The 47580-nt window shown below is 65.8% G+C and carries 52 protein-coding genes; 31 read left to right on the top strand and 21 right to left on the bottom strand.

The window, feature by feature from the left end; all coding sequences use genetic code 11:
• A partial coding sequence (locus C448_RS10025; RefSeq protein ID WP_338034753.1) for an APC family permease occupies positions 1-947 on the top strand: 947 nt, incomplete at its 5' end.
• Between the two features lie 506 nt (positions 948-1453).
• Here the strand turns inward: C448_RS10025 and C448_RS10020 are convergent.
• The 3 genes from C448_RS10020 to C448_RS10010 form a co-directional block, all read right to left on the bottom strand.
• Entirely contained in the window at positions 1454-2518 is a 1065-nt protein-coding gene (locus tag C448_RS10020) for a phosphotransacetylase (protein ID WP_004054415.1), read from the bottom strand.
• A gap of 41 nt (positions 2519-2559) precedes the next feature.
• Positions 2560-4347, bottom strand: a complete 1788-nt coding sequence (gene xsc / locus C448_RS10015) for a sulfoacetaldehyde acetyltransferase (protein ID WP_004054413.1) — start codon at positions 4345-4347, stop codon at positions 2560-2562.
• A gap of 377 nt (positions 4348-4724) precedes the next feature.
• Positions 4725-5627, bottom strand: a complete 903-nt coding sequence (locus C448_RS10010; protein WP_049916243.1) for an MBL fold metallo-hydrolase — start codon at positions 5625-5627, stop codon at positions 4725-4727.
• 80 nt (positions 5628-5707) lie between these two features.
• Between C448_RS10010 and serS the strand changes: the two genes are divergently transcribed.
• Positions 5708-7087 carry a serine--tRNA ligase gene (serS, locus tag C448_RS10005; RefSeq protein WP_004054410.1) on the top strand — a complete coding sequence of 460 codons (1380 nt, stop codon included), beginning with the start codon at positions 5708-5710 and terminating at the stop codon, positions 7085-7087.
• Here serS and C448_RS10000 read toward each other — a convergent pair whose 3' ends face one another.
• Positions 7088-7411 (bottom strand): nuclear transport factor 2 family protein, encoded by a 324-nt coding sequence (locus tag C448_RS10000; protein WP_004054408.1) that lies wholly within the window; start codon positions 7409-7411, stop codon positions 7088-7090.
• Between the two features lie 68 nt (positions 7412-7479).
• Positions 7480-7722: a ferredoxin gene (locus C448_RS09995; RefSeq protein WP_004054406.1), complete on the bottom strand. Its 243-nt coding sequence runs from the start codon at positions 7720-7722 to the stop codon at positions 7480-7482.
• Positions 7723-7803: 81 nt separating this feature from the next.
• Here C448_RS09995 and C448_RS09990 point away from each other — a divergent pair, with 81 nt between their 5' ends.
• Together C448_RS09990 and cgi121 are read left to right on the top strand one after the other, a co-directional pair.
• Positions 7804-10035, top strand: coding sequence for an ATP-dependent DNA helicase (locus C448_RS09990; protein ID WP_004054404.1), 2232 nt, complete (start codon positions 7804-7806; stop codon positions 10033-10035).
• A complete protein-coding gene (gene cgi121, locus C448_RS09985; protein WP_004054403.1) occupies positions 10035-10532 on the top strand; it encodes a KEOPS complex subunit Cgi121 in 498 nt (165 codons plus the stop codon). Before C448_RS09990 ends, cgi121 begins: the two co-directional genes overlap by 1 nt.
• 81 nt (positions 10533-10613) lie before the next feature.
• Here cgi121 and C448_RS09980 read toward each other — a convergent pair whose 3' ends face one another.
• Positions 10614-10946, bottom strand: a complete 333-nt coding sequence (locus C448_RS09980) for a DMT family transporter (protein ID WP_004054401.1) — start codon at positions 10944-10946, stop codon at positions 10614-10616.
• Between the two features lie 177 nt (positions 10947-11123).
• On the opposite strand from C448_RS09980, the gene C448_RS09975 reads away from it, so the two are divergent.
• Positions 11124-11969, top strand: coding sequence for an alpha/beta fold hydrolase (locus C448_RS09975; protein ID WP_049916240.1), 846 nt, complete (start codon positions 11124-11126; stop codon positions 11967-11969).
• Here the strand turns inward: C448_RS09975 and C448_RS09970 are convergent.
• The gene (locus tag C448_RS09970; RefSeq protein WP_004054397.1) at positions 11966-12541 is read right to left on the bottom strand and encodes a MaoC family dehydratase; all 576 of its coding nucleotides are present in this window, start codon (positions 12539-12541) and stop codon (positions 11966-11968) included. The two genes, C448_RS09975 and C448_RS09970, sit on opposite strands and share 4 nt — an antisense overlap.
• A gap of 221 nt (positions 12542-12762) precedes the next feature.
• Between C448_RS09970 and C448_RS09965 the strand changes: the two genes are divergently transcribed.
• The 6 genes from C448_RS09965 to C448_RS09940 all read left to right on the top strand — a co-directional run bounded on the left by C448_RS09965 (position 12763) and on the right by C448_RS09940 (position 17762).
• A complete protein-coding gene (locus C448_RS09965; RefSeq protein ID WP_004054394.1) occupies positions 12763-13071 on the top strand; it encodes an AbrB/MazE/SpoVT family DNA-binding domain-containing protein in 309 nt (102 codons plus the stop codon).
• Positions 13068-13736 carry a hypothetical protein gene (locus C448_RS09960; protein WP_004054392.1) on the top strand — a complete coding sequence of 223 codons (669 nt, stop codon included), beginning with the start codon at positions 13068-13070 and terminating at the stop codon, positions 13734-13736. Before C448_RS09965 ends, C448_RS09960 begins: the two co-directional genes overlap by 4 nt.
• A 40-nt stretch (positions 13737-13776) precedes the next feature.
• A complete protein-coding gene (locus tag C448_RS09955) occupies positions 13777-14319 on the top strand; it encodes a poly(R)-hydroxyalkanoic acid synthase subunit PhaE (protein ID WP_004054390.1) in 543 nt (180 codons plus the stop codon).
• Positions 14320-15717, top strand: a complete 1398-nt coding sequence (phaC, locus tag C448_RS09950) for a class III poly(R)-hydroxyalkanoic acid synthase subunit PhaC (protein WP_004054388.1) — start codon at positions 14320-14322, stop codon at positions 15715-15717.
• Between the two features lie 103 nt (positions 15718-15820).
• The gene (locus tag C448_RS09945) at positions 15821-16981 is read left to right on the top strand and encodes a glutamate-cysteine ligase family protein (RefSeq protein ID WP_004054386.1); all 1161 of its coding nucleotides are present in this window, start codon (positions 15821-15823) and stop codon (positions 16979-16981) included.
• 100 nt (positions 16982-17081) lie between these two features.
• Positions 17082-17762: a type 1 glutamine amidotransferase gene (locus C448_RS09940; RefSeq protein WP_004054383.1), complete on the top strand. Its 681-nt coding sequence runs from the start codon at positions 17082-17084 to the stop codon at positions 17760-17762.
• A 3-nt stretch (positions 17763-17765) separates the two neighbouring features.
• Here C448_RS09940 and C448_RS09935 read toward each other — a convergent pair whose 3' ends face one another.
• A complete protein-coding gene (locus tag C448_RS09935) occupies positions 17766-18377 on the bottom strand; it encodes an SCP2 sterol-binding domain-containing protein (RefSeq protein ID WP_004054381.1) in 612 nt (203 codons plus the stop codon).
• 85 nt (positions 18378-18462) lie between these two features.
• Between C448_RS09935 and C448_RS09930 the strand changes: the two genes are divergently transcribed.
• The gene (locus C448_RS09930) at positions 18463-19638 is read left to right on the top strand and encodes an acyl-CoA dehydrogenase family protein (protein WP_004054380.1); all 1176 of its coding nucleotides are present in this window, start codon (positions 18463-18465) and stop codon (positions 19636-19638) included.
• Positions 19639-19675: 37 nt separating this feature from the next.
• Positions 19676-20632 (top strand): nucleoside hydrolase, encoded by a 957-nt coding sequence (locus tag C448_RS09925; RefSeq protein WP_004054378.1) that lies wholly within the window; start codon positions 19676-19678, stop codon positions 20630-20632.
• 53 nt (positions 20633-20685) lie between these two features.
• Here C448_RS09925 and C448_RS09920 read toward each other — a convergent pair whose 3' ends face one another.
• The 3 genes from C448_RS09920 to C448_RS09910 are packed head-to-tail and all read right to left on the bottom strand — an operon-like array spanning position 20686 to position 21909.
• Positions 20686-21054: a DCC1-like thiol-disulfide oxidoreductase family protein gene (locus C448_RS09920; protein ID WP_004054376.1), complete on the bottom strand. Its 369-nt coding sequence runs from the start codon at positions 21052-21054 to the stop codon at positions 20686-20688.
• A 47-nt stretch (positions 21055-21101) separates the two neighbouring features.
• Positions 21102-21338 carry a hypothetical protein gene (locus C448_RS09915; RefSeq protein WP_049916239.1) on the bottom strand — a complete coding sequence of 79 codons (237 nt, stop codon included), beginning with the start codon at positions 21336-21338 and terminating at the stop codon, positions 21102-21104.
• 58 nt (positions 21339-21396) lie between these two features.
• Positions 21397-21909, bottom strand: a complete 513-nt coding sequence (locus C448_RS09910) for a cupin domain-containing protein (RefSeq protein WP_004054372.1) — start codon at positions 21907-21909, stop codon at positions 21397-21399.
• Between the two features lie 120 nt (positions 21910-22029).
• Between C448_RS09910 and C448_RS09905 the strand changes: the two genes are divergently transcribed.
• Positions 22030-22659 (top strand): hypothetical protein, encoded by a 630-nt coding sequence (locus C448_RS09905; RefSeq protein WP_004054370.1) that lies wholly within the window; start codon positions 22030-22032, stop codon positions 22657-22659.
• 3 nt (positions 22660-22662) lie between these two features.
• On the opposite strand, the gene C448_RS16310 is transcribed toward C448_RS09905, so the two are convergent.
• Positions 22663-22830: a DUF6757 family protein gene (locus tag C448_RS16310; protein ID WP_004054369.1), complete on the bottom strand. Its 168-nt coding sequence runs from the start codon at positions 22828-22830 to the stop codon at positions 22663-22665.
• Positions 22831-22908: 78 nt separating this feature from the next.
• Positions 22909-23721, bottom strand: coding sequence for a PHP domain-containing protein (locus tag C448_RS09900; RefSeq protein ID WP_004054365.1), 813 nt, complete (start codon positions 23719-23721; stop codon positions 22909-22911).
• A 122-nt stretch (positions 23722-23843) separates the two neighbouring features.
• On the opposite strand from C448_RS09900, the gene C448_RS09895 reads away from it, so the two are divergent.
• Complete coding sequence (locus C448_RS09895) at positions 23844-24131, top strand: DUF5789 family protein (protein WP_004054363.1); 288 nt, start codon at positions 23844-23846, stop codon at positions 24129-24131.
• 19 nt (positions 24132-24150) lie between these two features.
• On the opposite strand, the gene C448_RS09890 is transcribed toward C448_RS09895, so the two are convergent.
• Positions 24151-25149 carry a DUF5784 family protein gene (locus C448_RS09890; protein ID WP_004054361.1) on the bottom strand — a complete coding sequence of 333 codons (999 nt, stop codon included), beginning with the start codon at positions 25147-25149 and terminating at the stop codon, positions 24151-24153.
• Between the two features lie 121 nt (positions 25150-25270).
• Here C448_RS09890 and C448_RS16305 point away from each other — a divergent pair, with 121 nt between their 5' ends.
• The gene (locus C448_RS16305) at positions 25271-25447 is read left to right on the top strand and encodes a DUF5786 family protein (protein ID WP_239640569.1); all 177 of its coding nucleotides are present in this window, start codon (positions 25271-25273) and stop codon (positions 25445-25447) included.
• Here the strand turns inward: C448_RS16305 and C448_RS09885 are convergent.
• A complete protein-coding gene (locus C448_RS09885) occupies positions 25434-26159 on the bottom strand; it encodes a DUF7530 family protein (protein ID WP_004054357.1) in 726 nt (241 codons plus the stop codon). The genes C448_RS16305 and C448_RS09885 overlap by 14 nt on opposite strands.
• The gene (locus tag C448_RS09880) at positions 26159-27085 is read right to left on the bottom strand and encodes an NAD(P)H-binding protein (protein ID WP_004054356.1); all 927 of its coding nucleotides are present in this window, start codon (positions 27083-27085) and stop codon (positions 26159-26161) included. Before C448_RS09880 ends, C448_RS09885 begins: the two co-directional genes overlap by 1 nt.
• Positions 27086-27467: 382 nt before the next feature.
• Here C448_RS09880 and C448_RS09875 point away from each other — a divergent pair, with 382 nt between their 5' ends.
• The 3 genes from C448_RS09875 (at position 27468) to C448_RS09865 (ending at position 30936) form a co-directional block, all read left to right on the top strand.
• Complete coding sequence (locus C448_RS09875) at positions 27468-27677, top strand: DUF7561 family protein (protein WP_004054353.1); 210 nt, start codon at positions 27468-27470, stop codon at positions 27675-27677.
• Positions 27678-27766: 89 nt separating this feature from the next.
• Positions 27767-29512, top strand: a complete 1746-nt coding sequence (locus C448_RS09870; RefSeq protein ID WP_004054351.1) for an ATP-dependent DNA helicase — start codon at positions 27767-27769, stop codon at positions 29510-29512.
• A gap of 116 nt (positions 29513-29628) precedes the next feature.
• A complete protein-coding gene (locus tag C448_RS09865) occupies positions 29629-30936 on the top strand; it encodes a dicarboxylate/amino acid:cation symporter (protein WP_004054349.1) in 1308 nt (435 codons plus the stop codon).
• Between the two features lie 27 nt (positions 30937-30963).
• Here the strand turns inward: C448_RS09865 and C448_RS09860 are convergent, their stop codons facing one another.
• Positions 30964-32634 (bottom strand): Na+/H+ antiporter NhaC family protein, encoded by a 1671-nt coding sequence (locus tag C448_RS09860; RefSeq protein ID WP_004054347.1) that lies wholly within the window; start codon positions 32632-32634, stop codon positions 30964-30966.
• Positions 32635-32788: 154 nt separating this feature from the next.
• Complete coding sequence (locus tag C448_RS09855) at positions 32789-33886, bottom strand: 60S ribosomal export protein NMD3 (RefSeq protein WP_004054345.1); 1098 nt, start codon at positions 33884-33886, stop codon at positions 32789-32791.
• Between the two features lie 144 nt (positions 33887-34030).
• Between C448_RS09855 and htpX the strand changes: the two genes are divergently transcribed.
• The 5 genes from htpX (at position 34031) to C448_RS09830 (ending at position 38652) form a co-directional block, all read left to right on the top strand.
• Positions 34031-34903 (top strand): zinc metalloprotease HtpX, encoded by an 873-nt coding sequence (htpX, locus tag C448_RS09850; RefSeq protein ID WP_004054343.1) that lies wholly within the window; start codon positions 34031-34033, stop codon positions 34901-34903.
• Positions 34904-34944: 41 nt separating this feature from the next.
• Positions 34945-35325 (top strand): SHOCT domain-containing protein, encoded by a 381-nt coding sequence (locus C448_RS09845; RefSeq protein WP_004054341.1) that lies wholly within the window; start codon positions 34945-34947, stop codon positions 35323-35325.
• Between the two features lie 233 nt (positions 35326-35558).
• Positions 35559-36158 carry a PspA-associated protein PspAB gene (gene pspAB / locus C448_RS09840; protein ID WP_004054340.1) on the top strand — a complete coding sequence of 200 codons (600 nt, stop codon included), beginning with the start codon at positions 35559-35561 and terminating at the stop codon, positions 36156-36158.
• 74 nt (positions 36159-36232) lie between these two features.
• Positions 36233-37267, top strand: coding sequence for a DNA repair and recombination protein RadA (gene radA, locus C448_RS09835; protein WP_004054338.1), 1035 nt, complete (start codon positions 36233-36235; stop codon positions 37265-37267).
• Positions 37268-37599: 332 nt separating this feature from the next.
• On the top strand, positions 37600-38652 hold the full coding sequence (locus tag C448_RS09830) for an aldo/keto reductase (protein WP_004054336.1): 1053 nt from the start codon (positions 37600-37602) through the stop codon (positions 38650-38652).
• 356 nt (positions 38653-39008) lie between these two features.
• On the opposite strand, the gene C448_RS09825 is transcribed toward C448_RS09830, so the two are convergent.
• Entirely contained in the window at positions 39009-39464 is a 456-nt protein-coding gene (locus C448_RS09825) for an MGMT family protein (protein WP_004054334.1), read from the bottom strand.
• Positions 39465-39558: 94 nt separating this feature from the next.
• Between C448_RS09825 and trpC the strand changes: the two genes are divergently transcribed.
• The 6 genes from trpC (at position 39559) to C448_RS09795 (ending at position 45880) form a co-directional block, all read left to right on the top strand.
• Complete coding sequence (gene trpC, locus C448_RS09820) at positions 39559-40317, top strand: indole-3-glycerol phosphate synthase (RefSeq protein WP_004054332.1); 759 nt, start codon at positions 39559-39561, stop codon at positions 40315-40317.
• Positions 40314-41558 carry a tryptophan synthase subunit beta gene (gene trpB, locus C448_RS09815; RefSeq protein ID WP_004054329.1) on the top strand — a complete coding sequence of 415 codons (1245 nt, stop codon included), beginning with the start codon at positions 40314-40316 and terminating at the stop codon, positions 41556-41558. Before trpC ends, trpB begins: the two co-directional genes overlap by 4 nt.
• Positions 41555-42367, top strand: coding sequence for a tryptophan synthase subunit alpha (gene trpA / locus C448_RS09810; RefSeq protein WP_004054327.1), 813 nt, complete (start codon positions 41555-41557; stop codon positions 42365-42367). The genes trpB and trpA overlap by 4 nt, the downstream gene beginning before the upstream one ends.
• Positions 42368-42390: 23 nt before the next feature.
• The gene (locus C448_RS09805; protein ID WP_004054325.1) at positions 42391-43185 is read left to right on the top strand and encodes a 2-amino-3,7-dideoxy-D-threo-hept-6-ulosonate synthase; all 795 of its coding nucleotides are present in this window, start codon (positions 42391-42393) and stop codon (positions 43183-43185) included.
• A gap of 357 nt (positions 43186-43542) precedes the next feature.
• Complete coding sequence (locus C448_RS09800; protein WP_004054322.1) at positions 43543-44730, top strand: 3-dehydroquinate synthase II; 1188 nt, start codon at positions 43543-43545, stop codon at positions 44728-44730.
• A 100-nt stretch (positions 44731-44830) separates the two neighbouring features.
• Positions 44831-45880: a S8 family peptidase gene (locus C448_RS09795; RefSeq protein WP_004054321.1), complete on the top strand. Its 1050-nt coding sequence runs from the start codon at positions 44831-44833 to the stop codon at positions 45878-45880.
• Positions 45881-45978: 98 nt separating this feature from the next.
• Here C448_RS09795 and rimI read toward each other — a convergent pair whose 3' ends face one another.
• The gene (gene rimI, locus C448_RS09790) at positions 45979-46476 is read right to left on the bottom strand and encodes a ribosomal protein S18-alanine N-acetyltransferase (RefSeq protein ID WP_004054319.1); all 498 of its coding nucleotides are present in this window, start codon (positions 46474-46476) and stop codon (positions 45979-45981) included.
• 64 nt (positions 46477-46540) lie between these two features.
• Between rimI and C448_RS09785 the strand changes: the two genes are divergently transcribed.
• Complete coding sequence (locus C448_RS09785) at positions 46541-46906, top strand: cell division protein SepF (protein WP_004054317.1); 366 nt, start codon at positions 46541-46543, stop codon at positions 46904-46906.
• Positions 46907-46993: 87 nt separating this feature from the next.
• Here C448_RS09785 and C448_RS09780 read toward each other — a convergent pair whose 3' ends face one another.
• Positions 46994-47512: a hypothetical protein gene (locus C448_RS09780; protein ID WP_152415564.1), complete on the bottom strand. Its 519-nt coding sequence runs from the start codon at positions 47510-47512 to the stop codon at positions 46994-46996.
• Positions 47513-47580 lie beyond the last annotated feature (68 nt).

Genomic DNA, 47580 nt, shown 5'->3' with positions numbered 1-47580 from the left:
CCAGCCCGCTCAGAGATGTGTATAAGAGACAGGTACAGCTCGTTCTCGCGACGGTCATCGCCATCTCGGGCATCGCGCTCGTGACGGGTTCGCTCACGGTCGGACCGTCGGTCTCGAACGCGGCTTTCGGCGGCGCGCCGGCGCTCGGGATCACGACCGTCGCCATCCAAGTACCAATGCTGTTCGTCGGCTTCGACGTCGTGCCACAGGCCGCCGAGGAGGCCGACATGTCCTCGCGCTCGCTCGCGCTGGTGGTGCTCGCCGTCGTCGCGACGGTCGGCCTGTTCTACATCGTCAGCATCTGGGCGGCCGGCGGGGCCGTCGCCGCGGGCGCGCTCGGCAATAGCCTCGTGCCGGCCGCGACGGCAATGAGCGCGATCTTCGGCAGCACCGTGGCGGGCAAGCTGATGACGATCGTCGGCATCGGCGCGCTGCTCACCAGCTGGAGCGCGTTCGTCATCGGCGCGAGCCGCATCGTCTTCGCGATGGCCGATTCGGGGCTCCTGCCGGAGTCGCTTGCCACGGTCCACCCCGAGTACAACACGCCCTCGCGCGCGATCGTCCTCATCGGCGCACTTTCGATGGCCGCCCCGTGGTTCGGCGGCAACTTCGTCAGTTCGATCATCAACGCCGGCTCGCTCGGGATCGTGCTCGCCTGGTTCACCGTCGCGGTGTCGTTCGTCGCGCTGCGCTACAACGAACCCGAGATGGAGCGGCCGTTCAAGCTTCCCGGTGGCTACACCTTCGGCATCGCCGCGATGGTCGTGACGCTGTTTTTCATCGGGCTCTACATGCCCGGCGCGCCCTCGGCGCTGCTCTGGCCGCGCGAGTGGGCGATCGTCGTCGCCTGGATCGTCCTCGGCGCGGTGCTGTTCGCGCTCTCACGGCGATCGACGACCGAGACCACGATGGAGGAGACCCGACAGCCGGTGTCGGAACAGCAGTAGCGCACGCTCCTTCTCGACCTCGTTGTCACCACTGCCATCCGACCCTCACGGCCGGCGGCCGTCAGCACCCACTTTCGACCGATGACGGTTTTCTTGGAGAGTGTTTCAAAGCTGCACCCACTCGTCGGAAACACGGTGTGGCCGCTTCGCTCGCCGTAGCCGCGCCGCGCTGGCTCGATAGATAGAGAGAGAACGAGAGGGGGGGGGGGAAGAATCGAAGCGATGTCGGCGATCATGATGAGAAAACCATGGCATCCCTACGCACTCGATGAACACCATTATCGGTGCGTTTCGGAACCGATGGTATCCGAGAAACTAGCGAGCGCAGCGTGACGCGGTTTGTCCGGATCGATGTCGTCAGCGGCCGAGATCATTCCACGGATGCTACGAACGCTCGCTATCGCCGTGAGCAGCGATCCGTCCGTCGATGCGGTCGAACGGATTCCGGTGAAGGGGAGGCCATCAACAAAAACGGTCGCTCGATGATCGATACGGCGATCCGCCGATCACTCAGGGCGCGGCGGCTCCTGTTCGCGTCGAGCCAACTGCCCGCGTTCGAGGATCGTCCCGTCGGAGAACCCCTCGCTCGCCGCGGCGCGGGCGGCCGTGATCGTGACGATATCGTAGACATCGTCGGCGCTCGCGCCGCGCGAGAGATCGCTCAGCGGTCGCGCGTAGCCCTGCAGCACCGGGCCGAGCGCCGTCGCGCCCGCGAGCCGTTCGGTGAGCTTGTAGGCGATGTTGCCCGCGTTCAGATCCGGAAAGACGAGCACGTTCGCGTCGCCGTTGACGACGCTCGCATCCCCGTTCTTCCGTTCGGCGATGCTCGGGACGAGCGCCGCGTCGCTCTGCAGTTCGCCGTCGATGCAGAGCCCGTCCATCCGTTCGCGGGCCAGTTCCGTCGCCCGTCGGATCTCGTCGACGGTCTCGTGGCTCGCGCTCCCCTTCGTCGAAAACGAGAGCATCGCGACCCGCGGCTCCCAGCCGAGGAGCTTCTCGGCTGTCGTTGCGGTCGCGAGCGCGATGTCCGCCAGCTGTTCGTCGTCCGGGTCGATGTTCACCCCACAGTCGGCGTAGAGCAGCGCGCCGTTCTCGCCGATGGTCGGATCGTCGAACGCCATCAGGAAGTAGCTCGACGCGGTGTCGACCAGCGGATCGAGACCGATGATCCCGTTGGCCGTCGCGACCACCTCGGCGGTTGGATGGGTCGCGCCGGCGACCAATCCTTCGGCCTCGCCGGTGCGCGCGAGCCACGCCCCGAGCACCAACTCGTCGTCGAGCACGCGTTTTGCGGCCGAAACGGGCACATCGCGTAGCGCGGCGTACGCGGCGGCGTCCTCCTCGATCCGTTCGTCGGAACGATCGAGAACGGTGAGTGCGCCCCGCGACAGGTCGTGCTCGGCACACAGTGCTCGCGATCCCTCGTCGGTATCCAGCAGCACTGGCTCGGCGATGCCGTCGCGTGCAGCTCTGACGGCCGCTTCGCGCACGCGGCTGTCGTGGGCTTCGGGGAGAACGATGCGCGGGCTCGCCGTCCGTGCTTGTTCGCGAAGTCGTGAAAGAAGGCTCATCGGTGGTTCGGATGCGGTGACGATCGGTGACCGCCGCCGGCTCAGCCCTCGTAGTTGGCGTCGCCGGGCTGGCGGTATTTCTCCAGAACGCGCTCGGGATCGTCGAGCGCGTCGCGGCGGAACGGTTCGAGTAGTTCGGTGCCGTCGGTCATGATCTCGACGACGGCGGGCTCGCCCGACTGGAGCGCGTCGGTCATCGCCGACTGGATGTTGTCCGGATCCTTGACCCGCGTGCCGTGTGCGCCCATGTCGCGGGCGATCTCGGCGAAGTCGGGGTTCTCCGGCAGATCGGTGCCGACGAAGCGGTCGTTGTAGAACCAGTACTGGTTCTGCTTTTCGGCACCCCACTCCATGTTGTTGAACACGACCGCGACGGCCGGAATGTCCTCGCGGACGGCGGTCATGATCTCGTTCATCGACTGCATGCCCCACGCGCCGTCGCCGACGAGCGCCACTGCGGGATCGTCGGGTCGGGCGACCTTCGCGCCGATGGCCGCTGGGTAGGCGAACCCGCAGTTGCCGTAGGTGCCGGCGGCGAGGAAGTTACCCGGATTGTCGAACTCCAGGTAGGCGTTGGCCATCGAGCAGGTGTTGCCGATGTCCGTCGCCACCATCGTGTTCTCGGGCAGCGCCTGTGCGACGTCCCAGAGCGCGCGCCGCGGGTGGATCGGGGCCTGATCCGACTGGGACATCTCTTCGAGTTCGTCCTTCCAGTCGGCGTAGGCCTGCTCGATCTCTTCGACGCGCGAGTCGTCCGCACCGGCGGACGCATCGAGATCGCCGGCGAGGCCGCGAACGGTTTCGGCGGCATCGCCGACCAAGCCCAACTCGACGCGCGTGGTGCGCCCGATCTGGGAGGCGTCGGCGTCGATCTGGATGACGTCGGCGTCCTCGGGGAACCAGTCCATCCCGTACTGGGGCAGGAGACCGAAGCCGCTGAGACGGCTGCCGACGGCGAGCACGCAGTCGGCCTCCGAGAGCGTCTCCATCGCGGCCTTCGAGCCGCCGTAGCCCAGCGCGCCCACGGCGAGGGGATGGCTGATCGGGAAGCTGTCGTTGTGGAGGTAGGAGTTCGCCACGGGGGCGTTCAACTCCTCGGCGAGGTCGGCGACCTCGTCGATCGCGTCCGAGTAGATCGTCCCGAGGCCGGCGATGATCGCCGGGTTGTCGGCGTCCGAGAGCATGGTCGCGGCCTCGCTCACCTTCGAGTCGTCGGCCGACCCGATGCGCTCCTGGCGATACTGGTTCGGCTGGAGTACGTCAGTCTCGATCTCGCCGTAGAGCTGGTCGCGGGCGAAGTCGATCTGAGTGGGCCCCATCTCGGTCAGCGATTCGCGATAGGCAGTCCGCACGTACTCGGCGACGCGGCTGTTGTCTTCGAGACGGCCCTGCCAGTCGACGCACTCGTCGAAGATCGACATGGTGTCGGCCTCCTGGAACCCGTCGGTGCCGATCGAGCCCGTGGTGGCGGCCGGCGAGAGCATGATCACCGGCGAGTGGTTGAGCTGGGCGGCCTTGATGCCCGTGACCATGTTGGTGACGCCGGGACCGTTCTGGGCGACGCAGATGCCCGGTTCGCGGCCACAGAGCGCTTCGGCGTAGCCGTCGGCCATGTGGGCGGCGTTCTGTTCGTGGCGCACGGGCAGGTAGCGGATACCCGCCTGCGGCATGATGTCGAGGAAGTCCATGAACGCCGAGCCGACGATCCCGAACATCACGTCGGCGTCCTCGGCGACGAACTGTTCGAGCAGCGCCTCGCTCGGCGACATCGTCTCACCCTCGTGGAGCGGTGCGTCCTCGGTCGGTGGTGGTGCTTGCTGTCGTGACATTCCGTTCGACCCACTTGCATCCATATCACGGAATGACTTATAACTTCCGTCTCAAATCAATTCCTGGGAAGAAACTACAATAGAATAGGAGAAATTGAATAGAAGAACACACTTCCCGCAGAAAGTTGACTTTCCGACGTGACGGTTTCAGCCGATCGTTCATCGCCATCGACGGCTCTCGATCGCCGACTGGAGCCGGCGCTCGTCGATGCTCCAGGACTCGAAAACGAACGTGGAGAACGCGGCGAGAAGAGAAATCCGTCAGGGTAGCTCGCTCGCACGCGGACCACGCCACGTCGGTTTCATGCCGTCCATCGTCGCTTTATTGGATCGTTCTCGGCGCTTTTCGAGCGATGGGGCCTGATGCAGTCGCGACGCTACTGCTGATCGAGATACGCGAGCACGCCGCGGACGTTCAGCCGTTCCTCGGCGCTGGCCTTCCGTTCGGACCACGCCTCGGCCATTTCGCTGCGCTCGACGAACCGCTCGATGACTGCTTCGTCGTCACCCAACTCGGCGCGTGCGTTCTGGATGTCCGCGACCCACTCTTCCAGGATCCGTTCGTACTCGTCCAGCAGCGCTTCGTCGTACTCCCGGGGACCGAAGTGGCCGAAACACAGGACATCGGGGTCGATTTCGCGGATCGTTTCGATATCGGCGAGACAGGCCTCCAGATCGAAGTTCGAGGGCGGCGACGTCTGGCGGATCGTTTCGATGCTCGGGATCCAGATACCGGCCGCGTCGCCGGTGAACAGCGCGTCGTTTGCGCGGTCGTGGAACATCACCTGATGAGGCGCGTGGCCCGGCGCGTGATGGACGGCGAGCGTATGGTTTCCACAGTCGATCTCATCGCCGTCCGAGAGCCCCTCGATGCGGTCTTCGGGGACGGGCTTCGGCTCGGCGTAATACTCCCACTGGCTCTCGACTGCTGCCTTGGTGCCCGCGACCAGCCGCTCGGGATCGATCAGGTGAGGGACGCCGATCTCGTGGGTCAGCACGGTGGCGTTCGGGCAGGCCTCGGCGAGATAGCCCGTCCCGCCAGCGTGATCGAGGTGGGCGTGGGTCGGGAGGATATACGAGAGTTCCTCGCGAGCGATGCCCACCTCGTCGAGCGCGTCGAGGATGTTTTCATACCTGGTGCCGATGCCGGTGTCGATCAGCGCGGGGCGGTCGGTGTCGAGGATGTAGACCGCGCCGTACTCCGCGGTGTCGTACATCCCGGTATCGACGTAGTGGAGCTCCGAACAGCCATCGACGGTGAACACGTCCCCGATTGCCATGTCTCCGGGAACGCCGAGCGCCGTGAAAAACCTCCCGTCGAACAATAGGATTTTGTCACACGGCATGCAATCGCCGGGAAATGCTCGACAGACAGTATCTCCGTGAGCACACCGACGAGGTGCGCGCGGCCCTCGACGCCCGCGGGGCCGACCTCGACCTCGATCGCGTGCTCGACATCGACGACCGCTGGCGTGAGGCGAAGAACCGGGGCGACGAGCTCCGACACGAACGCAACGAGGTCTCGAACCGTATCGGCGAACTCAAACAGGCCGGCGAGGACGACGAAGCCGAGGAGGCCATCGCGCGCTCGCAGGATCTCAAAGAGGACATCGCCGAGGTCGAGGAACGTGCCGACGACCTCGAAACCCGACTGAACGAGGCCCTGCTCGAAATCCCGAACGTTCCCCAGGAGGGCGTGCCCGAGGGCGCGGACGAATCGGACAACGTCGAAATCCGCCGCGAGGGGTTCGACGATCTGCGCGAACTGCCCGCCGAGGTGACGCCCCACTACGATCTGGGCGAGGAGATGGAGATCCTGGATTTCGAGCGCGGCGCGAAGACCACGGGTGCGGGCTTCTACTTCCTCAAGGGCGACGGCGCGCGGCTCGAACACGCGCTCATCCAGTTCATGCTCGACCTGCACCGCGAGCAGGACTACGTCGATGTCTTCCCGCCCGTGCCGGTCAACAGCGAGTCGATGACCGGGACGAGCCAGCTCCCGAAGTTCGCCGACGACGCCTACCGCGTCGGCGGGAGCGAACACGAGGCCTACGAGGACGACGATCTCTGGCTCTGTCCCACCGCCGAGGTGCCGGTGACGAACATGTATCGCGACGAGATCCTCCTCGACGACGATCTCCCGATCAAACACCAGGCCTACACCCCCAACTTCCGCCGCGAGGCGGGCGAGCACGGCACCGAGACCCGCGGCATCGTCCGAGTCCACCAGTTCAACAAGGTCGAACTCGTGAACTTCGTCCGGCCCGAGGAGAGCGACGAGCGCCTGGAGGGGCTGCTCGACGAGGCCGAGGAGACGCTCCGCCGGCTCGACCTCCCCTACCGCGTGCTCGATCTCTGCACCGGCGACCTCACTTTCGGCTCGGCGCGAACCTACGATATCGAGGTGTGGGCCCCCGGAGACGACATGGAGGACGGTCCCGAAGAGGGCGGCCGCTGGCTCGAAGTCTCCTCGGCCTCGAACTTCGAGGCGTTCCAGGCACGACGGGCCGGACTCAGATACCGCCCCGAGCGCCACGAATCGGCCGACTACCTCCACACACTGAACGCCTCGGGCACCGCCATCGGACGCGTGATGGTCGCCATCCTTGAATACTATCAGAACCCGGATGGCACGGTCGAAATCCCCGAACCGCTCCGGCCGTACATGGGTGGCCAAGAGACCATCGAGGGCCACGAGCCGGTCGGCGAGAGTGCGGTCGGCGCGGGTCGCAAGGACTAATCAGTCAGTGTAGGTCTCGATGCGCGCGATCGCCCCATCGTCGATCGTGTGGACGTCGACGAACCCGAACAGGCGGTCGCCGTCCTCGTCGAGCAGGCGGCCGCGGACGGCGATCTCGTCGCCGTCGTCGTAGAGTCTGTCGAGTTCGTGGCCCGTCTCGGTCCGCGGGCGCTCGTCGCGCATGAACGCGACGAACGTCTCCCGGCCCTCGAACGTGCGGTCGGGGCGCTCGTGGACGAACTCTGGCGCGAGGAGCCCTCCGAGCTCGTCGTAGCGCTTCTCGTCGATCGAGCGGTAGTACGACCGGACGGTGCGGGCGCTCATGGTGTCTGTGACGGTAGTCATCGAAAAGAGCCTACCGACTCCCGTCGTCCGCACTCGTTGGCCGAACGCTACGGGACGATCTGCTCGCCGTCCTCGTGGATCGTGATGGCGTCGACGGGACAGACGCGGGCAGCGAATTTGGCGTCCAGCTCGGCGTCGTCGGGCACCTCGCGGACGAATTTCCCGGGCTCCTCTTCCTCGCCATCGACCAGCACCGCCTTGCCGGCGTCCTCGTCGCGCTCGAACCCCTCCCACTCGGCGACGCACTGGAACATGCCGATACAGGTCTCGCGATCGAATTCGACTCGCATACGCCCGCTTCTCCCGGCGCGACCATATGGCTGACGGCGTACTCCGACGGTTTAAACGGTGAGCGGCACACAGAATGGGTAATGCACGTCTCGGAGCTGTCGGCGGTCCCGGAGTGGCTGCCCGAGCATCTGGGTGGCGAGGGGATCGAGGAGCTCTACCCACCCCAGGCGGACGCGGTCGACGCGGGCGTCACCGAGGGCGAGAGTCTGGTCGCGAGCGTTCCCACGGCGTCGGGGAAGACACTGATCGCCGAACTCGCCATGACTGCGAGCGTCGCCCGCGGCGGCAAAGCCCTCTACATCGTCCCGCTGCGCGCGCTCGCCGGCGAGAAACGCGCCGAGTTCGAGACCTTCGAGCAGTACGGCCTCACCGTCGGCGTCTCGACCGGCAACTACGATTCGGACGGCGAGTGGCTCGCGACCTGTGATATCATCGTCGCGACCAGCGAAAAGGTCGATTCGCTCGTCCGCAACGACGCACCCTGGATCGATCAGTTGAGCTGTGTGGTCTCCGACGAGGTCCATCTAGTCGACGACGGCCATCGCGGACCCACACTGGAGGTCACGCTCGCGAAACTCCGCCAGCGCAATCCTGGCCTGCAAACCGTCGCGCTCTCGGCGACGATCGGCAACCCCGAGATCCTCGCCGACTGGCTCGACGCCGAACTCGTCGACTCGACCTGGCGACCGATCGATCTCAAGAAGGGCGTCCATTTCGGACAGGCGATCCACTTGGAGGACGGCGAACAGCACGAACTCGGGGTCAGGGACGGCGAGAAGCCGACCGCCGCCATCGTGCGCGACACGCTCGATGACGAAGGGTCGACGCTCGTGTTCGTCAACTCCCGGCGCAACGCCGAAGCCGAGGCTCGTCGACTCACGAGTACGGTCGAGGGAGCGCTCACGGCCGACGAACGCGACCGTCTCGCCGACATCGCCGCCGAGATCCGCGACGTGAGCGATACCGAGACGAGTTCGGATCTGGCGAACGCAGTGGAGGAGGGTGCGGCCTTCCATCATGCCGGTCTCGCCTCCGACCACCGCGAGCTCGTCGAGGAGGCCTTTCGCGACCGCCTGCTCAAGGTGGTGTCGGCGACGCCGACGCTCGCTGCGGGTGTCAACACGCCGAGTCGTCGGGTCGTCGTCCGCGACTGGCGGCGCTACTCGGGCGAAGCCGGCGGGATGGAACCGCTCTCCGTTCTCGAAGTCCACCAGATGTGTGGCCGTGCAGGACGACCGGGGCTCGATCCCTATGGCGAATCGCTGCTGCTCGCCAAGAGCCACGACGAGCTCGACGAGCTCTTTGACAGATACATCTGGACCGAACCCGAACCCGTTCGCTCGAAACTCGCCGCCGAGCCCGCCCTCCGCACCCACCTGCTCGCGACCGTGGCTTCCGGGTTTGCGGGGTCGCGTTCGGGGCTGCTCGAATTTCTCGATCGGACGCTCTATGCGACACAGACGGACGAAGGCGGTCGTCTCGAACGCGTCATGGATTCGATGCTCGACTACCTCGTCGCCAACGATTTCCTCGAACGCGACGGCGACGACCTGACGGCGACCTCGCTCGGCCACACCGTCTCGCGGCTCTACCTCGACCCGATGAGCGCCGCCGAGATCGTCGATGGTCTCGAACACGCCGACGAGCGCCCGACCGCTCTCGGACTCTTCCACCTCGTGAGCCGCACGCCCGACATGTACGAGCTCTACTTGCGCTCGGGCGATCGCGAGGAGTACACGATGATCGCCCACGAGCACGAAACGGAGATGCTGGGTAGCGTCCCGAGCGAGTTCGAGGAGCGCTGGGACGACTGGCTCTCGGCGCTCAAGACCGCCAGCATGCTCGACGACTGGGCGAGTGAACTCGACGAGAGTACGATCACCGATCGCTACGGCATCGGGCCGGGCGATTTGCGTGGGAAGGTCGACACCGCCGAGTGGCTGCTGTCGGCCGCCGAACGCCTCGCGGGCGAACTCGGACTGGAGTGGGCACCAGCAGTAAGGGAAGCCAGAACGCGCGTCGCCCACGGCATCCGCACGGAGCTCATCGATCTCGCGGGCGTGCGTGGCGTCGGTCGCAAGCGCGCCCGCCGACTGTTCGAGAACGGGATCGAGGGTCGCGCCGATCTCAGAGACGCCGAGAAATCGGTGGTGCTGGGTGCGCTCCGTGGACGGACGAAGACCGCCGAGAACGTCCTGGAGAACGTCGGCCGGAGCGATCCCTCGATGACGGACGTCGAACCGGCGGGGTCGGTCGCGGTGGCCGGCGACGGGTCGGACGAGAACGATCAGTCGAGCCTCGGTGAGTTCTGATGGAGCCCGTCGAAGGACGGGCGACGATCGAGGACGTGGACGAGTTCGTCGCCCGACTCGGCGCGATCGGCGACGAGCACGGCTGTACGGTGCAGGCGTTCGACGCGCGCTATATCGTTTCACGAACCCATCTCGAACGCGCACTCACCCTCGCCGATCGGGCACGCGAGCGCGGCGAGGCGATCGCCCGCGAGCGCGCGGTCGAGATCCTGCTCTACGCTGCCGGTCGCCGTCAGATCGAGCGGGCGCTCGAACTCGGTGTGGGCGAGGGCGACCAGCCGGTCGTCGTGCTCGTCGCAGCCGAAGAAAGTGGTAACGAGCGTGCCGCAAGGGACGAGATCGAACCGCTGCTCGATGCCAAGGACACTCTCGGCGATTTCGACGCCGCGCGCGTCCGCGAGTTCTTCGACATCGGCGAGCGGGAACTCGCGGCGACGGAAGCATGTCTCGCGGATCTCGTCCGCGAGCGGGTCGCGCTGCTCGATGTCGAGAAGTGATTGCTACGGATTTAGAAGAGTCGAACTTTCCCCCTTGCGATAACAGGGATACCTTGCTACTGAGACGCTGACGGAATCGAATTAGTGGACGGACACATCGGAGACGACGTTGAGCAGATAGACGCCGCCGATGATGAGCGCCATACCGATTACTCCAGCCAGATCGATCCGTTGGCCGAGAAACAGCGTTCCGATGATCGTGATGAGAACGATCGCGACCGCCGACCAGGTCGCGTACACCGGTCCGATCGGCAACTGATCCAGGATCAGACTGAGGAGGTAGAACGACGTCAGATAGCCGGCGATCAGCACGCCGGTCGGGAGGAGGTTCGAGAACCCATCGGCGTATTGCAGAGCAGTCGTTCCGATGACCTCGGAAACGATCGCCGCGGCGAGTAGTACGTAGGGATTCACTCCTGATGCTGATATTACCGTCCGTATAGTTCGATCGAAAAACGGTGAGATCAATGGGTGCAGCACTCTACAGAATGATCCCGTTCTCCCCCGCGGCGTGAGCCCGACGGCGTATCATGTGGGAGAGTATCGTGATGGGTGCGAACGCTCATGCCTTCGCTCGTCCGAGACGTGGGTATGAACGAGGGGCTGGTCGGCGTGGAGTCGAAGCGAATCGGGATCGACGTCGGCGACGAATCAGTCGGGATTCGGTATCTCGCGGCCGGCGAAGGGGAGTGTGTGATCCTGCTCCACGGAATCGGCCTCGATGCCGCAAGCGTCTCGTGGAAGCACACGCTCCCGGCGCTCGCCGAGGAACACCGCGTGATCGCACCCGATTTCCCAGGCCACGGCGAGAGTGACGAGGCCAGCGAGTACACGATGGAGTCCTATTGCGCCGTGCTCGCCGGACTGTTCGACGCGCTCGACATCGAGCAAGCAAGCCTCGTCGGGGTCTCGATGGGCGGGGCTGTCGCGCTCGGGCACGCGCTCGATCACGAGGACCAGGTCGAGCGGCTCGTCCTCGCCGATAGCTACGGGCTGGGTCGCGACGCGGTGTGGCGACCGGGCGGGGCGGCGCTGCTCAACACGCCGGGGATCGACGGCTGGCTGGGCGCTGGACTGGCCACTCCGGGACTGATCGCGAGCAGTCTCGCCGGACTGACGGTCACCCCCTCCGCGGAGTTCGTCGCCGACGTCGAGCGGGCGGTTGGGCCGTCGGCAGCCAGCGCGCTCGCGGCGTGGCAGCGCGACGAGTTCCGTGCCTGTGGCCTGCGAACGTGTTATCTCGATCGACTCGACGAACTCGCCGTGCCGACGCTGCTAATCCACGGTCGCGAGGACCCGATCTTCCCGATCGCGTGGGCCGAGCGGGCCGCCGAACGCATCCCGGACAGCGAGTTCGTCCCGTTCGAGCGGTGTGGCCACTGGCCGCCGCGGGAACACCCTGAGAAGTTCGATCGCGTCGTGAGCGACTTTCTCTAAGGCTCGTCGAGCATGACGACCGCCTCGCCGTCGATGGCCGTCTCGTCGCCGTTCATGACCGTCGTGCGGAGTCGGTAGCGGTTCTCGCCGAGGTCCTCGACGATCTCGCACTCGGCGGTCACGCGATCTCCGATGGCGACCGGGTTGTGGAACTCCTCGTCCTGCGAGAGGTAGATGACGAGGCCGGGTAGGCGCGCGAGCGCGGCGCTGATGAGGCCGGAGACGAGCGTGCCGTGGGCGATGCGTTCGCCGAACATCGTGCTTTCGGCGTACTCCTCGTCGAGGTGGAGCGGGTTCGTGTCACCGCTGGCCGCGGCGAACGCGCGCACGTCGTCGTCGGTGAGCCGTTTCGAGAACGCGACCCTGTCACCGACCGCGAGCGCGTCGCGGCGCTCCTCGGTGAGTTCGACGGTCCATTCCGGCCGCTCTTCGCCGGCATCGACCTCCCTATCGGTGTCGACGCCGAGGGCGGCGAGCGTGGCGCGGTTGGCTGCGAGAACGCTGTCGAGGAAGTACGTGGAGTTGCGAACCCACGCGTCAGTCAGCGTGGAGGGGCTCGGTTCTGAACTCATGGGACTGTTCCAGCTATGGGACCGACGTACATAAGCGATTCCGACTCCCATGTATGTGCTTTTTGTACGCTTCGAGCGTCGATTCGATGGATTTCGCCCGAATCGCTCGCGAAAACGTCTTTTTGTCCGACGGCCCTCGGACCACTTTCTACCATTCGATGGTTTTCAATGGCATTCAGCGCAACGCTTATCCATTCAGGGGCTCTACAGGAAATCGAGCGATGACCGACGAAGACGACGCGACGTGGCCGCCGGCGTTGTGGGCACAGCAGTTCCAAGAGGCAAGCGAGCAGGCCGTCGAGCAGCAGACGGAGTTCGCCAAACAGTTGATGAACGCCGGCGGATCGGGGCCGAGCAGTCTGTCGGAGATCGCCGCCACGAGTATGGGGACGGCGACGTTCAAGACGCGCGTCCAGAGCGGCGGGCGCATCTCGATCCCCGACGCCGAGCGCGAGGCGCTCGACATCGAGGAGGGGGACATCGTCCAGACGGTCGTCGTCCCCGTCAAGCGAAACAGGGAGGACTCATGAACCAGTACACCACACCGATCGAAGCGACGTTCGCGATGCAGCGCACAGTTCTGGAGCAGAGCCAGCGGGCCGTCGAGCAGGGGTTCGATCTCCAGCGAAACGCCGGCGAGATGCTGCTCTCGGGCATCGAGAGCCAGGAGACGTTCCAGCGCCAGGGCGTCGAAGCCGCCGAAACCGCCGTCGAGAGCTACTTCGAGGCGATGGAGACCGCGACGCCCGCCGGCACGAACGTCCGGGCGTTCCGCGAGAACGCCGATGAGGGGTTCGACCGGCTGAAGGAGCTCCACGCCGAGAGCTTCGACCAGCTCGAAGCGTCCGTCGAGGAAGCCCTCGACGGTCACGACGAACTCTCCGAGGAGTCCGTCACGGCGATGGACGAGGGGATGGACGAACTGTTCGCGGCGCACGAACAGCTCCAGGAGGGGACGGTCGAGATGGTCGAGCAGACCGCGACGCACAACGAGGAGTTCGCCGAGCGCTTCGGGAGCCAGCTCGACGAGCAGGCCGAGCGCATGGCCGACATCCAGGAGCAGTTCGAGGCACAGTCAGACCGTCAGCTGGAACAGGCCACGGAGTTTCAGGAGCAGCTTCAGTCGCAGGTCGAACGATTCCAGGAACAGCTCGAAGCGCAGGCCGAGCAGTTCGAGACGCAGGTCTCGGCCTGAGCGGACATAGACTTTTCAGACAACCACACCAATGAGCAGTATGAGCGACACCGATCCCGAGGAGATCCAGGAGCGCTGGACGACGATGATGAACGACATGAACGACGCGGTCGCCGAGTCGTTCGAACAGAACATGGAGGCCCAGTCCGCGTTCATGCAGTCGTGGATGGGCGCGTTCGAGGATTCCACACCCGATCCCGACACCGTCGAGGACGGCATGGCGGGCTACGGCCGTGCCTACGAGGTCTGGGTTGAGGCTGCCGAGCGGATGAACTCGCGCATCGCCGACGCCGCCGAGGGCGAGGACGTCGACGTAAGCGAGTTCCGCGATATCTGGCTCCAGAGCGCCAACGAGGCGTTCTCGGAGGTGATGGGGACGACGGCCTTCGCCGCCGGCACCGGCGAACTGGTCGGCGACATGCTGGAGCTCCAGCAGGAAGTCGACGAAATGAGCCAGGACACCCTGGAGAGCCTCGGCTTCGCCACCCGTGACGACGTCGACGAGGTGGCCGAGCGGCTGATCGAGCTCGAACGCCGCCAGCACGAGGTCTCGCAGAAACTCGACCGGCTCCTGGAGGAGTAGATGAGCGAGCGCCCTTCGGCCTTCGACCCGTTCTCGCTGAGCCTCGATGCCCAGCGTCAGAGCTTCGAAGCCGCCGCCGACGCGATCGAGAAGACCGAGATCGCCCCCGAACAGCTCGCTCAGATGGCCTCCGTCGAGGTCGGCCAGACCGACAGCGAGGTCGTCTACACGGAGAACAAGCTCGAACTGCTGCACTACGAGCCGCGGACGGACGAGCAGCACGACGTCCCGATCCTGGTCATCTACGCGCTGATCAACAAACCGTTCATCCTCGACCTCCAGCCCGATCGGTCGGTGATCCGACGGCTGCTGGAGGCGGGCTTCGACGTCTACATGATCGACTGGAACGAGCCCTCACGGCTCGACCAGCATCTCACGCTCGAAGATTACGTGACCAGATACATCGACAACTGTGTCGACGAAGTGCGCGAGCAGTCGGACCAGGACGCGATCAACGTCCTCGGCTACTGCATGGGTGGGACGATGTCGGCGATGTACGCCGCGCTCAATCCCGAAAAGGTCCGGAACCTCGGGCTGATGGCCGCGGGGCTCTGCTTCGACGATACGGGCGGCGTGCTCGAACTCTGGGGCGACGACCAGTATTTCTCGCCCGACGAACTCAAAGACGCCTACGGCAACGCGCCGGCGGAGATGCTCGACGTCGGCTTCGCGCTGATGGATCCCGTCTCCAACTACGTCTCGAAGTACGTCCGTCTCTACGACAACCTCGAAAACGACGACTTCATCGAGAACTTCGGGCGGATGGAGCGTTGGCTCTCTGAGGGGATCGACGTCGCCGGCGACACGTTCGCCCAGTTCGTCACGGATATCTACCAGGAGAACAAGCTCTACAACAACGAGCTCTACCTGGGTGACACCCACGTGGATATCGAGAACATCGACATGCCCGTTCTCCAGATCACGGGCGAGTACGACCACTTGATCCCCTCGGAGACGAGCATCCCGTTCAACGAGGTCATCGGCAGCGATGACACCGAGGTCATCGAATATTCGACGGGTCACATCGGCCTCTCGGTCTCGGGGAGCTCCCACGAAAACGTCTGGCCCGAGGTCTGCGAGTGGTACGAGGAGCGCTCGCAGCTCGACGACGCCAAAGAGATCGAGATCGACGACGCGAGCGACGCGGCCGACGAGGCGGTCGACACGCAGGAGCCGACCAGCATCCACGACGACACCGACGAAACGACCGACGATCAGGGGGACGTGGACGACGTCGAGAGCGTCTCTGGTATCGGATCGACCTACGCCGATCGCCTGCGTGACGCAGGGATCGAGACGACCGGCGATCTCGCGGCCGCCGACGTCGAAACGGTGGCCGACGCCGCCGAGATCCCCGAGAGCCGTGCCGAGGAGTGGCTCTCGCAGGTCTCGGAGTAGCTCCCACAACATAAGAATTTTTACATAAAATAGACAACTATAAATCCATCCGTATCCTCCGAGGCGGTACAGTCCTGCCGTGCGGGGGTGGGGGTGAGTTATCATGAAAGTCGGCATCGAATGCGAATACTGGGTAGTCGACGAATCGGGCGCGCTCCGCGACGGTCGCGAACTGGTCACGGCACACGAGTGCGTCGAACCCGAGTTCGTCGCCGCGATGATCGAGGTCAAGACGCCGCCGGTCGCGAGCGAGCGCGAACTCCGCGAGACGCTGCAGTCGACGCTCCGGACGGTGCTCGCCGCGGCCGACGCGGCGGGGCTGCGCCTCGTCCCGCTCGGGACGCCGCTCGCCAGGGGTTCCTCGCCGATCGTGAGCGATCGCGGGCGGCTTCTCGAACGGATCTACGGCGACGGACTGACGCCCGCGACGCAGTGTGCCGGCACGCATATCCACTTCGACATCGGCAACGTCGCGCGCCAGGTAAACCTCCTCACGGCGCTCGATCCCGCGCTCGCGCTCGTGAGTTCGTCGCCGTACTACGTCGGCGAGGGCGGTCTGTCGGCCTCGCGCCCGCACGCCTACCGGACGCTGTGTGGGCCGGAGTTCGTCCGATTTCGCGATCTCTGGGAGTACACGAGCGACGCCGGCGCGTGGAACGAGCGCCTCGATACCGCCTATGAGTCGTTCCGTGCGATCGCGCTCGATCGGGGCGTCACGGCCCGGGAGTTCGCGACACACTTCCGGTCCGACGACGTCATCGCGTCGCCGATCCGAGTGCGACGGGACTTCCCGACCGTCGAGTGGCGGACGCCCGACACGGCGCTACCCTCGCAGATCGCTACGCTGACCGGCGACGTCGCGCGGCTCGTGGCCCAGACCGGAACGAAGGCGGTCGAGATCGGCGAGCCAGAGGTTGGACCACACCGCATCCGCGTGCCACCGTTCACGGAACTCGCGCGGCTCACCGCGGCGGCGATGGGGGAGGGACTCGACTCGCAGGCGGTGTGGTCGTATCTCGAACGGCTGTCGATCGACCCGCGGAACTATCGCCCGATCGCGGCGGAGATCGGCAGTCGTGCGCGCATCTCGAAGCCGGACGCGAGGCGACTCCGGCTCGAATACGCCGATCGACTTGAAGCGGACGTCCGAACGCTTCTGGACGGTATGAGCGCACGCCAGCGTTCCTTCTCGGACGTGGCGGGCGGCGCGACGGGAGCCGTCGCGACCGGTCCCGATTATGGCGAGTCCTGGAAGCGTCCGTAGCGGTCGCGACCCGCTCCACGGGAATCGTTCTCGACCCGTAGCGACGCCGATGACAGTATCACAACGTACAATAGTCGAGAGTCCCAACAGTCTTCATAGAATGCAGCGGCCCCGGATCGCGCTTCTCAACGCCTCACAGGAGCCTTCCACGCTCCGGAACTTCCGCCGCGAACTCGACGCCGACCTCGTCGAGTTCGCCGTCCGCGAGGAGCTCCCCGAAACGTTCGCCTTCGACGCCGCGGTCGTCACCGGCTCGCGCGCGTCGGTCTACTGGGACGAGCCGTGGATCGACGCGCTGGTCGAGTGGGTCGACGAGGCCACCGACCGCGACATGCCCCTTCTCGGCGTCTGTTTCGGCCACCAGGTGCTCGCCGAGGCGCTCGGGGGCACCGTCGAAGACATGGGCGAGTACGAGATCGGCTATCGCGAGGTCGAGGGCGACGGGCTGCTGTTCGACGACACGGTGACGGCCTTCACGACCCACTCCGATGCCGTGACCGAGCTTCCGCCCGGTGCAGAGCGAACCGCCGAGAACGACTACGGCATTCACGGCTTCCGCGCCGGGAACGCCTTCGGCGTGCAGTTCCACCCCGAGTACGACATGGAGACGGCACAGACCGTCACGCTGGGCAAGGAGCTCCCCGACGAGCGCATCGAGCGCGTTCTCGACGGCATCACCGAGGAGAACTACGCGGCGGCCTGCGAGGCGAAGTCGCTGTTCGCGAACTTCACCGATTACGTTCGCGAGATCGCCGACCGACCCGAGAGTCGCGTCGTGTAACGGTTACTGGTCGGCCCGCTCGAACAGGTGGGTGGTCTCGACCTCTGCCGCGATCTCGCCGAGCAGTGCCGTCGCGTCGGAGTACTGGAGAATCGTCCCCATGTCGCCTTCGACCTCGAGATCGCCGCTCATCGCCGCCGGGATCGGCTCGCGGTCGCCGTCGACGAGCGCCGACCAGGTCTCGTGCGTGCCGCGTAGCCTGAAGCCGACGTCGCGCTCGGCAGGGTCCTCGACGACCGCGACCTCCTCACAGCCGCCGTCCTTCAGCCCGATGAACGCGTAGACGGTGCCGTCGACGATGTACTCGTCGAGCTGTCGCAGGAGATCGCGGCTCTTCTCCGGCAGCTCGGCTCTGACCTCCTCGCCGATGAGCTCGTTCGCTGCATCGAGCGGGATGTCGGCGAGCTGGTCGCGCAAGCGGTCCGGGAGGCCGGCCATCGCCTCGTCGGGAAGATCGCCGAGCGTCGTCTCCGAGACGGGGACGTCGGTGATGACGAAGTAGATGTCGCCGTCGAAATCGACGCCCCAGCCGGCACCCGCCTCGTCGAGCGCCTCGCTGTTGTCGAGCCGATCCTTGTACGCTGCCAGCCACTGCTCGGTCGGATAGAGCGCCATTCGTTTCGTCGGAGCACGGAGGCGGGCAAAACGGTTGCGCGTCGGATACGGGGGAATTTATCAGGGTCTGCCGTGTAGGTCTTCCATGCTCGACTACGTGGGGTTGGAAGCCGATCTCGATCAGGAAGAGCGGATGATCCGCGATACGGCCCGGGAGTTCGTCGACGAGAACGTCGCTCCCGACATCGGGACGCACTTCGAGAACGGCACCTTCCCCGAGGAGCTCATCACCGAGATGGGCGAGCTGGGGTTCTACGCGCCGAACCTCGACGGCTACGGTCTCCCCGGGGTCTCCGAGAAAGCCTACGGACTCCTCATGCAGGAGCTCGAAGCGGGCGACTCGGGCATTCGCTCGATGGCAAGCGTCCAGGGCGCGCTGGTGATGTATCCCATCCACGCCTTCGGCTCCGACGAACAGAAGGAACGGTGGTTGCCCGATCTCGCGAGCGGCGAGAAGGTCGGCTGCTTCGGGCTGACCGAACCCGAACACGGCTCGAACCCCGCGGGGATGGAAACGCGCGCCGAGCGTGCCAGCGGGCACGCAGGCGACGAGTACGTCCTCTCGGGCTCGAAGACCTGGATCACGAACTCGCCGATCGCCGACGTCGCCGTCGTCTGGGCGCGCGACACTTCGGCCGAGGGGTCGCCCGTGCGGGGCTTTCTCGTTGAAACTGACAAGGACGGCGTGAGCACGAACGAGATCGACGAGAAGCTCTCGATGCGCGCTTCGATCACGGGCGAGATCGGGCTGTCGAACGTCCGGGTGCCCGAATCGGCCGTGCTGCCGGGTGTCGAGGGGATGAAAGGGCCGCTCTCGTGTCTCACGCAGGCCAGATACGGCATCACATGGGGCGCGGTCGGTGCGGCGCGCGACTGTTTCGAGACCGCCCGCGACTACGCGACCGACCGCGAGCAGTTCGACAAGCCCATCGCGAGCTTCCAGCTCCAGCAGGGAAAACTCGCCGAGATGGCGACCGAGATCACGACCGCACAGCTGCTCTCCCACCGGCTGGCCGATCTCAAGGAGCGCGGCGACCTCAGGCCCCAGCAGGTCTCGATGGCGAAGTACAACAACGTCAGCATGGCGCGCGATCAGGCCCGCGTGGCCCGCGAGATGCTCGGTGGCAACGGGATCACCACCGATTATTCGCCGATGCGCCATCTCGCCAACATGGAGACCGTCTACACCTACGAGGGCACCCACGACATCCACTCGCTGATCCTCGGCCAGGATCTCACCGGGTTCTCGGCCTTCGAGTAGGGTCAACCGTTAAGGGCCACCCATCCATTTGCGATCCATGACCCGACGCGTCCTGCTTGATACTGACACTGCCGGCGACGACACCCAGGCCGTCCTGCTTGCGGCGCTGGCCGACTCGATCGACCTCGAAGCGCTGACGATCGTCGCTGGCAACGTCCCGTTCGAGCACGAAGTCGAGAACGCCAAACATACCCTGGAACTCGCGGATGCTGCCGGCGACGTCCCGGTTTACGAGGGTGCACGCACGCCGCTCGTCAAGGGGATCGAACACGCGACCCACGTCCACGGCGAGGCCGGTCTCGGCGGCGATCTCGTCGCCGATACGGAGATCCCGTCGGCCGACGGCCACGCCGTCGATACGATCGTCGAGACCCTCCGCGAGTCGCCGGGCGAGGTGACGCTCGTCTGTATCGGCCCGCTCACCAACGTCGCGCTCGCACTCCAGCGTGAACCCGACCTCGACGAGCTCGCCGACGAGGTCTGGGTGATGGGCGGGGCGGTCGGCACGTTCGGCAACGACACGCCCGCCGCCGAGTTCAACTTCTGGGTCGATCCCGACGCGGCGAAGGTCGTCCTGCGCGAGTGCGACGTCACGCTCGTCGACTGGGGGCTCTGTGTTCGCGACGGCACGTTCGACGCCGACACCCTCGCGCGTCTCGACGACGGTGGCACGCCCTACGCCGACTTCTTCGCCGAGATCTCGAAACGGGCTCGCGAGATGAACCGCGAGCGAACCGGCGAACCGAGCGCGACCCAGCCCGACCTGCTCACTGCCGCCTGTATGCTCCACCCCGAACTCGTCACCGATGCCGAGAAACTATACGTGGACGTCGACGAACGCGAGGGGATGACGCGCGGCTACAGCCTCGTCGACGTCAACGGTATCACGGACGGCGAGCCCCGAACCCGGGTCGTGCGTGAGATCGACGCCGACCTGTTCGAACGCATCGCGAGCGACATGCTCCTCCACGGCGATCCCGAGCGTTCGCTCTGAACGATGCTGGCCCGGCCGATTCGTGCTGGTGGAGCGGGAGGGAGTCCGTCCGATCAGCGCCGTACTGGTGCGTCGGCGCTCACGATCTTCCCCAACTGATCGCGGTGGTCGGCGACGAACCGATAGGCGTCCTCGCGGAGTCGCTCGTAGTCGGCGAACCCGTTCAGGAACGTGAACGGTTCGGTCGGGAGCTTCCCCATGCGCAGCAGAACTTCCTCGGTGGCCTTCCCGCAGGAATAGACCGTCTCGTCGGCGATGAGATGGACGCAGTCCTCGTACTCATCGGGTAGGCGGTGCTGCTCGTCGGGCGTGAGTTCGGAAAACCCGACGGGCTCGAAATCGCCGTTCCTGACGGCCCAGTCGGCACACCACGTGCAGAACCCACAGTCGTCGTCGTAGACGAGTCGCGGCTGTTCGGTCATACTGCTCCTTGATGCCGGCGCGCGAAAAATACCGTCGGTTCGTCGGTTCAGTGTGTGCCCTGGAGATGGACGCCGTCGTCGTCGACGGTGTCGACCATCTCGTCGCGCAGCGCGTAGGTGTCGTCGTCGGTGTCGCCGAAGCCGAGACTCGCCTTCACCTCGTCGGTGAGCCCCGGATCGAGGTCGACGTACGCCGTGTCGTTCTCGACGTCGGCAATGGTGCCGACCTCTTCGCCGTTGACGTCGTAGACGTCCGTTCCCGCGTCGATATCGTTGGTATCCATCATCGCAGATACGAAGAGGGTGTGTGCTGGGCTATCGTTTCTGCCGTCGAGTGCAAGGTCAGTCGTCGGCAATCTCGTCCCCGAAGTCGAGATCGTCGTCCTCGCGGAAGAACCCCGAGAGAACGCGCTCGTCCTCGTCGCCACCGGGCGGCGTGCCGGCGTAGACCCCGAGCGCGTCCGCGTCGGGATAGCCGACGACGTCCGGTTCGTCCATCGTCGAGAGAACGAGATATTGGACGGGTTCGTCGCCGTCGTTGACGACGCGATGGGCGTGCTCCGCACCAGTCGGAAGGGCGACGTACGTTCCCGGCCTGAGTTTTTCTTCCTCGTCGTCGAGGCGCAGCGTGGCGGTCCCCGAGAGCACGTACAGCGCCTCCTCGTTTCTCGTGTGGTAGTGATAGGGCCACGACCGCTCGCCGGCCGGCAGTTCGTAGAGGCTACAACCGATATCGTCGCCGCCGGCGGCTGCGCCGAGCTGTTTACGACGGAAACCGGTGTCGTCGGGGCCGATCGCGCTCCAGTCGATGTCGGAGTCGTTGATGGGTATCGAGCGATGTGTGGCGGCCGACACTGATAGTCGCTGTCCCGACTCGCTGCCTCCTCCCTTCCTCTCGTCTCTTCCCCTCCTCTCGTATATGCACCCGCGCATGCCCGGCCGAGGGGTTATGCGGCCGGTCGCCAGAGGGCAGCTATGCGACGTCGGGACGCACTCGTCACGCTCGCGGCGGTCACGACGACCGGCTGTCTCGGCGGCGTGCGCTCGACGCTCGGCCTCGACGAGGACGATCCGGCGAAACCCGTCGAACCCGCCAAACCGCTCGGCCAGTACGACTGCCCGACGTTCGAGAGCTTCGGCTTCGACGCGGTGAAACGCACTATCTGCTACCGCGAGGATGATGACGGGCCGAAGGCGATCAACTACACGGCCTCGAAACGTGAGGCGCATCCGCCGCCCGATCTCGTCGAGCTCACGATCAAGCGCGTCGGCTCCGGGGCGGCCTTCTACGTGATCTCGGGCGGTCTCGTGACACGGCTCACCGACGAGGGCTGGCGGCTCGTCGCACCCACGAACGGGTCGAGCGCCGACGAGGCCAATCCGGTCGCGCTCCGCTCGGGCGAATCGTACACCTGGACGGTCGGGATCGGCGGTGACGAACCCGACGAATCGCCCGGTGACGGCCCGCTCCGTCTCGGTGACGTCGGCCCCGGCATCTACGCGTTCCGGGCGCGCGGGCGGCTCGACGACGGCATCACCGGTCCGCAGGACATCGACGTGGCTCACGCGATGCTGTTCGCGGTGCGAAAATCGGGATCATCGTGAAAATCAGCGGTCCGAGCGGTCGATGTCGAGTTCGTCCTGCAGGCCGGCGAGGGCGTCGTCGTCGGCGAGTTCGCTCAGGCGTTCGCGGAGGTGTTCGCGGCAGAGGCCGACCTTCAGGGCGTCCTTCTCGACGGCGACGTCTGCCTCGCGGTCGCAGTAGTGACACTGCATCAGCCGGGGTTGGAAGCGACGGGCATTGAACCCTCCGCTATCCCGACCGTGCGCCGTCATTTGCTTGCGATTGCCGGCTCATGGCCGCGGCACACCCTCGGGGAGCGACGCGGCCAGCCGTTCACGGAACGCGTCGTACTCGTCTCCATCGAGGCCGGCCCGACCCAGGACGTCGTCGTGGGCGTCGCTGCCGCCGGTTTCGAGCAGTCCATGCCGTTCGATCGCCCGCGTGACGGGTGCGACGTCGACCGGACGGCCGTAATCGTAGTAGCGTTCGACGGCGTCGACGTGATCGGACGCCGCGAGCGCGAGCGCGGCCTCTGGATCGCCGTAGCGAAGCGGGTGTGCGAGCGAGACCACGCCACAGGCATTGGCGAGCAGCGCCGCGCCGCGCTCGAACGTCGGGAGATCGCGCGCGACGAAACAGGGGCAGTCGTTGCCGATGACCTCCGCGAACGCGCCCTCGTAGTCGTAATCGGCGTCGCTGCGGGCGATGGCGCGGGCGATATGCGGGCGACCGATCCCCTCGGTCGGTTCGAGCGCGAGATCACAGTCGAGGCGTTCCTCGACGCAGTCGATGATTGCCCGGCCGCGCTCGATGCGATCGTTCTGGAGCCGATCGAGCTCCGTGCGGAGCTCCGCGGTCGGGGCCACGCCGTAGCCCAGTAGATCGACCTGGCCGCTCTCGGTCTCGACGCGGAGTTCGATGCCGTGGATCGCCGTCGTGCCGGCGAGATCGTCGATCGGCGTTTCGAGATCGGGATGAAGGCGTTCGTGGTCGGTGATGGCGACCACGCCGACGTCGGCCGTCCGGGCCGCATCGGGGACGTCAGCGAGTGCCATCCGGCCGTCCGAGTTCGTCGTGTGGACGTGGAGGTCGGCAACCGGCATTGGCCGATGGAAGCGGGCCGCGAATAAGTCCGTTCTGGGCGATCCCACTCCTAGATGATCTACTAGGTCTCGGGCGGAATCTCCAGACAACGTTTATGAAGGTCCGACTATCCCGATCTATCATGCAGTTCATGACGGACGTGGACGAGCGACTCGATGCGCACAGCTACCCGGTCACGACGGACGAGCTCATCACGGCCCATGGTGATCTCGAAATATCGTTGCCGAACGGCTCCGAGACCTTCGGCGATGCGCTCTCCCGCGTGGAGCCGATGACCTTCGAGTCCGCCGAGGAGGCACGGCTCACCACCTACAGCGCGATCGGTGAAGGAGCGATCGGTCGCAAGAACTACTCCGACCGCGATCCGACGGCGCTCGGCGTCGAGGGCCACGAACCGGTCTCGCTGTGAGACGTGCGGTTGCGCGTCGTTACGGATCGATGCCGGCCGCAGTGAGATCGAGCGGCATCTCACCGTCGCAATAGCCCGTGATGGAGCCGTCCGGCCGTGCGCGGAAGACGACCGTCGGACGGTAGCCGACGCCCGACTGTTCGCCCGTGAGGGCGGCCCATTCGTCGTCGCGAAAGGAGCTACAGTCGACGAACAGCACCGTCTCGGGATGGGCGGCGAGCTGGCCATCGGTTTTCGAGAGCGCCGTCTCGCGGGCGGCTGCCGTCGGCGTGTCGGCCGCCCGGCCGGTCGGACGGCTCGGTCGCGTGACCTCGACGAGCGTACCCTCGTCGTTTCTCGTCGCCCGGAAGTCGAGCGCGTAGCCCGAGTCCAGCTCGATCTCCGGGCGGACGGCGTAGCCGGCGTCGGTGAGCAGTTTCGCGGCGTTGAACTCGGCCATCGTCGCGCTCATGCGGGTCCGGTCGAGGCGCTCGCTGGTGCCGAGCTTCGATGCCATCGTGTAGCGATAGTCGTCGAGCACCCCCGTCGAGAGGAACCGTTCGTAGAAGCCGAGCGCCGCGTCGCGGTCGGCGTCGGGAAAGCCCGCGGCGTGGTCGGCGAAGAAAGTCCGCGTGCTCTCGCGGCCGTCCTTCGAGAAGAACACCGGGAGGAAGAACCACGAGAGGTGTTCGTACCGGGCGAGCCACGGGTCCTGGAGCTTCAGTTCGGCGAGCAGTTCGCGCTGTGCCCAGCGCGACACGGGGTAGGGAACCTCCGTGAAATCGTACTTCTCGGTGCGCCAGAGCGCTTCCGGGGTCTGGGTGTTGCCGAGCCAGAAGGCGTCGTCGTTCCAGAGGAAAAGCGCGCGGTCGCCGTTGTCCATTTCGAGTCGGCGACCGGTGTAACCACGCGGCGGCTTGAACCAGGGGGTCGTGAGCCGTGCACCGATCGATGCATCGAGCGGTTCGTGGAGGTCACGACGGAGACGAGCGAGATCCCAGTGATCGTGGGAACGACGGAAACGGAGCGGTCCGGCCACGGTCTCCAGAGGCGGGCTGGGCGTTTACCCGTGTCGATCGTACTGGTCGGTGTCGGCCTGTCGGCATCCCGACCACCGATACATTCATGGTTGTGAATGAACAACGGTACTGTGTATCACTATGTCAATGGGTGCCTATGACGCGGCCGAACACCAGCGCCGCGAGGAGAAAGCCAGCGCGGTCGATGCGAGTAGCGACGACGAGCGCAGCGACTACGAGGGAACCGTGGAGTACGACGTCGCGGACGCCGATACAGAGGATCTCCTCGCGCAGTTCCGCGAGATCAAATCGCAGTAGCGCCCGCATCGCCCTCCTCGCTTCGCCACAGCAACCACAGCGAGACGCTCGTCACAACGATCACCGCCGAGACGTGTGCGAGCAACACGGCACGGAGGACGGGGTAATCGAGCACGAACGGTACCAACAGTAGCTGGACGAGACCGAACGCGATCGTCTCGACGTCGGCCCGCAGTAGCGTTCGTGCGGTCTCGTCGTCGAAGACGTATCGGTAGGAGCGCCAGACGGCCGTCACCGTCGCCCACCAGCCCGTGCCGATGCGATAGCAGACGTCCCAGAGCACCATGAGTAGGAAGTAGACGACTAGGACAGGCGGGTTCGGCCCGAGAAGGCGATCGAGAAACGGCGCGCGACCGCTCGCGGGATTCGGGACGAACAGGTAGGTAAGCATCGCGCAAAAAGCCAGCACTGCCAGCACGACTTCCATGTTCGAGCCGAACAGTAGTCGGCGATAGGCTCCCGGCATCTCGACGCTGCGGATGCGCCGGGCGACGCGGACCATCTCGATCGAGCCGATGCCGGCGACGAAGACGGCCGCGCTGCCCGCGAGCGCGACGTTCCAGAGGTCGTAGTACCAGGCGAGCACGATCACACCCACCTCGAAGACGCCGAGCTGGATGGCGAGCGCGAGCGTCGTCGAGACCTCGATGCCGGGGAGCGCACCGACGATGCTCTCGTAGGTCCACGTCTCGCCGAACTCGGGGCCGCTCATCAGTCCGCCCGCGCGCGTTCGGCGGGGCGTTCGGGCGCGGGCTCGGCTGCGACGCCGAGCGCCCGCTCGACGGCCGTCTCGAACTCCGTGCGCTCGATCGGGAGCAGCTCCTCGATGCGCGTGTCGGTGACGACGACGCGGTTTTTCAGCCCCAGGATCAGCGGATGAGCGACCGATTTCGGGACGCTGGTGACGAGATCGACCCAGTAGGCCGAGAGCTGTGGCGAGAGCACCGGCACCGGGACGATGTGGAGCGATCGCCCCGCGACCGCGGCCGTGCGCCGGAGCAGCTCTTGGTAGCTGAGAACCTCCGGACCGCCGATCTCGTAGGTGTCGGCGGCGGTTTCAGGAACGTCGAGCACGCCGACGAGATAGCTCACGACGTCGGCGATGGCGATCGGCTGGCATTCGGTGCGCACCCACGTCGGCGTGACCATCACCGGCAGGCGGTGGACGAGCTGCTCGACCATCGCGAAACTCGACGAGCCGTTGCCGATGATGATCGCCGCTCGAAGCGTCGTGAGATCGAACGACCCCTTCTCCAGGATCGTCTCGACCTCGCGGCGCGACTGGAGATGTTCCGAGAGTCGCTCGCGCGTCTCGCCGAGGCCGCCGAGATAGAGCACCCGCGAGACGCCGGCCTCGCTCGCCGCGCGCTGGAAGTTGTGCGCCGCCTTCCGATCGCGGGCGGCGAAACCGGTGCCCGAGTCCATCGAGTGGATGAGGTAGTAGGCCGCTTCGATCCCGTCGAGAGCACCCTCGAAGCTCCCCGGATCGAGGATGTCGCCCTCGCGGACGTCCTCGGCCGGCCCGTCGTAGCCGTCGGCGTCGCGGGTGAGCGCGACTACCTCGTGATCCGCCGCGAGAAGTGCGGGCACGAGCCGACTGCCGACGAAACCCGTCGCGCCAGTGACCAGAACGCGCATAGGGACGCGAGGAGCGGACAGGCCATAAGTTCACGCTCGACGGTAGCGACCGATCCGGAAATTCCTCGATCCAACGAACACCGGTTGCGGTGGCGCGCGCTCGCGCTTGTGTGCGAGCAACGCGAGGCGCGAAGCGCCTCGCCGGCGAGCACCGAGCGCGGATCGGCGTGCGAGGGATGGGCGAGCGAAGTGAGCAAAGCGAACGCAGCGAGCGAATCGGCTGGGGAGGTACGTGGGCTGTGCGGGGCGGTTGCGGTTTCTCATTGTCGTCAGCAGTCGTGCTGTGCGGGCGGTCACAACAGCCAACCAGATTATCGATCTCAGTTCCTTCAAGCCATCATCGTTGAGAAAGTGCTATCCGCGCCCACACCCGATCGCAATCATGGCCACCGAGCCGTGCGACGGCTGCGGGCGGTCGGTGCAGATCGCCGGCGGCGTCGCCAATCTCTGGACGTTCGGCGGCGACGAGAGCGGCGGTCTCACGCTCGAATTCACCGACGACTCGGAGCATTTCCTCTGTTACGACTGCATCGACCGACTCCCGGACAATCCACGGGCTGACGACGTCGCGGCCCTTGACGAGCGAGCGTAGCGCGATTCCGTGGCGAGTGATCCGGATGCGTCGCTCCGACGGTACGCATCGCTCGGAGGGTTTACGTGCCGGGCAGCGGTTTCGTTCGTGTGGACCCCGCGCGCCTCACAGCCGAGTTTCCCGCTCCCTCCTATCGCGGCAACCAGCAGCGAGCGCTCGGAAAGATCGGTGAGGCGCTCGAATCGGACAACGACGTGGTGCTCGTGCGCGCGCCCACAGGGTCGGGGAAGTCGCTGCTCGCCCGTGCCATCGCCGGCTGTGCGCGCCAGCCCGACGAGGCCGATCCCCAGGACGCCATCGGCGCGTACTACACCACCCCGCAGGTCTCCCAGCTTGACGACGTCGCCGCCGATCCGCTTCTTTCGGATCTTCAGGTCATCCGTGGCAAGCGCAACTACAGCTGCCTTCTTCCGGGCGAGACCGACACCCCCGTCGATCGTGCGCCGTGCGCCCGCGAGAGCGGCTTCGACTGCTCGATCCGCCATCGCTGTCCGTACTTCTCCGATCGTGCCATCGCCTCGAACCGCTCGATCGCGGCGATGACGCTCGCCTACTTCATGCAGACCGCCGGCTCCGAGTCCTTCGGCCAGCGCGATGTCGTCGTGATCGACGAGGCCCACGGGCTCGCCGAGTGGGCCGAGATGTACGCGACGATCGACCTCCGCCCGTCGACGGTCCCGGTCTGGGACGAGATCACCATCCCCGAGATCGACGGTCCGGAGGCGGCCGCACGGTTCGCCGACCGGCTCGTCGACGTCTGTACGCGCCGGAAGGACACTCTCGTGGGGGCCGAAGAGCTCTCGATCGCCGAAGTCACCGAGCGCGATCGCCTGCAGGAGCTCATCTCGAATCTGAAGTGGTTCGTCTCGGATTACCGCGATCCGATGAGTGCGAGCACGTGGGTCGTCGACAGCGCGGGCGAGGGGAGCCCAGTGACGATCAAGCCGCTCGCGCCGGAGCGATATCTCAACCACACCGTCTGGGAGCGCGGCAACACGTTCGCACTGCTCTCGGCGACGATCCTCGACAAGGAAGGGTTCTGTCGCGGCGTCGGTCTCGATCCCGCCAAGACCGCGCTGGTGGACATCTCCCACACGTTTCCGGTCGAGAACCGCCCGCTGTACGACGTGACCCAGGGGAAGATGACCTACGAGCACCGCGACGACACGATCCCGGAAGTCGCCCGGTTGCTCGTTCGACTACTGGCGAAACACGACGACGAGAAGGGGATCGTCCACGCCCACTCCTACGCGATCGCCGAGCGCCTCGCCGACCGACTCCGGGAGTTCGGCGTCGACGAGCGAATCAGAACGCACGACAGCGACGACAGGGACGCACAGCTGAGCTCGTGGCTCGCGACCGACGATCCCGAACTGTTCGTCTCGGTGAAGATGGAGGAAGCGCTCGATCTGGCCGACGACCGCGCGCGCTGGCAGGTGCTCTGCAAGGCCCCGTATCCGAACACGCGCGATTCGCGCGTCGCCCGCCGGCTCGAAGAGGGCCAGTGGGGCTGGTACTACCGGACGGCGCTCAAGACCGTCATCCAGGCCTGTGGCCGCGTCGTGCGCTCGCCGGAGGACTTCGGGCGGACGTATCTCGCCGATTCGAGCCTGATCGATCTGTTCGATCGCTCGCGGGGTGCGATGCCCGACTGGTTCACCGCTCAGGTCGATCGGATGAGCAGTCCAAATCTGCCGGCATTCGATCCGGGTGCGGCGAGCGCCGACAGCGATGACACCAACGGCGGCAGCGGCGGTTCAAGCCAATCGGGACGGCGGAGCAGTCGATCAAATCCGGACGACCACCCGCTCGCGGACGTCTGGGGCACGGACTGAGGCGAACCCACGCTGTGAGCCCATCGGTTCGCCCGACTCCGCTTGGCCGATGGTAGCGTGCTTCGGTACGAGGATCGTCCGAAACGTTCATCGCTATCTCGCATGGACGACAGTGTATGTCATCCTCGGCATCGTCTCTCTGGTCACGCTATCGCTCGATACCGATCGTCTACCGTATCGGCGTGGCGTTCGTTCTCGGCTCGCTGGCGGGGTTGATCGGCGGCGAACCCTTGACGGCGCTTCAGCCGATCGGCGACCTGTTCGTCAGACTGCTCAAGATGATCATCGTCCCGATCGTCTTCTTCACGCTGTTGATGGGCGCACGGCGGCTCACGCCGTCGACGCTCGGACGGATCGGCGGCGTCACCGTTCTGTGCTATATCGTGACGACCGCGATCGCGATCGTCATCGGGCTCGCCGTCGGCAACCTCGTCGATCCTGGCGTCGGCCTCGACGTCGTCAGCACGGACGTCCAGACGAAACAGGCCCCGAACATCGGCGAGGTCCTGCTGGGAATCGTGCCGACGAACCCGCTCGGCGCGATGGCCGAGGGCGACATCCTACCGGTGATCTTCTTCACGCTCGTCTTCGGGATCGCGCTTGCGCTCCTCCAGGAGGAGTTCGACGCCGACACCGCCGTCCACCGCGGCGTCGAGACGATCTTCGATGTCGTCGAGGCGGGCGCGGAAGCGATGTTCAAGATCGTCTGGGGCGTCATGGAGTTCGGCATCATCGGCGTGTTCGCGCTGATGGCCGCCACCTTCGGCACGGCGGGCGTCGATGCCATCGTTCCGTACGCGAAACTCATCGGCGCGCTCGCGCTCGCCGTCGGCATCCACATCGGGCTCACCTATCTCCTTGTGATCCAGCGCGGCATCCTCGGGGAGTCGCCGATCGCGTTCCTCCGTGGGGCGCGCGAGGCGATGGTGACGGCGCTCAGCATTCGCTCGTCGAGCGGCACGCTCCCGGTGACGATGAGCAATGCCGACGAGAACTTCGGCATCGACGAGGAGATCTACAGCTTCTCGCTCCCGCTGGGAGCGACGATCAACATGGACGGTACCGCGATGTATCAGGGCGTGGCCGCCATCTTCGCGGCGAACCTCGTCGGCCAGGCGCTCACGCTCGGCGAACAGTTCACCGTCGTCGTCACCGCGCTGCTCGCGAGCATCGGGACCGCTGGCGTGCCGGGCAGCGGTCTCATCATGCTGACGCTCGTGCTCACGCAGTTGGGGCTCCCGCTGGAGGTGGTCGGGATGGTCGCCGGCGTCGATCCGCTGCTCGATCGCCTCCGGACGATGAACAACGTCACCGGCGATCTGGCCGTGACGACGCTCGTCGCACACGTCTACAACGGCATCGACCGCACTGCGAGCGTCTGGTCGGGCAGTAGCGAGCCGGCGGGGACGCCACAGGACGACTGAACGAATCGATCGTGGGCGGCGACTCGATCAGTACGGGATGATCGAGAAGTCCCCCGGAACGAGGAAGCCGAGCACGAGGAACAGCGTGCCGGCGATCGCGGCACAGATGAGCGCGTAGGGGATCTGTGTTCTGACGTGGACCATGTGGTCCGCGCCGCTTGTCGACGAGGATAGTACAGTAGTATCGGAGATCGGCGAGCAGTGATCGCCGAAGATCCCGCCCGAGAGCACCGCGCCGAGGGCGAGCGGGAGGTTCGCACCGGTGGTGAACGCCACGGGGATGACGATCGGGAACATGATGCCGTAGGTCGCCCAGGAACTCCCGTCGGAGAAGCTGACGAACGCCGTCACGGCGAAGACGAGCACCGGGATGAGTCCCACGGGGACGCCCTGGAACCAGTCGGTGACGAACGAGGAGATGCCGAGCGTCGAGACGGTGTTCTGGATGGTGATCGCGAGCGTGAGGATCGCGGCCGCGAGGAAGATCCCCTTGAACCCGTTGATCATCGCGTCGGTCGCGTCGCCGTTCGAGGGGATGTCGCCGCGGACCCTGAACAGGACGAAGCCGACGAGCAGCCCCATCATCGACGCGAGTCCGAGCCGGATCTCACCGATGTTGAGCGACCACGGGCCGCCCGCGGGGACGAGCAGTTCGTAGCCGAACGCCGAGACTACGGACGTCGTTTGCGGCGCGTTCAGCACGGGCGAGGAGCGCCAGAACATCGCCAGCAGGCCGATGCCGACGATGGTGAGCACGGGGATGGCGAAGTTGCGCCAGTCGGGCGTCGCGCCCTCGTACATCTCGTAGTTCGCCATCTCGTCGGAGACCAGGGGATCGTCGTCGGGGCCCACGACGCCACCGCCGTTGCGGGCGCGTTCCTCTTCCTCGCCCATCTCGAAGATATTGGGAAGTACCTGCCAGGCGACCAGCGCGGCGACGACGAGCGCGACCCACGAGTAGAAGGCGAATCCAAGTGTATTGAAAAACAGCGGCCAGACGGCGTCGGTGGCCGCCTGGAGGCCGTCGCCGGTCTGTGTAACGTAGCCCGACATCCCGGCGGGGAGGACGTTCTGTTTCGCGGCGGCGGTGATGCCGGCCCCGATGAACCCGACGAGCGCGACGCCCCACGTCGAGTAGAAGGCGAGGCGGGCGGCCGGGCTGCCAGCGCTATCGACGTAGTAGGCGAGCTTCGCCCGCGAGACGTCGTGTTCGTCGGTCAGTGGGCGCATCATCGAGCCCACCACTAAGCAGTTGAAGTAGTCGTCGATGTGGATGATGATCCCCGCGAGGAAGGAGGCTTTCTCGGCGTCGGCGGGCGATTCGACGCGGCTGGCGAGCGCCTCCAGCACGCCGCGGATCGCCCCGGCACGGATCATCAGCCCCATCAGGCCACCGATCGCGAAGAGGGCGAGCAACACGTTCTTCACGTACCACGGGTCGGCGAACAGCGGCGACGTGGCGACGAGTTCGGGGATCACCGTGATCCCGAGCAGGCCGCCGAGGAGCGTTCCCAACGGGCCGTCGAGCCCGGGCGGCACGCCGACGACTTCGGGACGAAAGAGACCGTAGACGACCGCGCCGCCGGCGATCCCGACGAACAGGCCGATGAGCGCGTCCCGGACGTACCACGCCAGCGAGATGGCCAGCAGCGCCGGCACCAGCGCCCACGGGCCGGCCGCGATGGATTCGAGCGGCATGCCCCACGTTCAGGGACGGGATACAAAAATGCGCCCGGTCGGCCCGATCAGACGAACGAGACCACGTAGGCGAACGACGAACTGAGCATCAGGATGACGAACAGGACGGCGAACAGCTGCTGGCGGTTCATGGGTCGACGAGTGCAGCGAGCGATTAGTCGGTTTCGGCCGCCGGCAGCACGTGCAGCCCCGCACGACTCTTGAGCACCGGGATGGTGTCGGCGTCGGAATCGAGATACGACGGCCGCGGGATCGTCTCCGCCACGTAGGTTTCGGGGTCCAACACCTGGACGGCTCGCTCGTCCTCGACGGCGACGAGCGTCGTCTCCTCGGCGTCCGCGCGCCGGCCGAGGCGGGTCGCCTCGGGCGCGATCCCGTCCTCGAAGGCGGCCTCGTAGGGCTCGCCCGTCGTCACGCGCACGCCCTTCAGGTTGCCACGGACGCTCTCGACCAACACCGGTCCGTCGTCGTCATCGACGTCGATGACGTCGCCCGGTGTGAACTCCGGCAGATGGACGGCGTAGGTGACGCGATAGACCTCGTTGCCGTCCTCGTCTTCGGTGACGAGCGTCGCCGATTCGTCCATCTCGCCGCCGAATCGGCGGACGATGCGTTCGGCGACGCCCTGGCCGAGTTTGGTCGCCGAGAGCTTGACGTCCGCGCCGTCGCTCGTCTCGTCGATCTCCGTGATGAAGGCGTCGCGGTCGCCGTCGGCCTCGCGCTCGGCGACGTAGTCGGTGACGATATCGAGCGCACGCTGGGTCTCCTGGTCGGTCGGCGTGCGCCCGCGCGCTCGGATCTGGACGGTGCTCGCGTAGTAGTCGCCGGCGATGCGCCCACAGCGCGTGCAGGTGCCCCGCGAGATCTTGACGGGCACCGTCACGTCCTCTTCGATCGGCTCGCCGCGGACGATCGCCGAGAGATAGCAGTGCATTCGGACGGTGTTCTCGTCGACCTGTTCGGGATCGACCTGCCACGAGAACTCGTCGGCGGCGACGTGGACGCTGATGGCTTCGGTGACCTCGTCGATCGCGACCTCGGTGTAATCGCGTGCGCCGACATCGACCCAGCGGTTGCCGCGCCTGACCGCCCCGCAGGTCGCACAGACGAGCACTTCGATGCGGTCGGGTGCGTCGACGAGCTCGAACTCGTCGAAGTAGCAGGTCGCACAGAGCGGCGTCCGTTCGCCGTTCTCGCGTTCGATCTCGACGGGATCGCCACAGCGGGGACAGAACTGGCGTGAGTGGCTCATTGGCCATCGTAACGCCTCCTGGCGGTTAAACGGCGTGTCACGCGCGTCTCGATGCGTTTCTCCCACGACTGGAGCCCCGGCTGCCGCTGCGATTCCCGGTCGAGAACGACGGAATCTTATGAATCGAGCGCTTACTTCTGGTTCATGGAATGGAAGACTGATTGGGGTCTTCGGGCCCGGATGGGACTGACGATGGTCCTGTTGCTCGCGCTGTACGCCGTCTTCCTCGGCGTGCTCGCGTACTCCAACATCGGGCTCGTCGGGACCGTGGGGATCATGGCGCTGTTCATGGGTGGACAGTTCTTCTTCAGCGACAAGCTTGCCCTCCGAAGCATGGGTGCCCACGAGGTCTCCGAACAGGAGTATCCCGAACTCCACGCCACCATCGGCCGGCTCGCCCAGCAGGCCGATCTCCCCAAACCCACCGTTGCGGTCTCGGACACGCGAACGCCGAACGCGTTCGCGACCGGGCGCTCGCCGTCGAACGCGACCGTCTGCGTCACGACGGGGATCATGAACACGCTCGACCGCGAGGAGCTAGAGGGCGTGCTGGCCCACGAGCTCTCACACGTCAAGAACCGCGACGTGATGGTGATGACGATCGCGACGTTCCTCTCGACGCTCGCGTTCATGATCGTCCGCTGGGGCTGGCTGTTCAGCGGCGACAGCGACGAGGGCGGCGCACCCGTGATGGTCGCCGTTCTCGTCTCGATGGTCGTCGGCGTGGTGTCGTTCCTGCTCGTGCGCGTGCTCTCGCGCTACCGGGAGTTCGCCGCCGACAGGGGTGGAGCGGTCATCACCGGCAAACCCGCGGCGCTCGCCTCCGCGCTGATGAAGATCGACGGTCGGATGGACAAGGTGCCGTCCGACGACATGCGAAATCAGGCCGACATGAACGCCTTCTTCATCATCCCGGTCAGTGCCGGCGCGCTCGGCAAACTGCTCTCGACGCATCCCTCGACCGAGAACCGCATCGAGCGCCTCCGCGACATGGAGCGCGACCTCGAAACGGCCTGAATCGGCGAAACGCTTTTTTCACAGTCTCGTGAACCGATCGTATGGGGAGCCTCGCCGACTGGTTCGACCCGCACAGCGCGAGCGGGATTTTGGCCGTCGTCTTCGGGTTCGGGGCCGCGATACAGGCGCTCGAACTCCTCACGACGCTCGCGTCGACGGCCCCGCCGGTCGCTGGGATCGTCGTGATCTTTCTCGGATTTTTCGCCTATATCGCGTGGGCGACCGTACACAACGAGGAACTCGGCGACGACGAAACCGATACCGAGGAATCAACGCGTGATCGCGATGCGCTGGCAGTGTTGAAGGAACGTTACGCACGCGGTGAACTCTCCGAGGCGGAGTTCGAACGGCGCGTGAAACTGCTGCTGGATGTCGACGAACTGGCTGGCGACAATCGGGAGCGCGAACTCGAAACAGCCTGATTACGACACGATTTGGGAAATTCTGTCGATCGGTTATCGAGCCCTTGGTGTCTGGATCGAGATCTTGATCCACGATGACCGCAGCAGCCCACATACCTCCCCAACCGATTCGCTCACTTCGTTCGCTCATCCCTCGCGCGAGTCGCGCCTCCGGCGCTCCCGCGCGCCGACCGCTCCGCACTGGGGTTCGTCGTATCACTTCGGTTTTTACCGCTGGCGCACGGATCGTGGGCATGGGACTTTTCGATGGATTGCGATCGGCGCTCGGGATGAGCGCGGAGGCCGATGCGACGCGCGATGCGGACCCCGAAGACCTCTTCGGGATGAGCACGGCCCACCTCACGATGGAGGCCGATCTCGGCTTCGAGCCAGCGAGCGTGGCCGCGCTCTGTTTCTCGGGCGTCGACAGCACGGATTTCGCCGACACGGTCGAGGAGGTCGAGGCGATCCTGGACGCGGGCGAAGTCGAGACGGGGACCGAAGCCCGATTCGTCGACGACTCGCACGGCTACGAATGGGTCGTGCTCGAAGACTCGGATTTCGAGGATCTCGTGACGAGTGTGCACTTCGCCGCCGACACGCTCATCGAGCGCGGCTACGGCTCGCGACTGCTCGCGGCGCTCTTCGGTTTCGAGAAGAACGGCCCCGTCTACTGGGTCTACTCATTCCGCCGGGGGGCGTACTACCCGTTCGCGCCACGGCCGGGCAACGAGCGCGAGTCGTCCGTGGAGTTCAAACTCGAATCCGTTCTCGACGGTGAGCTCGATGTGGAGGGGGACAAGGAGTACTGGTATCCGCTCTGGCCCGACACCGGAACCCACCCCTGGGAGTGAGCGAAACACCCCTCGCTTCACTTTCGCCGAGCTGTTAACGAGGCTTTATCACCGAAGCCGCACAACCCGGTCGTATGGCAGCAACCGAAGATCTAGAGAGCCTTCCTGGCGTCGGTCCGGCGACCGCGGACAAGCTCACCGAATCGGGGTTCGACTCGTATCAGGGCATCGCGGTGGCGAGCCCGGGCGAGCTCTCGAACACGGCGGACATCGGCGAGAGCACGGCCGCGGACATCATCAACGCCGCGCGCGACGCCGCCGATATCGGCGGGTTCGAGACCGGCGCGGACGTCCTCGAACACCGCAACGAGATCGGCAAGCTCTCGTGGCAGGTCGACGAGGTCGACGACCTGCTCGGCGGCGGCGTCGAAACCCAGTCGATCACCGAGGTCTACGGCGAGTTCGGCGCTGGCAAATCACAGGTCACTCACCAGCTCTCGGTCAACGTCCAGCTTCCCAACGAATACGGCGGGCTGGAGGGCAGCGCCATCTTCATCGATAGCGAGGACACCTTCCGCCCCGAGCGCATCGCCGAGATGGTACATGGGCTCCCAAACGACGCGATCGCCGCCGCGATGGACCAGCGCGAGATCGAGGGCAGTCCCGAAAGCGACGAGGCGATGGACGAGTTCATCGAATCGATTCTCGACAACATCCACGTCGCCAAGGCGTTCAACTCCAACCACCAGATTCTCCTCGCTCAGAAGGCCCAGGACATCGCGAGCGAGCACGAGGACTCCGAGTGGCCCGTCCGACTGGTCTGTATCGATTCACTCACCGCTCACTTCCGCGCCGAGTACGTCGGTCGTGGCGAGCTCGCCCAGCGCCAGCAGAAGCTCAACAAACACCTCCACGACATCGACAAGGTCGGCAACCTCTTCAACGCCGCCACGGTCGTCACGAACCAGGTCGCCTCGAACCCCGACTCCTATTTTGGCGATCCAACCCAACCGATCGGCGGCAACATCCTCGGCCACAAGTCGACCTTCCGGATGTATCTCCGCAAATCCAAGGGGACCAAACGCATCGTCCGCCTCGTGGATGCTCCGAACCTCGCCGACGGCGAAGCCGTGATGCGCGTCGAGGGAGAGGGACTGAAGCCGGAATAGAACCCACTTTTTTACTCGTCGGGTTCGCGCGGAGCGCGAACCACTCCTCGCAAAAACCTGGACTAAAAACATCCGCTCACTCGCGTTGCTCGTTCGCGGTGAACCGCGCTCACTACGTTCACGCGGATGCGACGCTTTCCGTACCAGCCGCACGGCACCGCCGAAGCCCTCACTCGCTGCGCTCACGGCTCACTGCGTTCGCCGTTTGCGTGGCGGCGCATCACTCCGTTCACGCCGCCCGCTGCTCGTTCGCCCTTCATCCACCAGGCCGCACAGCACCGCGGCAGCCGCCGACCACATTCGCTAAGTGTGGCCGAACCGAACACCGACCTATGGAGCACCGCGAACTCGGTGATTCGGGGGTCGAAGTATCGACGGTCGGGTTCGGCGCGTGGGTCGTCGGCACCGACTGGTGGGGCGACCGCGGCGAGCAGGAGAGCATCGATCTGGTCCAGCACGCGCTCAATCAGGGTGTCACCTTCTTCGACACCGGCGACGTCTACGGCCACGGGCGCAGCGAGGAGCTCATCGGTGAGGCGCTCGGGGATCGCCGCGACGAGGTCACCATCGCCAGCAAGGTGGGCTACGACTTCTACAACAACCCACAGGCCGGCCACGGCGAGATTCCCAAGGAGATGACGCCGGAGTACATCCATGAGGCGGTCGACAAGAGCCTCGACAGGCTCGACATGGACCATCTCGATCTGCTCCACCTTCACAACGCGGACGTCGACGAGGTGGACGAGGACGTTCTGGCGGCCATCGACGAACTGCGCGAGTCGGGCAGAGTCGACGCGATCAGCTGGGCGCTCGGCCCCTCGATCGGCTGGCTCGCCGAGGGTGATGCGGCGATCGCCAACGAGTTCGATGCCCTCCAGGTCGTCTTCAATGTCTTCGAGCAGACGCCGGGAGCGCACTTCATGGAGACCATCGACGATCTCGACGCATCGACGAGTATCCTCGCGCGCGTTCCGCACTCCTCGGGGCTGCTGAACGAGCAGGTCAGACCCGAGACCGAACTTGGCGAGGGCGACCACCGCGGGTTCCGACCCGACGAGTGGTATGACACCGGCTGGGAGAAAGTCGAGAAACTGCGCTTCCTCGAACGTGATGGCGAGCGTACGATGGGCCAGGCCGCTATCCAGTGGCTGCTCGCCCACGACGACGTCGCCTCGGTCACGCCGACGTTCCGGACGACCGACGACGTCGACGAGTGGGCCGCCGCGCCCGACACGCCCGCGCTCTCGGACGAGGAACTCGACCGCGTCGCCGATCTCCACGCCCGCGACTACGATATCAAGCGCGACGACGGGATGGCCGGGTTCCGCTCGTCGGTCGACGGCACCGATCTCGAAGCGGTCGGTGCGACGTACGCTGGCGACTAAGTCTGCATTTCTGTTTCTCTCGGCTGCTGCAGCAGCCCGCCGCGGTTGCGGCGGCGGTGCGGTTTGCGGTCCTGGCGGATGAAGGGCGAGCATCCCGGAGGGATGCGAGGGCTTCTGCGGTGCTGTGCAGATGCGGTTGCGGAAGTGGTGCGGAAAGCAGTTGCATCCGCGCGAGCGGAGCGAGCGCGGTTCGCCGCGAACGAGGCCGAAGGCCGAGTGAGCGGATCTTTTTAGTCCAGGTTTTTGCGAGTAGTGAGGGACCTCCGGTCCCTCATACCGTGCGAGCGGGCCTTCGGCCCGCGAGCAGAGAGTGGTTCGCGCGGAGCGCGAACCCGACGAGTAAAAAAGTGGGTGTTCTAGAGCCCTTCGAGCGAGCGGAGCTTTTGTTCTATTTTCGGCGGGGCGGCGCTCGGGCCGTCGCGCACGCGGTGATCGGGGATGAGGATCGGAATGGGGTTTTCGTCGAGGGCGGTGCGGACGTGGTCGCGGTCGTCGTCCGCGTCGAGTGTGGGGATTTGCCGCGCGAGCTGTTCGACGGTGGTCTGGTCGCCGTAGGCGAGTTCTCGAACGGCATCGAGCACCGCGCGCTGGTCGGTCGGGATGGTGAGCGCGAGTTCGATGTCGTCGAACTCGTCGGGTGCACCAGCCAGATATTCGAACAGTCTGTCGAGCAGCGGGTGTTCGGTGTCGGCGTCGGTCGCGAGGCTCGCTGGAAAGCTCACCGAGAGCACGCGATCGCCGGCAATGCCGACCTGCACGCAGCGATCGAGGTAGTCGGATTCGCGCGCGTAGATGCCGGCTGCCTCGCTCATGTCGGGGATAGCGCCGTGTCGACCTTCAACATTCTGTCCGCGGGCGGCGCGTGACGCAAGCTTTATGTACAAATAAGTGCCTTGATGTACAACAATGAACGCCAGCGAGGGAGTCGCTCCCGCAATCGAGTCGATACTGGCCGCTGCCGACGAACGCGGCGGTGGCGACCGGCGGTTGTCGGTCGCCGCACGATCGCTGCCCGCGGCGCTCGCGGCGGCCGAGGAGGACGGTCGAGTGCCCGTCATCGGCGAGGTCAAGCCCACGAGCCCGACGACCGACGGCCGGCGCGACGACGATCCGGTGGCGCTCGCCGAGGCGCTGGTCGACGGCGGTGCGGCGGCACTCTCCGTCCTCACCGAACCCGATCACTTCGGTGGGTCGCCCGACGCCCTCCAGCAGGTGCGCGAGACCGTTTCGGTGCCCGTCCTCCGGAAGGATTTCATCCGTCGTGAGGAACAGCTGGACATCGTCGAAGCCGACGCCGTGCTCCTGATCGCACGGTTCGTCGACGACCTCGCGGGACTCGTTATCGCGGCGCGCGAGCGCGGGTTCCAACCGCTCGTCGAGGTCCACAGCCGCGCGGAGCTCGACGATGCGCTCGCGGCCGGGGCGGGGATCGTCGGGATCAACAACCGCGACCTCGCACGCCTCGACGTGGATCTCTCGACGTTCGAGGAGCTCGCACCCCACGCACCCGAGGACGTGACGCTCGTCGCCGAGAGCGGTATCGCCAGTCGAGACGACGCTGCACGAATGCGTCGTGCCGGGGCCGACGGGCTGCTCGTCGGCAGCGCGCTCATGGACGGCGACGTCGCGGCGAACACCGAGCGGCTCGTGGGGGCGAAGCGATGAGCGACGCCGACGCGAGTGAGACGTCCGGCAAATTCGGCGAGTACGGTGGCCAGTACGTCCCGGAGGCGCTGATGCCGGCCATTTCCGAACTCGACGACGCCTACCGTCGATACGTGCTCGACAACGAGGACGGGTTCATGGACGATTTCCGGGCGCGACTCCGCGACTTTGGCGGGCGACCGACACCGCTCCAGCACGCCGAGACGCTGAGTTCCCGATACGGGTTCGACGTCTATCTCAAACGCGAGGACCTCCTGCACGGCGGCGCGCACAAACTGAACAACGCGCTCGGGCAGGTGTTGCTGGCGAAATATATGGGCAAGGAGCGCATCATCGCCGAGACCGGCGCGGGCCAACACGGGACGGCGACCGCGATGGCTGCCGCTCATCTCGACATGGACTGTGAGGTGTTCATGGGCGAGCGCGACATCAACCGCCAGCGTCCGAACGTCTTCCGCATGCGGCTGAACGGTGCGGAACTCAACCCGGTGAGCACCGGCAGCGGCACGCTGAAGGAGGCCACCAACGAGGCGATGCGCGAGTGGGCGACCACGGTCGAGGACACCCACTACGTCATTGGGTCGGTCGTCGGACCGCACCCGTTCCCGACGATGGTCCGGGATTTTCAATCGGTTATTGGCACAGAGGCGAAACGCCAGGCCGAGGAGCAGATCGGCGGCCTTCCGGACAGCGTCGTCGCGTGTGCCGGCGGCGGTTCGAACACGATGGGCGCGTTCGACGCGTTCGTCGACGACGATACCGTCTCGTTGGTCGCCGTCGAGGCCGGCGGCAGCGGACTGAAAATCGACGAAGAGGAAGGTCTCGCGCCCAACTCGGCGTCGTTGTCGATCGGCGAGGAGGGCGTTCTCCACGGTGCACGCACGAAGCTCCTACAAAATCAGGACGGTCAGATCCTGGAATCCCACAGCGTGAGTGCGGGTCTCGACTACGCGGGGGTCGGTCCGGAGCTCGCCGATCTCGTCGACGATGATCGTGTGCAAGCGGTCTCGGTCGACGACGACGCCGCGCTCGAAGCGTTCCATCGCCTCTCGCGGACCGAGGGGATCATCCCGGCGCTCGAAACCTCCCACGCGCTCGCGTATCTCGAAGACGCCGAGGACCTCGGCGAGAACGTCGTGGTCAACGTCTCCGGTCGGGGCGACAAGGACCTCGAAAGCGTCGTCGAGGAGACCGAAAAGCGCGATATCGACGGCGCGCCGTCGATGGGGGTGTTCGAATGAGCGCCATCCATGCGGCCTTCGAGGACACCGACGCGGCGCTCGTCCCCTACATCACCGCCGGTGATCCGACTCCCGACGCGACCGCCGCACAAGTACGCGCGCTCGCCGCTGGTGGTGCCGACGTCATCGAACTCGGGCTCCCGTTCTCGGAGCCGATCGCCGACGGACCGACGATCCAGAACGCGATCCAGCGCGCGCTCGACGCCGGCATGACGCCCGATCGGTTCCTGGATCTCGTTTCGGGGCTCGACGTAGACGTCCCCCTCGTCTGTATGACCTACTTCAATCTCATCTATCAGTACGGCGACGACCGCGGCATCGAGCCGTTCGTCGAGGCTGCCGCCGACGCAGGCCTCGCGGGGCTCATCGTCCCTGACCTCCCTGTCGAGGAGAGCGACGCGCTGAAAGCCGCCTGTGACGCGCATGGGCTCGATCTGGTCTTCATCGTCGCGCCGACGACGCGCGGCGAGCGCTTGGAGCGGGTTCTGGAGCGGGTTTCGGGGTTCGTCTACGTCCAGGCTCGCCTTGGGACGACCGGTGCGCGCGCGGACGTGAGCGATCAGACCCACGACTCGCTCGCACGACTTGCGGAGGCCGACGTCCCGCGTGCTGTCGGCTTCGGTGTCTCGAAAGGCGAGCACGCCCGCGAGATCGTCGCCGCCGGCGCGGAGGGCGTCGTCGCCGGCAGCGTCTTCGTCGATATCATCGCTGAAAAGGGGACTGACGCCGCCGACGAACTGGAGACGACGGCGCGCGAACTGAAGGAGGGCGCGGTGGCGGGGGTCGCGCCGCGACCGGAACGAACATAACCACCGTGGCACCGACTGTCAGTATGCACGCCGGTACGCACGCACGACTCGATCGCATCGGAACCGACGGCCGCTACCTCGTGGTACCGATGGATCACGGGCTCACCCTCGGGGCGGTCGCGGGGCTCGCGGACATCGAATCGACGATCGACGCGGTGACACGCGGCGGCGCTGATTCGATACTCACACAGAAGGGTATCGCGCCGCGGGTCCATCCCAACAGCAACGGCGCGGGCTACATCGTCCACCTCAACGGTTCGACGGCCGACGGCCCGGACACGAACGACAAACGACTCACTGGCACCGTCGAAGGTGCGATCCGGGCGGGCGCGGACGCCGTCTCGCTCCACCTCAACGTCGGCAGCGAGACCGAGCCGAACCAGATCGAGGACCTCGCACGGCTCACCGAGCAGGCCACAGAGTACGGCGTTCCCGTGCTCGCGATGACCTACGCACGCGGCCCGGGCGTCGACGAGGCCGATCCCGAACGGCTCGCCCACGCCGCCAGACTCGGCGAGGAGCTCGGTGCCGATCTCATCAAGACGGGCTACTCGGGCGATGCCGAGAGCTTCGAACGGGTGACCGGCGCGACCCGCCTGCCGGTGCTCATCGCCGGTGGCGACCCGGCCGGCGATCGCGCCTCGCTCGAAGCCGTCCGCGGCGCGATGGACGCCGGTGCGGCGGGCGTCTCGATGGGGCGAACCGTCTTCCAGCACGACGATCCCGAGGCGATGGCGCGCGCGGTCTCCGGCGTCGTCCACGACGACCTCCCGACCGAGGAAGCGCTCGACCGCGCCGGATTGGCCGTCGAGGCGTAGCGGCGGAGCGAGTTTCCACCCGATCATTCCTTCAATTGCATTCTTCCAAACACGACCGCACTTCGGGGTAACCCATCGGCCCCTCACGACGAACCCATATTATGCCAGCAGAAGACTTATTAACTAACGAAACGTTTAGTCAATGTGGAGCCGATCACTGCTCCGCCCACGTCGGGATGACGGGCGGCCGTTGCGTGGCATCACCCGCATCGTTCAGAATTGGTCCGCCGTCATCCCCCGTTGGCCCCGTTTCGTGACACTACTTCGTGGAGTGACAACGTTGTGTAACGAACGTGATTTCCGCTCACAGCGACCGCTTTCGCCACGTTCAAGCCTGCCCGCTTCGACCGCCACGACATGACACGGACGGTCTGGCTCAAGGCGGACGGCTCGGTCGGCGATTGGGAAAGTCGCAAGCGGCGCATCACCACCGGTCTCGAGGCCGGCGTCGACTGGGTGCTCTGTGACGAGAGCGATGTCTCGCGCGTGCGCGAACTCGGTGCAGTCTCGGTCGCGGCCTTCGGCGACGGCAACGGCGTCGACGTCATCGACACCGGCGACGCACCGGACGCGACCGTCGTCGGCAAGGACAGCGAGGGCGACGGCTCGGTCGACCTCCCGCCCGACCTCTCGGGATCGGCGGATCTCTCGACGCTGCGCCGCGACGAAGCCGATGGGGCCTACGTCCGCATTCTCGACGACGATTACGAGGCGTTCGCCGAACAGGCTGCCGACGCGGCCGAGCACACGATCGTCGTCGGCGAGGACTGGACGATCATCCCTCTGGAGAACCTCATCGCGCGCATCGGCGACGAGACCGAGCTCGTCGCGGGCGTCGAGAGCGCGGCGGAGGCCAAGACCGCCTTCGAGACGCTCGAAACGGGTGCCGACGGCGTGTTGCTCGACAGCGACGACCCCGACGAGATCCGCGAGACCGTCGAGATCCGCGACGCGGCCGAACGCGAGACGCTCGATCTCCAGTGGGCCGAGATCACTGCCGTCGAGCAGGTCGGCTCGGCCGATCGGGTCTGCGTCGACACGGGGTCGCTGATGGAGGGCGACGAGGGGATGCTCGTCGGCTCGATGAGTCGAGGACTGTTCTTCGTCCACGCCGAGACCGCCGAATCGCCCTACGTGGCCTCGCGGCCGTTCCGGGTGAACGCCGGGGCCGTCCACGCCTACGCGCGCACGCCCGGCGGCGGGACGAAGTACCTCTCGGAGCTCGGCAGCGGCGACGAGATTCAGATCGTCGACACCGAGGGCCACGCGCGCGAGGCGCTCGTCGGGCGGGCGAAGATCGAGCGCCGACCGATGTTCCGCATCGAGGCCGTCGTCGGCAGCGACATCGACGACGCGGAGGGTGGCGAACCCACCGGCGACCGGATCGAGACGCTGCTCCAGAACGCCGAGACGATCAAGGTCGCCACCCGCGAGGGACCGCGCGCGGTGACGGAGCTCGAACCCGGCGACGAGGTGCGCGTCTACTACGAATCGACGGCCAGACATTTCGGCGAGGCGGTCGACGAGCGGATCGTCGAAAAGTAAGTCAGCATTGGAGCCGCAACCCGAACGTCGAGCGGACGATTTTTTCGCTCGATTCGGGCTGAACTGTTAAGAGTTTGCGCCACGTACGTGGTATGGTAGCATGAACGACCGCATCGTCTTCACGCGCGAACCGGCCGCATTTCTCCGCGAGATGGAGTGCAACGTCGTCGAGACGTACGATTTCGGGACGAGCGGGGCGGCCTACATCGAGTGCGAGGCCGACCACGAATCGACGATCGCCGACGACGACCGCGTGCTCGATCTCGAACCGAACATGACCGTCGAGCCGGATCTCGAACCCGCCGCCGTCAGCGAGGATCCCGCGGCGGTGGCGACGATCGAGGACGTGCGCGAGCTCCACGACGTGCCCACGGACGACGCCACCGGCGAGGGGCTGACCGTCGTGGCGATGGACTCGGGGATCGATCCCGAACATCCGGTCTTCGAGGACAAGAGCATCGAGCAGGTCGACGTCACGGGGTCGGGCGAGGGTGACGCGGTCGGACACGGGACGGCCGTGCTGGGTCAGATCACCCGTCTCGCGCCCGACGCGTCGCTCGTTGCGCTGCGGATCTTCGGCGAGGAGGGCCAGACGAAGAACAACGTCATCATGCGCGCCTACGAGTGGCTCCACACCAACGTCGAGGAGTACGACGTCGTCAACATGTCGTGGGGATCGAGCGAGACCTCGAACGCCATCAACCGGACGCACGACGAACTCGTCGAGAAGGGCATCAGAGACGTCGTATCGGCCGGCAACTCGGGCGAGAAGTCGGGCAGCCCGGCGACCGCCGAGCGTGCCTTCTCGATCGCAGCCTGCACCGAGGACGGGGCGATCGCGGAGTTTTCCTCGTACAACCCCGACCGCGACAACCCCGACGTCGCGGCCATCGGCAAGGACAACCGCCTCGCGCAGGCGTCCGGCACGGCGATGGGCACGGAACTCGACGGACCGTGGGTCAAGGCCTCAGGAACGTCGTTTTCGTCCCCCGAGGTCGCTGGCATGGTCGCAAAATATCTGACCGTCGATCCGGAGACAGCGCCGGAGCCGATCATGCGCGAGTTCGAGGCCGCAGCGCGGGACATTCCGGAGCAGCCGCGCGACGGGGCGGGACTGGCCGACTACGCGGCAACGGTGAACGGGGAGTGATACTGTCGGAGGGATACCACGACCATCGCACAGATCGACTCGCTTCCCGTCCCGACGTTTGAGGGCGGCTGATGGAATACGTCCCTCCGACAGTAGCGTCAGTCGAACTCGCGGACGAGCACGAGCGCGTCCTCGCCGTCGGCGTAGTAGCTCGTCGCGGTGCTGCGGTGGACGAAGCCGTACTGTCGGTAGAGCGCGAGCGCGGGCTCGTTGCTCTCGCGGACTTCGAGCTTCACCCGCCCGACCTGCTGGCGGTACATCGCGTCCAAGGAGCGTTCGAGCAGCGTCGCGCCGATCCCCCGTCCGCGATAGCTGGGGTCGACCGCGATGTCCTTGACGTGGCCGACCGGTCGGCCGCGCTGGCGTTCGCTGTCGGCGACGACGTAGCCGGCGATCGCGCCCGTCTCACCGCCGTCGTCGACGTCGGCGACGAGAAAGCCCGGGATCCCGAGAAAGCGCTCGAAGGCACGGTAGGGCCACGGCTGGGCGAACGAGGCCTTCTCGATGCGAAACACCGCGAGAAGGTCGGCACGGACGGCCTCGCGGGTCCGGGTGGGCTCGACGGTCGTCACACGATCGGTACGGTGACGTGTCATAAGAACACTCCGGCCGGTTTCGAGGGGTCGTAAGAGATATACCGAATCCGATCCGCGTGGGGACATGGGACTGATGGACGACATTCTCGGGGGTGGCAGTACCCGACAGCGCCAGGCTGGCGGCGAGTACGTCCCCCTCGATATCGACGACATCGAGGGTGGCGTCGAGGAGGCTTCGACGAAGGTACATATCGCGCGCATCGAGGGCCAGCGCGACGTCATCGACATCAAAAACGCCATCTACGACGGCGACATCGTGATCGCGGATATCACCCGCCACACCGCGACCGATCGCACGATGGAACGCATCACGCAGGACCTTCAGGAGATCACCCGCGAGGTCGGGGGCGACATCGTCCAGAAGGCCGACGATCAGCTCATCATCACGCCCGCCTCGGTCGGCATCAGCCGGACGAAACTCGGCGAATAGGCCGACTTTCGCCATCGGATCGGAACGAATCGCCTTTTCGATAGCACGAATCGCGCAGCAACCGGTGCATCGATCGGTCGATTCGGTCTACTGGTCTCCTTTGGACACCTCCTCACCCGGCTGGAGGGTTGCCCACAGCTCGTCGTTCTGGTAGATCTTCAATGTCGCTGTTCCGTTGTTCGTCACCTTTGTGAGCCTGTGGTCGGACGAGTACGAATCGGCACCGCCGTCGGCGACGAATCCAGCGGCACCGGGGATTTCGTCATCTGGATAGCTATTCGAAAAGTCGGGATGTTTTGCCGTTTGATAGGGGTTCGCCCCATACTCCACGTATATGGGGTTGTACGACTCGCTTTTCGACCAAAGCGAGTAGTTCGATGCACCATCGTCGGCGGCTTCGACGGTAATCGTGTTGTTACCCTTCGGTGGTGCCGACGGGCCGAACTCCTCTTCGACCCCCTCGCCGGGAGCAACGGTCCGTGTTTGGTTACCGTTAACGTAGACGTACAACGTCGCGTTCCCGTTGTTTCTGAAGGAATAATGCGGAATCTCACCGGGGCTACCACCGTATGTATAGTAGCTATCTACGGCCGTGTTTAATCGCATGACGGAAGTGGAATTTCCTGTTTTGCGGCCTCCTTAATGTTGTACACCGCACACATCAACGCGATCTC

Source organism: Halococcus morrhuae DSM 1307 (assembly GCF_000336695.1).
Lineage (GTDB): Archaea > Halobacteriota > Halobacteria > Halobacteriales > Halococcaceae > Halococcus > Halococcus morrhuae.
Note: the sequence above shows the minus strand (reverse complement) of the source record. Positions and strands in the feature narration are given on the sequence as shown.

What these genes read in the sequence shown, in the direction of transcription:
- C448_RS10020 (WP_004054415.1), bottom strand. Translation starts at nt 2,518, where the DNA reads ATGAGCCTTCTTTCACGACTTCGCGAACAAGCACGGACGGCGAGCCCG.
- xsc (WP_004054413.1), bottom strand. Translation starts at nt 4,347, where the DNA reads ATGTCACGACAGCAAGCACCACCACCGACCGAGGACGCACCGCTCCAC.
- C448_RS10010 (WP_049916243.1), bottom strand. Translation starts at nt 5,627, where the DNA reads ATGGCAATCGGGGACGTGTTCACCGTCGATGGCTGTTCGGAGCTCCAC.
- serS (WP_004054410.1), top strand. Translation starts at nt 5,708, where the DNA reads ATGCTCGACAGACAGTATCTCCGTGAGCACACCGACGAGGTGCGCGCG.
- C448_RS10000 (WP_004054408.1), bottom strand. Translation starts at nt 7,411, where the DNA reads ATGAGCGCCCGCACCGTCCGGTCGTACTACCGCTCGATCGACGAGAAG.
- C448_RS09995 (WP_004054406.1), bottom strand. Translation starts at nt 7,722, where the DNA reads ATGCGAGTCGAATTCGATCGCGAGACCTGTATCGGCATGTTCCAGTGC.
- C448_RS09990 (WP_004054404.1), top strand. Translation starts at nt 7,804, where the DNA reads ATGCACGTCTCGGAGCTGTCGGCGGTCCCGGAGTGGCTGCCCGAGCAT.
- cgi121 (WP_004054403.1), top strand. Translation starts at nt 10,035, where the DNA reads ATGGAGCCCGTCGAAGGACGGGCGACGATCGAGGACGTGGACGAGTTC.
- C448_RS09975 (WP_049916240.1), top strand. Translation starts at nt 11,124, where the DNA reads ATGAACGAGGGGCTGGTCGGCGTGGAGTCGAAGCGAATCGGGATCGAC.
- C448_RS09970 (WP_004054397.1), bottom strand. Translation starts at nt 12,541, where the DNA reads ATGAGTTCAGAACCGAGCCCCTCCACGCTGACTGACGCGTGGGTTCGC.
- C448_RS09965 (WP_004054394.1), top strand. Translation starts at nt 12,763, where the DNA reads ATGACCGACGAAGACGACGCGACGTGGCCGCCGGCGTTGTGGGCACAG.
- C448_RS09960 (WP_004054392.1), top strand. Translation starts at nt 13,068, where the DNA reads ATGAACCAGTACACCACACCGATCGAAGCGACGTTCGCGATGCAGCGC.
- C448_RS09955 (WP_004054390.1), top strand. Translation starts at nt 13,777, where the DNA reads ATGAGCGACACCGATCCCGAGGAGATCCAGGAGCGCTGGACGACGATG.
- phaC (WP_004054388.1), top strand. Translation starts at nt 14,320, where the DNA reads ATGAGCGAGCGCCCTTCGGCCTTCGACCCGTTCTCGCTGAGCCTCGAT.
- C448_RS09945 (WP_004054386.1), top strand. Translation starts at nt 15,821, where the DNA reads ATGAAAGTCGGCATCGAATGCGAATACTGGGTAGTCGACGAATCGGGC.
- C448_RS09940 (WP_004054383.1), top strand. Translation starts at nt 17,082, where the DNA reads ATGCAGCGGCCCCGGATCGCGCTTCTCAACGCCTCACAGGAGCCTTCC.
- C448_RS09935 (WP_004054381.1), bottom strand. Translation starts at nt 18,377, where the DNA reads ATGGCGCTCTATCCGACCGAGCAGTGGCTGGCAGCGTACAAGGATCGG.
- C448_RS09930 (WP_004054380.1), top strand. Translation starts at nt 18,463, where the DNA reads ATGCTCGACTACGTGGGGTTGGAAGCCGATCTCGATCAGGAAGAGCGG.
- C448_RS09925 (WP_004054378.1), top strand. Translation starts at nt 19,676, where the DNA reads ATGACCCGACGCGTCCTGCTTGATACTGACACTGCCGGCGACGACACC.
- C448_RS09920 (WP_004054376.1), bottom strand. Translation starts at nt 21,054, where the DNA reads ATGACCGAACAGCCGCGACTCGTCTACGACGACGACTGTGGGTTCTGC.
- C448_RS09915 (WP_049916239.1), bottom strand. Translation starts at nt 21,338, where the DNA reads ATGGATACCAACGATATCGACGCGGGAACGGACGTCTACGACGTCAAC.
- C448_RS09905 (WP_004054370.1), top strand. Translation starts at nt 22,030, where the DNA reads ATGCGACGTCGGGACGCACTCGTCACGCTCGCGGCGGTCACGACGACC.
- C448_RS16310 (WP_004054369.1), bottom strand. Translation starts at nt 22,830, where the DNA reads ATGCAGTGTCACTACTGCGACCGCGAGGCAGACGTCGCCGTCGAGAAG.
- C448_RS09900 (WP_004054365.1), bottom strand. Translation starts at nt 23,721, where the DNA reads ATGCCGGTTGCCGACCTCCACGTCCACACGACGAACTCGGACGGCCGG.
- C448_RS09895 (WP_004054363.1), top strand. Translation starts at nt 23,844, where the DNA reads ATGCAGTTCATGACGGACGTGGACGAGCGACTCGATGCGCACAGCTAC.
- C448_RS16305 (WP_239640569.1), top strand. Translation starts at nt 25,271, where the DNA reads ATGTCAATGGGTGCCTATGACGCGGCCGAACACCAGCGCCGCGAGGAG.
- C448_RS09885 (WP_004054357.1), bottom strand. Translation starts at nt 26,159, where the DNA reads ATGAGCGGCCCCGAGTTCGGCGAGACGTGGACCTACGAGAGCATCGTC.
- C448_RS09880 (WP_004054356.1), bottom strand. Translation starts at nt 27,085, where the DNA reads ATGCGCGTTCTGGTCACTGGCGCGACGGGTTTCGTCGGCAGTCGGCTC.
- C448_RS09875 (WP_004054353.1), top strand. Translation starts at nt 27,468, where the DNA reads ATGGCCACCGAGCCGTGCGACGGCTGCGGGCGGTCGGTGCAGATCGCC.
- C448_RS09865 (WP_004054349.1), top strand. Translation starts at nt 29,629, where the DNA reads ATGTCATCCTCGGCATCGTCTCTCTGGTCACGCTATCGCTCGATACCG.
- C448_RS09860 (WP_004054347.1), bottom strand. Translation starts at nt 32,634, where the DNA reads ATGCCGCTCGAATCCATCGCGGCCGGCCCGTGGGCGCTGGTGCCGGCG.
- C448_RS09855 (WP_004054345.1), bottom strand. Translation starts at nt 33,886, where the DNA reads ATGAGCCACTCACGCCAGTTCTGTCCCCGCTGTGGCGATCCCGTCGAG.
- htpX (WP_004054343.1), top strand. Translation starts at nt 34,031, where the DNA reads ATGGAATGGAAGACTGATTGGGGTCTTCGGGCCCGGATGGGACTGACG.
- C448_RS09845 (WP_004054341.1), top strand. Translation starts at nt 34,945, where the DNA reads ATGGGGAGCCTCGCCGACTGGTTCGACCCGCACAGCGCGAGCGGGATT.
- pspAB (WP_004054340.1), top strand. Translation starts at nt 35,559, where the DNA reads ATGGGACTTTTCGATGGATTGCGATCGGCGCTCGGGATGAGCGCGGAG.
- radA (WP_004054338.1), top strand. Translation starts at nt 36,233, where the DNA reads ATGGCAGCAACCGAAGATCTAGAGAGCCTTCCTGGCGTCGGTCCGGCG.
- C448_RS09830 (WP_004054336.1), top strand. Translation starts at nt 37,600, where the DNA reads ATGGAGCACCGCGAACTCGGTGATTCGGGGGTCGAAGTATCGACGGTC.
- C448_RS09825 (WP_004054334.1), bottom strand. Translation starts at nt 39,464, where the DNA reads ATGAGCGAGGCAGCCGGCATCTACGCGCGCGAATCCGACTACCTCGAT.
- trpC (WP_004054332.1), top strand. Translation starts at nt 39,559, where the DNA reads ATGAACGCCAGCGAGGGAGTCGCTCCCGCAATCGAGTCGATACTGGCC.
- trpB (WP_004054329.1), top strand. Translation starts at nt 40,314, where the DNA reads ATGAGCGACGCCGACGCGAGTGAGACGTCCGGCAAATTCGGCGAGTAC.
- trpA (WP_004054327.1), top strand. Translation starts at nt 41,555, where the DNA reads ATGAGCGCCATCCATGCGGCCTTCGAGGACACCGACGCGGCGCTCGTC.
- C448_RS09805 (WP_004054325.1), top strand. Translation starts at nt 42,391, where the DNA reads ATGCACGCCGGTACGCACGCACGACTCGATCGCATCGGAACCGACGGC.
- C448_RS09800 (WP_004054322.1), top strand. Translation starts at nt 43,543, where the DNA reads ATGACACGGACGGTCTGGCTCAAGGCGGACGGCTCGGTCGGCGATTGG.
- C448_RS09795 (WP_004054321.1), top strand. Translation starts at nt 44,831, where the DNA reads ATGAACGACCGCATCGTCTTCACGCGCGAACCGGCCGCATTTCTCCGC.
- rimI (WP_004054319.1), bottom strand. Translation starts at nt 46,476, where the DNA reads ATGACACGTCACCGTACCGATCGTGTGACGACCGTCGAGCCCACCCGG.
- C448_RS09785 (WP_004054317.1), top strand. Translation starts at nt 46,541, where the DNA reads ATGGGACTGATGGACGACATTCTCGGGGGTGGCAGTACCCGACAGCGC.
- C448_RS09780 (WP_152415564.1), bottom strand. Translation starts at nt 47,512, where the DNA reads ATGCGATTAAACACGGCCGTAGATAGCTACTATACATACGGTGGTAGC.